Here is a 57671-nt window from a genome sequence, read left to right as displayed (position 1 = left end):
AGTCGCCGCTGCGGGTTTTGTTTCCGCTGCTTTACCGCAAGCAGTAAGTGCAAATACAACAAATAGTAATAAGAAAATTCTCATGTTTTTCATATTCAATTTCCTCCAAATTTTTTGTGATTTTTTAAAAAATAAGTCTGGTGTTAAATCCCCCAAATGAAGATATAAATAATGGTCTTTAATCACTTACCAAAAGAATCCTCACCTCCTTAAACGAGTGGATGGTTGTTTTACTGTGTCTTCATCATACCTTCGATCAAAATTAAAAATAATAGAAAATTCTCTTGCAACTGTTGAAATTTTTCTACTGAACAAAAAAGCCCCGGCCTGTTATGAATCAGGCTGGGGCTATATTTATTTACTTCTATTCTATGATTGGTAGCCAAACATTAACAGTCGTTCCTCTCCCTAATTCACTTTCAAAATGCAGGCCATATTGATCACCAAAATGGAGCTTGATTCTTTGATCCACATTTTGTACGCCGATACCACTCCCTTTCGCAGACGTACGATCTTTATGGTACATGTTTTGGGTCTCCTCCTGCGTCATCCCGATTCCATTATCGATGACCTGGAGAAGAACGCTGTTCCCCTTACGTATCCCAGTAATTTGAATATGACCTTTCCCCGCATTATTTCTTATTCCGTGGTAAATGGCATTTTCTACCAGGGGCTGCAAGATAATCTTGATCACCTTATAGGGAAGGATACTCTTATCCACATTGATTTCAAAATCCAATTTAGATTTGTATCGCATTTTCTGGATCGTCAAATAATTTTTGATATGCTCGATTTCGTTAAAAATAGAAAGGGTTTCTTGTCCTTTACTTATGCTTAAACGGAATAACTTAGCTAAGGAAGCTGTCATAAGAATAACCTCTTTCGACTTTCCAGTCTCTGCCATCCATATAATTGAATCCAACGTATTATATAGAAAATGAGGATTAATCTGAGCTTGTAACACCTGCAACTCGCTCTTCCTTTTTAACTCCTGCTCCTTCACATTTTGCAGCATCAGTTCTTTGATCTCTGTCGTCATTCGATTAAATCGATTACTTAAGTGCCCGATTTCATTCGAACTTTGAATATTAACCTGAATGTCGAAATTTCCCTTCTCTACCTCTTTCATCGAGCTTTCAAGATTTTTAATGGGCCTCGAAATACGTAAGGATAGAATAATAGAGAGCAATACTACGATGATAAGAAATCCTATACCTCCAAAAAAAGTATACATTTGCAACTCATTCTTGTTGGAGACTAATTCGTCCACATAAGTGACACCGACAATTTTCCATCCGGTGCTTTGCGATGTTTTAATCGTGTACATCCGGCTATTTTTACCTTCTGAAGTCACAAAGTTGCTGCCAGGCGTACGCATAACTTCAGAGATCAATTCAATTTTCTGATTGTTGTTAATCATTTGCTGCTCCGGGTGATAAACAATGTTCCCATTTGCATCCACAATGAAAACATATCCCCTATTTCCAAGTTTAATCTTGTTGCAAATATCGTTGATGACACTATAGTTCAAGTCTACAAGCAGAACGCCAAGCTTTTCATCTCCGACATCACTACTCAGTTCACGACTTAAGGATATCACTGAATTATAGTCATTAAGAATCATATTCTGTACATGTGAAGAAGAGATAACGACTTTCCCCTTCGCTTCAATTGCCTTCTTATACCAGCTTTGTTCCGCCAAATCCACTTGTGGATTTAGTTTAATATTTTCATTGTAAGGAATAATCTCCCCATTTGTACCAAATATAAGAATCGACGAAATATCCTTTCTTGTATTCAATACAGTATTCAGCTGAAAAGATATTTTCTGTTTCAAGTCTTCCTTACCAATTGCACCAAGATATACCTGCTTCAAGAGGTACTCTTTGATATCATAATTGGAAAGAACCATTCGCGAAATATTGTCCATATAATTGATGTAACTATCCATATTGGAGCTCACTTGTCCCATAAGCTGATAGGTATAATCGCGTGAATTTTTTTTCACTGCATCTGTGGAAAGATGATAAGACATATAAGCAATAACCGTAATCGTGACCACAATTAAACATGAAAAAGCGACAGCAATGGTTGACTGAATACTTTTGAAACGAAAAAAGTGCTTGATTCGATTTCTTACCATGTTTACGCCCCTTTACACCATTCTGCGATATACAGTCGGGGTCATTCCCGTCGCTTTTTTGAAAATTAAATTGAAATAATGGGGGTCAACATAGCCTATACGATTTGCGATTTCGTAAGTCTTCAAATCCGTACATTTAAGCAATTCTTTCGCCTTTTCCACACGAATCCGAGTAAGATAACTTATGAAGGTTTCTCCGGTATGGTTTTTAAAAATTAGGCTAAAGTAACTTGTGCTTAGAACCAGATACTTACAAACCATATCCATGGAAATTTTCTCATCCGCATAATTTCCCTTTATATATTCTTCCGCTTTCAAAGCTTGCATCTTGCAAAAGTTGTTTCTTGTTTCGAGGATAGAATCCGTGGTATGCAAACAATAATTTTTCAGCCAACCTTCAACTTCATCCAGTGTTTTTAACCCGTAAATTTCGGTCAATGGGTTTGAAGATGAGCTATGCAGTGTTTCTCGAATCTCAAGCTCATCCAGAACGTCCAAAATCGAGACGATGATTTGCTGTATGTGAATATAACAACGATCCATTGGCAGATAGGATTCCTTAAAATTTTCAATAATTTTCTCAACGATCAATTCTATTTCTTGCTGCGTTCCTGATTTTAAGGAAGTAGCGAGTTTCCTTTCCCAATGTTTATCGTAAGGAATGCTCTCACCTATTTCCCCTTCAATGTCCCCGAAATGTATGATCCGATTCTTTCCAAGAAAAAAGCGATAATCAAGAGCAATTGAAGCCCTTTTATGAGAATGATGAATTTTGTTTAATGAAGCGCAAATATCTCCCACACCAATAGACACTGTAAACTTCAGATACTCTCTTACCGATCGATTGATCTCTTCGAAAATTTGCACTACCTCTTCACGGAGCGTTTCCCTATTCTCGCCAAAGAGAATGACAATTGTTTTTTCATTATTGTTTTGGAACACGATTCCCATCTTTTTTCTTGTAAAAATTTCCCCACTAATGTTACATACTGCAAAATATAGCAATTCGCTCTCGCTTTCGGGATAAAATCTTTGCAGTTCTCCATGATCATCTACATCAATCACTGCGACTAAATAATAGCTTCCCGATAAATCAATATCCAAATAGGCAAGCTTATCCTCAAGCTTACTTTCTCGTCGTTCGCCTGTAACCAACTGATTCAAGAACCTCTCTCTTACGAGAGGCAAACTCTCTCTAAGCTGCTGCTTAAGCTTGCTTAAATCCTCCACCTTACGATTCTCATCATCAAGATCCGACTTTACTTTAGAGAGAATTTGAGATAATTCATCAGCCGTATTCGGCTTCAATATATAATCATGCACCTTCATCTTCAAGGCTTGCTGAGCGTATTCAAACTCATCGTAACCCGTAAGAATAATGATTTTGGTCTGGGGATAATGTTCAAAGAGAAAGCGTGTCACTTCTAAACCATCCACCAAGGGCATGTTGATATCCGTTAAAACGACATCAGGTTGAAGTTGTTCAAGGGATTGGAGCACATCACGACCATTTTCAAAGTCGCCAACGACCTCAAATCCCAGCTCATCCCAGTTTAGACTATCTCTTATTCCCTCTCTTACGTTGTCTTCGTCATCCGCAATGATAATCTTATACATATTTCTCACCATTATGCTTTCGAAATTTTGTGGAGAATATTACCAGCCTTTGTATGTTTCTACATTATCTGGAGTAATCAAGTCAACAGGAATATTAATTAACGATTCAATCTTTTCACCTTTAAGAACTTTAAAACCCTCATCCATTGCTAATTTAATCATTTCAAACGGATACTGTGCTGAGGTAGCAACAAAACTTTTCTTTTCTTTAAGCGCTTTAACGGCATCTGGCGCACCATCAATACCAACGATAAACATTTCTTTATCTCGACCTGCTTGTTCCGCGGCAATTTTAGCACCAACGCCAGAAGGGTCATTTGTTGCAAATACAGCGTCAATTTCCCCTTTTTTAAATGTTTGCAAAATGGTTTCCATCATTGAAGTTGATTTTTCACGGTTGCCATACCCATTTTTTTTAGCAACTACTCTAATTTCTGGAGTAGCTCTAATTGCTTCTTCAAACCCAGAGATACGATCCGTTACAGCAGAAACAGGAGGGCCATCAATGACAACAACATTTCCCTTTCCATTTAAGCGCTTAACAATATATTCCCCAGCTAATTTTCCAGCAAGATAGTTATCTGAGGTTACAACCGTGTTCACGCCTCCATCTGCACCTACGTCAACTGCGATGACGGGGATTCCCGCCGCTCTAGCTTGACTAACAGCATCTGCTATACCTTTGGAATCTACAGCATTTAGAAGAATCACATTTACTTTTCTTGCAATAAAATCCTTGATTTGTGCTGTTTGCTTAGCCAGATCACCATCAGCACTTACTGTGATTACATCAGCACCATGCAGCATAGCACCTGCAGTAGCGCCTTTGGACATCGCAACAAAGAATGGATTGCTTAAATTTTGCAAAGTAAATCCTACCACGACTTCTTTCTCTTTATTTGCCGGTTCTGCTTTTTCTGTTGCTAAAGGTGCAACCGTTAACTCAGATGTTTTTGAAGGTTCCGTTATTTTACTTGAAGAGCATGCGGTAATTGCAACCAAAGCAAATGCAATAAATATAAATGATAATACTTTAATACTTTTCATATTAGACTATCCCCTATATTATGGATGTAGAAATAAATAACAATCACAACGAGACCTCCATTTTCAAATCGAAATGGAGAGCGGTTTTTGCATCTGATCATGAACTCCCGCAACAAAACAGTCTTCTGCAACTGCATGCTGTAAATCGTGGTTGATTAAAACCGAAACGGCATTCGGTTTGTCTTGTGTTGTCAAGTCTGTTATGTTCGGGTACAAAAACTACCTCTAGTAATTATGTATAGGTTGTCATGCACTTATGATATCACTCTTTTGGAAACGTTTCAACGGTTTTTCGGAAGCACATTGCCACTCCTTTAACCTTAAATTGCCTATAATGAAACAATCCTAACTTTCATTTAATTGCTCGAAAGTTGCAGCAGTTTCAATAATACGGCATCATTGAATTTTCGGGGATTCAGGTGTAACTGATCGATAATCCTTTCCAAGCGATAAACTAATGAATGTGATGAATATGAGGCTTAGCGGCTTCTGTTTTGGCATGTAAATATTTTTCGATGAATCCTGCGCGGAGTTCCATTCGATTACTGTCCAATATTCGAACGATTCCCCAATCTTCAATTTACGGGATTCGATTATGATTACCGCTTTTTTGAAGCAATTCGATACTTTAATTGCTTCGAAAAATGATTCGCGGTACATTCAATACCCTTATTGCGGTTTCCAATACCGATCAATGGCGATAAGATCTTTTTTTCTAACTCTTGCATCATTTTTCTGAGAAAATCATATCGCTCAGTATCTAAATTCAATGTAAAAACAACAATAAGATGCCAGGGCTCACCATAGGCGATGTTATCCGACGCATTCGTAAAGACCATTTCGGTCAGACCGTGGTCTATGTCTACCAACATGCTTTGTTTGTAGTACCATCGTTGCAATGACTGCCGGAGCGGACGCAGATAACATTCTTTAATTCGGGCTCCATAAAGATAGTAATGTAGTTGTGGCCACACTTAGCTGAGGTTTCATCCGTATTAATCTTCGTTACATAAGAAAGATCTTGCGTAGTGATCGCGTTCTCAACGTAATAATTGGAGAATCCGCCACAAACGAGTGTCGTGTTCGCCAATAAATCGACTGACTGCATTCATCGGCATATCTTTAGAAAGGGTCATGATGAGAGCATCAAAGTGAAGTGTAAAGTAATGCTTCGGTTTATCTAACGCACAGGGCACATTTACTCGCACAAGTCGGTTGCATTGTCCACAATTCGTCCGAGGAAAAATACCGTTTCTTTCACATTGTCGAGATCCCGTATTGATTGCTTACCCATATCGATTGTTCAATACATTCTTCTATTTCTTGAACTGCAGGCAGAGCGGGTATTGCTCCAGTCACGGGGTTTTGGCTATTCATTTTTTTGAGCCAGTAACCTCCTGTTTCTGATTTTCTGATTCTCTCATAGAGGGCTTATCAGTTCTAGGTGGGTAATATTTGACGCTTACATACATATGAAAACCACCCAAATGAAGCAGAAGGAATTTGCAAACATATTGGCGTTTCTGAGGGTACTCTTAGAGATATAGTATGAGGGAACAGCTATCCCTCTTTCGAGACCATCATCCCCATTAAAAAGGCCTATTATTTATCCTAAAACTTGATGCAAGCCCACTAAGATCAGAAGGGCACCAGAGATAAAACCTGCACGTTATCCTAGCCTTTGGGCAGCAAATTTTGCTCCAAGAAATGCAAATAAACCAACACATACATAACTGAATAGACCAGAAATAGAAGAAATAACCCATATATTAAGATGTATAATTCCTGCATCAAAACCGCCAGCCAAATTATTTATAGATAGTGCAAGCCCAAGAATGATCGATTCAGTAATCCCAACAGTTTTCGAACCATCCAAATCCGCATCTTCAGGACTTTGCAAAATGTGAATTAACATGGAACTACTAGAAGGCATCTTCTCAGACTTTTTGGATAACAAAGGCTGACACAAGACCCAAACACCTATTATAACGAGAACTATCATGCCAATAACGTTACAAATAAAGGCTGGTAACCAAAGAGAAATCCAGTTTCCAAAAATACCTCCAACAAAAGTAAGCATAAATCCCATTAAAGCAATGATGAAATTGGATAAAAAAGAAATACGAATTTTCTGCAAAACCATGATGTATCAGCTCCTTAATAAATAGGTATTCCTTTATAGAGTGTTTATCCTATGAATATAAAATCATAATGCTCTTGATAGGAACAATTCCGAAAGTTTTCTCATGGCGAATTTATTTTCGAGAAAACGATTGTAAGGAGCAACAACTGGAATTCAAGAGCAAAAATGATTTGGCGAGAAGCCTATCTTCCTTTCCCATCTTTACTTGAACCTACGATCATATACCATTTATCTTCGTGTTTCCATACTTTCGGATCCCTAAAATCAGAGGAGCATGTCTCCTTTCCTTGGTATTTGGAAGAGAGAGTATTATTTGACTATGAGATTCTTTATGTAAAGGAAGGCAGATTAAAAGTTACTGTAGAAGATGATGTTTATTTAGGAGAACCAGGCGACTTATTTTTCTTTCGCCCCAGACAAAGGCATTCGATCAGAAAGATTGGTACAGATTTAGTTCGACAACCCCATTTACATTTTGATTTGCTCTATCAAGAAGATAGTCCTGATGTTAAAGTTTCCTTTAAAAAATTAGAAAATATAACGACAGATGAAATGAAATGGTTCCGAAACGACGATATTGAGCAATTAACATTACCTCTAGCAAGCCATATACATTTGCGGCATCATCTAGCTATTGAAAAATTACTTTTTGAAATTATAAGAGAATTTCAAATGAAGTTGCCATTTTATGAATTGAATATGAAGGGATTATTTATTCAATTATTCACAGCATTATTGCGCGAAAACTATTGGAATCGAAATCCTCACTTACTTTCCAATCTCAACGAGTTGGAGCAAGTCCGAATTTTCTTAAAGCACAACATTGGTCAAAAGGTTACTTTAGATGAACTAGCTAAAATTTCCGGAATCAGCAAATACTATTTGATCACATTGTTAATCAAACATTTGGGATGAGTCCAATCCAATATCACCAGTTAATGCGCATAGAAAAGGCAAGAGAAATGATCCAGTTTACTGATGAACCTTTAACACGAATTGCGGAACTTATCGGATTTCCGGATATTCATTCCTTCAGTAAAGCATTTAAAAAAATTGAAGGCGTTAATCCTTCTTTTTATCGAAAAAAGAAATCTTCTAATAACTTTCCTACATGAAAAAACAAGGAGCTATCCCTCGATCTTATAGACCTTACCGGATAGCCCTTGTAGAACACTTTAAATGTTAAGGCGTATTCACCGGCACATTAAAATCATCAACGTTAAGATGACCCCATCCGCCGATGTTGTTGTCGACGATTTTGATATAACAAGAAGTATTCAAATAAGCCGATGCATCCCAGAACACGTGCGAGTATGCTTCGTTGTTGGCGCCTGTCGCCTTCATCAGTTCGACTCCGTCCGAAGCGCGGACAAGCGCGACGTACAAGTTGCTGATATTGTTGCCGCCGCCGATCAAAAAGTCGATCTTGCCGCTGCCGCCGAGCGTAAAGGTTTGCGATTGCAATACGCCGACCGCAGCGTCTCCACCGTTCAAATAGCCGTACAGGTGGTATTTGTTGTTTTGTTTGAACGGTCCGCCCCAGCCCCAGTTCGTTAACGAGGTGACGCTCGAGTTGCTGAAGGCGGTTCCGCTGACGACCGTCCAGCCGGTCAAATCGCCGGTTTCGAAATCGTGATTCGTCAGTTCCGTCGTCGGGCTAATGTTATACGCCGTCAGACTGTTCAAGGTGACATTTCCGCCCGTCGCGTACAGCTCCAGCCCCGAATCGGCAAGCAACGGGAAGATTTGATCCGTGATGACCGCCTTGCCGTTATTGCCGAACGCTTCGACCGATGCGCGATCGACGAAAATGCGCAGCGTTACCTTGTTGTTATCCGGTGACATGACGACTTCATGTCTCGCCGCAAAGGTGCTGTTGAATTTGGACTCGCCCGATGCGGTACGATCGACGAACATCTTCGAGCTCATTTTATTGTACCCGACAACAGTCGCATCGTTCGGGCCCTTGCGGACTTTGAAGCCGTATTCGGTCGCCGTCGCCGTATCGTTTTGGAATTCCGCGACGATCTCCCAAGCGTTACCGGATAAGGCCGACAACAAGTTGCTTCCGGGTATGATCGTTTGGTTCATCCAGCTGGCAGCCGTTCCGCGAAGCGCATTCGTCTCCGTCACCGGCGTTGTCGCCAAGTAGACCGCAGAGCCGACCGTGGTCAATTTTGCCTCGCGAGGCAGCGTCATCGTGCTTCTCGAAATGGATGCAGGAATGCTTTGCCCGTAGTTCCAGTTGTTCATCCAGCCGATCTCGATCCGGCGGCCATCCGTTGCCGGAATGTTGTTGAACGATGTCCCGGCGTAATTGTCTGAACCGTTGTCTCGCCAGAGCACGGTGCTGGATGGGTTGTCGTTCGTGAACGTCGTGCCGTTGAACTGGCCGACAAAGTATTGAAAGCCCGAGCCGCCCGCCGGCGCCCCGTTGCCGATACTGACCGACAATACCCATTTCATATTGGCCGGATTGCCGTCAACCGGCAGTTGGTACAAGTCCGGGCATTCCCATGTGCCGCCATGCGAGCCGCCCAAACTTCCGAACTCGCTCGCATACGTCCAGGTCTTCAGGTTCGCGGACGTGTAGAATCGCACTCGGTCCCCTGCGGAGATGACCATCACCCAGTTGTTCGTTCCCGCATTCCAGAACACTTTCGGGTCGCGGAATACGCTGAGTCCCGTCGGCATCGCCATGACCGGGTTGCTTACGTACTTGGTCCACGTTCGGCCTCTGTCGTTGCTGTACGCGATGCTCTGCACCTGTACGCCGCTGTTTTCCTGCGTAAAGATCGCAACCATCGGCGCCTCGGTACCGGTTTGAAACCCGCTCGTGTTGTACGTGTCCACGACCACGCTGCCCGACCAAGGGTAGCCGTTGCTATCCCTTTCGAGCGTGATAGGCAAGTCTTGCCAGTTTACGAGGTCCGTGCTAACCGCGTGGCCCCAGAACATCGGTCCCCATGTCGTACCCGTCGGATTCTTCTGGTAGAACAGATGATATTCGCCGTTGTCATACACGAGTCCGCTAGGGTCGTTCATCCATTTCCGTTTCGGCGTGAAATGGTACGTTTCCCGATACTGCTGATATCGGCTGCCTGTCGTTATATCGCTGACCATGTTGTACACGTGGAAATCGTCGACGTTGATATGACCCCAACCGACGGTCGAGTTATCGACGACTTTGATATACACGTCTTCACCCAGATACGCGGAAGCGTCCCAATACACCCGGCTGTATTGCTCGTTATTATACCCAGTCTCTTTCATTAATTCCGCGCCGTCGGACGCTCTGACCAGAGCGACATACTCATTGTTGATGTCGTTTCCGCCGCCGATCAGGAAGTCGATCCAGCCGCTGCCGTCCAGTGTAAAGGTAGTCGATTGCATAACGCCAACCAAGGCGTCTCCGCCGGCTTTATATCCCCACACATGATACGTTCCGTTCTGGTTGAAGCAGCAGCCCCATCCCCAGTCGGTATCCGACGCCACGGCCAGATTGCTGAAGGCGGTGCCGCTCACGACCGTCCAGCCCGTCAAATTCCCCGTCTCGAAATCAGGATTGGAAATGGTGGTGGTCGTCGGCGCTTGCGTCGGGAAGTGGAAGTCGTCGACATTAATGTGTCCCCAGGCGCCAGTCGCGTTATCAACCACTTTGATATAACATTGCGTACCGTTATAGTCGGACGCGTCCCAATTGACCCGGCTATATGCTTCGCGGTCGCCTCCGGTCGCTTTGAACAATTCTTTTCCGTCGGAAACCCGGACCAGCGCCACATACAGATCGTAGTAGTTGTTGCCGCCGCCGATCAGGAAGTTGATTTGTCCGTTGCCGCCGAGAATGAATTTTTGCGAGCGCATCGAACCGACTTGCGAGTCGATCGTATTTTTCGCGCCCCAGAAATGGCTGTTTCCGCTTTGATTGAACGGTCCGCCCCAGCCCCAATCGCCCGCCGTTGTCACATCCAAATTGCTGAACGCGTCGCCGCTCAGAATGGTCCAGCCCGACAAATTGTCGTTAAGATCCGGGTTGATCAAATTGCCGTGCGCCGGCTCCGCGACGACCGTAATCGCGCTCGTGGCGGTAAAGCCTCCGATTCTCGTTGTCGCCGTAATGGTAGCCGTACCGACTGCTTTCGCGGTCACGTTTCCGCCCACGACCGATGCCACAGCCGAATTGCTGGATGTCCAGGTAACATCCTTGTTCGTTGCGTTCGAAGGCGAAACCGTCGCCTGTAACAGTTGGCTGTCTCCATTAATAATCGTTTTCGTCGCCGGCAAGGAAACACCTGTAGGATTCACCGCCGTGTATGCCGAATTCATTGCCCACACTTGCAACGATTTCACGATGACCGTGTCCGGGCTGGCATTCGCATACAGCTGGATGCCTTCCGCATCGCTGCGCGTCGGATATGCCCGCGTCGTGAGCGATTTCAATCCGTTCAAATACGCTTCGATCATCGAACGGTCCACGTAAATGTGCAGCTTGATGTTTTCCGTTCCGATGTCGACGACACCGCCTTGATACCATTTCTCGACGTCCGGGTCCAGGCTCCCCTTGGTCCGGTCGACCCAGAATTCCGTCGAACTCTTCTTATAGTACACATTGGTCAATTCTTCCGCGCCAGGCGAACGGCGCAAGCTGAATCCAACTTCGTTCGCAGTGCCCGGAGCGATTTCCGCCACGATTTCATACATGTCGGAACTGATGCTGGACAACGCTGTGTTTGCAGCCGTGAAAGTCGTATCCGTCGTGATGTTGACGAGCTGCGTGCCTCGCAGTGACGTCAATTCGGTGATCGGGTCCGCGCCAAGCTTGCCGTCCGGACGCAGGTACACGTTCAGCGGCAGCCCGAAGTTATGGGCATATCCGGCATTGGAATCCATCGTCGCCGTTCTTCTGCCCTGCGCGATGCTGTAAATGACGGTCCGTCCGTCCGATGTGAGGCCGGCCGCCGGTCCCGTGAAATGTTCGCCGACGTCGAGCAATTGCGGCGTCGCATTGTCCGGCGTAAACTGCGCCGTCGTCGGGTTCCATGTGCCGATCCAGTAATACGTGTAGCGGGACTGATACTCCGAGCTCGACATTTTGGCCGGGTTGATCATGAAAATATACTTGCCGCTCGTACCGAGCGGACGCAAGTTCGGCAGCTCCCATACGCGTCCGGTTTGCGGATAGATCGTATAGTTACCGACATACAGCGGACCGCGATACGTCCAGCCGGTTTCAAGCGTTGGATCCGTCGTCGAATACACGAGCGCAGTGCCGCCGACGGCGTTTCCTTGCGCATCTTGAATGCCGGAGGTCACAAGCATAAACCAAGTGCTTCCATCCTTGAATACGAACGGATCCCGGAATTCGCCAAAAATGCCTTGACCCGCTTGCTGGTCGACGACGACCTTCGGACTCTTCGTCCAACGGTTCAAGTCGTTGTCGCCGTCTTGCGCATAGGTGCTGCGGGCGATGTTGATCCGTTGATTCGGCGTTCTCCGATTATCACCGGCCGTGTAGAAGATGACCGGTATGCCGTTGCCATCCAGTACGGAGCCGCCGGCCCACGCGCCGTCGATATCAACCGCGTTTTTCTCAGGAATGACCGCGTCCTGCGCGTCTCGCCAGTGCACCATATCGCTGCTGACCAAATGGCCCCAACGGATATTATCCCAATACGGACCGCGCGGGTTGCTTTGATAAAACACATGGTACTGACCGCCAAAATAGATCGCGCCGCCCGGCTCGTTCTGCCATGCCGAAGGCGGTTCGGCATGGAACTGCGGACGCTGCGAATCGTTCGCCAAAATGCTGCGATCGATTCGATTGTTGGCCGTTGGCAGATTACCGTTAAGTGCGTTCACATACGAGTTGTAAGCGCTTTGAATGTCGGCCGCAGGAACGACTTGGTTGCGGATTTTCACCTCGTCGATCAGACCGCTGAACGCGTTCAGATTAAAGCCGTATAACCAAAACGCTTGATTGTTTTTGCCGATCAGCAAATCGGTATCGCTTGCCAATATCGGCTGGCCGACCGGGAAATTCGCTGAGGCCGCCTGTTGGCCATTGAGATACAAGGCGGCTAGCCCCGTATCGCTGCTGTAAGTAGCGACCACATACGACCACTCGTCGAGCGGCAATTGCTTATCCGACATAATTTCCCGCCAGTCGGTTCCGGTACCGAATTGGAAGCCCCATACGCCGCTTCGGTAGTTGCCGAGAATAAAGCCTTCCTTGGACTCCCGGTTATGCTGGTTGACGATCGCGGACAATCGGCCTTCGGCTCCGGACTCAAAGTTGCGCGGTGCTACCCACGCTTCGACAGTGATCGCTTTGGTCGGAGTCGGAAACTTATTAGCAGGATGAGTGATCGACGTCGAATAGCCGTCAAACAGCAGAGCACCGCCGCTAATGCCGTCGCTTTTCCAAAGCGGACTTTGTGCTGGTTGGTACACGTCGGTGTTCAAATGATACGCGACAGGATCGGCATTGCCTGATACGGTATCCGTCGCTGAGGTGCCCGTCCCATCGTTCAGATGCCATTGGCCGACTAAGCCGCCCGCATAGATCGAATTGAAGACATTGAAATCGTCAACGTTGATATGGCCCCAGCTGCCGGTGGAGTTATCGACGATCTTAATGTACAAATCTTGGCCGATATACGCCGACGCGTCCCAGAACACCCGTCGGTACGCCTCGGAATTGCTTCCGGTTTCCTTAAACACCTCTACACTGTCCGAAGCACGCACAAGTGCAACGTACAGATTATTGAGGTCTCGCCCACCGCTTACGAGGAAGTCGATTCCACCGTTTCCGCCTAACGTGAAGGTTGAGGACTTTAGAACGCCTACTGCACTTTCACCCCCGGCCTTAAATCCCCACAAATGATAGTTTCCGACTTTACCGAACGAGCCACCTTGACTATAGTCATTTTCATGCACTAAGTTACTTGGTGCAAACGCGTCACCGCTAATATTCATCCAGCCCTTGATCTCGTTCGGAATGAGATCCGTCAATTCAAAATCCGGATTGTACAGAGCCGGCTGCACATGTCCGTGGAGCGAAGCCGTCTGCGGAACGTGGAAATCATCAACATTGATATGACCCGTTGTTGAATTATCCACGATTTTAATTTTAACGACCGTCCCTACGTAAGCAGCCGCATTCCAGTTGACGCGAGTATATGTATCTGTGTTGCTGGCGGTCGCTTTCATCAGCTCGACGCCGTCGGAATCCCGCACGAGAGCAACAAACAGGTTGCTGATGTCATTGTTACCGCCGATCAGAAAATCAACTGCGCCGTTTCCGCCCAGCGTAAACGTCTCGGACTGCAGGACGCCAACCTTGGAATTGTCGCCTCGCCCATCCCAGATGTGCCAGAAGTTATGCTGGTTGAACGCTTGCTTATTCCAGTAGCTCGAATCCGAAGCCACAGCGGCGATACTGAATGAGGTACCGCTAACAACGGTCCAGCCTGTCAAATCCCCTGTCTCGAAACTTGGATTCGTAATCGTGGCGGAATAAGCATGGACGACTGAAGGCGGTGAGAAAACCTGGATCCCCGCCACGAACAAACATAAGACCATTGCTCTCATTCTTGCAATAAAGCGAAATAATACACGGCCTCTTTTCACACATTTCCCTCCAAACTTGTAAGCGATTGCAAATCCCTTCAAGAATAGCGGCCGCCACCAACGTGGAGGCCGCAGGAATGGGCATGAGCACCTGCTATTTTTTGAATGAATTCATTTCCTCTATCACCATATCCTCGTATGCATGCTTTTTACCAAGGATGACATCTTGGACCTGAACAGGCTGACCGATCGTCGCGGATTCCAAAGCGGCAAATACGACCCCCAAAGCCTCAAGCCCCCGCTCGGCGCTCGAGATCGCCTGCTTTTGATCCGCTATTGCTTCCCATAATTCCACATAAGAATGCGCAAACGGATTTTGTACCGTATCGGGCGCATAACGTTCGATGATTTCAGATATCGGGATGATTCTCCCATCTTCGGGCGCCGCATGTTGTCCGGGACGGAAGCATCCTTTGCTGCCGTAAATCCACACCCCGCCGGTTCTTTCGCCATGGGCGGCGGTACTGCACATCCAGTGTCCCAACCCGCCGTTTTCAAAACGAAGAACAGTTACCGACGTATCTTCTCCGGTAGGATGAATGATCGTTTCCCCGTTGCTCAATTCCTTTTCAAAAATTTCCGTATACGAGAATACTTCTTTAACAGGACCGTTCACTTCAGTAAAAAAATGAGTCCGGTGGACGCCGTGATCATTGATCCATCCGGCTCCCGCTCTTCCCTTCATATGACGCCAAGCCGTTCCGGCAAAATATTTGCGGCCGAGCGTTACCGTTGCATAGTCCATAATCATGTATACGGAACCGATAATACCCTCTTTTACCGCCCTTGCCATCGCAACATTTTCGGCCCCTAATACGCTAGGTTCAGATAATGTCAAGATCATGCCGTGCTTTTTCGCATCTGCAATCATTTTTCATCCGAAGGAAGGCGAAATCGCGAGCGGTTTTTGCATTTGCACATGAACTCCCGCAGCAAAACAATCTTCCGCAACGGTATGATGCAAATCATGATCCAGCAAAACAGAGACCGCATCCAATCGGCCTTCCTCCAGCATCCGTCGATAATCCGTATATACTTCGGGCCTGTTTCCGAGCCGCTTTTCCACTTCCGCCGCAAACGCCTCTGCCCGATCCTGCTTAAGATCGCAAATAGCTGTTAAATCAAATGTTTTCTTGCCTTCATTTTTTAATTGTTCCAAGCCTTCCAAGTGTGCAGTAGAAATAACTCCGCAACCGATAAAACCAAGTTTCATAATCATGAATCCTCCGATATTTGATTTATTTGCTTAGTCCCCCATCTGCAAACTGCTCTGGAACATAGGCAGGGACTGTGGACCCGAAGGCCGAGTTCATTTCCCATACTTCCATGGATCTGACCTTCACGCTTCCGTCACCCCAGATCTGCAGCCCAAGCGAATCGGATCTGCTCGGATATGCCCTTGTGGTCAAGCTTTTTATCCCATTGGCATAGGCTTCGATCATCGAACGATCCAAATAAATATGCAGCTTCAAATTCTCTTCGCCCAGCTCCAGACTGCCACCTTGATTCCCTTTACTGCGTTCAAACTTATCTAGAGTCGTCTTCATCCTGTTCACATTCAACGTGGATGCTTCCGCATCGTAGTAGAGCAATGTCTCTTCTTCACCTTCCGGCGAACGTCGAACTTTAAGACCGAACTGTTTCGCTGTTTCGGGCTCCAATTCCAGGATGATGTCCAGCATATCGCCTTTTACTTCGTGAATGAGAGAATTCGCTTCTTTCAAAGATTTGTTTGTGAAAGAAGCAAGTTTTTTCCCCCTAAGCGATTGCAATTCTTCGATAGGTTCAACCCCGAGACGTCCATCGTCACGCAAAAATAAGCTGACAGGCAAACCGCCGTTATGGGCCCAACCCGAGCTGTAGTCCAACGCCGGAGTCCGCTGCCCTTGCGCGATTGTGAACAAGATGTTACGATCCGTTTTTGGATCGACCATCCCACTGGGACCCGTGAAATGGAAGTCCCCAACATCGATGAGTTGAGGCTCATCCTGATCCGGTATGAAGCGAAAATGTTCCTTATCGAACGTGCCTATCCAATAATAGACTTCTACATCCGCATCGGCTCCTACCGGACTGATGAGAAATACATGCTTATCATGGCCATGCTTGTCTTTACCCAACGGAAGTAAAACAGGAAGCTCCCAAACAGGTCCCAAATATGGATATTTCTCATGATTGCTAATATAAAATGGACCTTTATACTCCCAATCCGTCAAGTTTTTCGATGTATACGCAAAAGCAGTTCCACCATCCGCTACTGTTCCTGAGCCAACCAGCATATACCAGGTATCACCGTCTTTCCATACAAACGGGTCGCGGAAATCTCCGAATTTTCCGATCCCTTTTTGCTGTATGACAACTGGCGTGGGATGCTTCACCCAGTGAACCAAATCGTTATCTCCATCTTGGGCGAATGTGCTTCGCGCCAGACCGACCCGCTGATTCGGTTCTGCGCTGTCGTCTCCGGCCGTAAAGAACAGAACCGGAAGCCCATTCTCATCATAAGCAGCGCTTCCAGACCAGTCACCGTCCGGATCGACCGCATTCTTTTCAGGTGACAACGCAACAGGCAAATCTCTCCAATGTACCATATCATCACTAACCCAATGTCCCCAATGAATTTGATGCCAATAAGGTCCTTGCGGATTATGCTGATAAAACAGGTGATACTGTCCGTTAAAATAAATCGGCGCATGCGGCTCATTCATCCAATGAGCGGGAGGACTTACATGAAATTGCGGGCGGTGTCTGTCACTGGCTAATAAACTACGGTCAAGCTTCAAATCGTCATATGGAATCGAAGGGATTTCCCCCCCATAAGGAGCCAAATAACGGTCAAAAGAAGACGAAATTTCCTCCGAAGACAAGGCACGGTTATAAATCTTCACTTCGTCGATTAATCCATTGAACATATGAAGCGAAAAATCGTCAGCCAATACAGCCGCCTGATTATTTTTTCCAATTAATAGATCTTGGCTGGACGGGGTTATCAATGCTGGTGCGGGAGTCTGTTTCGATGCGACTTCTATGCCGTTTAAATACAGCTTCATTTCGCAGGCTTCCTTGTCATAGGTGGCTGCCACATAAGACCACTCGTTCGTGGAAAGGGGGTGTTCCTCAGACCAAACTTCGCCCCATTCATTATCGAGTCCGAGCTGCATGGACCAGGTCCCATGTCTGTACATGCCTAAGATAAAGCCCTCCTTTTTCTCCCTGTCATGTTGGTTGATGATGGCAGAAAGACGGTGTTCGTCTCCGAACTCGTAAGACCTCGGCGCCACCCACGCCTCAAGCGTCAAAGCGTCGCTTGGTTTACTGATCTGATCGGCCGATCGCTTGATCCAAGTCGAATACCCGTCGAACAACAAGGCATTGCCTCTAATACCTTTCCTCCTTTGCGGGTCGCTGGACGCTTTGAAACGTGCATGATTGAATACGTAATCGATGGAATCATTCATCTTGCTGATTGAATCTTGCGCCGTCTTACCTAATACTTCATCAAAAGACCAATGGGCAAGAAGGCTGGTATCTTTTTCATTTTGCAGCATGAAATCAGATCCTCCTTTTAGATTAGCTATTCATCACAACGGATTTATCAGCAGAATAAATCGGTTGTAACGGAAACATCATTAACGATACGAGTTTGACACTGCCCTCTTTTGCATATACTTCTAACCCTGTACTAGAATGATCCGGGAAAATCTGATCCGTCATCGCGAGTATTCCATCATTTCCGAACACCTCTACGGAGGACCAATCTACAAAAATATGCATTTTTATCCGATTATGGATCGGCAGCAACGCAGCAGCATGTTTGCAAGGAAAATGCCCGCAGAAATCGGCAGCCCCGGACCGGGTGCGATCGATAAATAGCGTTTGTGCAGCCGTATCATAGCCAATCACCGTTTCTTGGCCTTCCGACTTAAGAACTTTGAATCCGAATTCCGCTGCGGAGTCCAATTCGAATTTAGCTATCATCTCAAATTTTTTGCCGGATATATCGGATAAAATATTGTTATTCGGTGTGAGCGTAAGATCGCTCCACTCCAATTTCTCCAGTCTAAGCGTTTCAAGGTCGGAAACCGGAGTCTGGACGAGTCTGGTCCCTTCCGGCATTGACCTTAAAGCCAAGACGCGCGGGATTGTCATGGCACTTCTCCAAACTTCTGTCGGCGTTTGATTTGCATATTTCCAATTGCTCATCCAGCCGATGAAAACACGGCGTCCATCCTCTTTCGGGATGTCAGACCAGGTCACACCTGCATAATTATCTCTTCCATGATCAAGCCAAAGCGTGGTGGCGGAGTCGTTTTCGTTGATAAACTGAATTCCGTCGAAATGGCCGATAAAATACTGGGTTCTTGAACCTTCCGCATATTCCTCGGCATTTCCGATGCTTACGATCATGACCCACTTTGTCTTGTCAGGATCTTCATCTACGGGCAGCTCGAACAGGTCGGGGCATTCCCAGACGCCCGCATGGGAGCCCGCCTCATGACCGAAAACGCTGGCAAAAGTCCATTCTTTCAAATTAGAGGAAAAATACATCCGGACACAATTGCCTGCAGCCAAAATCATTATCCATTTGCCGGACGGTTCATGCCAAAAAACCTTCGGATCTCGGAAGTCCGTAATTCCTTCATCGGTGAGAACGGGGTTCCCTTCATACGTCGTCCAACTCCGTCCGCTATCGGCACTATAAGCAAGGCTTTGCCGCTGTCTTGGCCGATCCGAATCCGGATAGGTATCCGCGTGGGTGAAAATCGCTACAATTCCCGATCCGCCGTTAAAAAAACCGCTTGTATCGTTCCAATCGATAACAGCACTGCCCGAGAAAATATACCCGTTATGATCCGGAAATAAAGCAATCGGTAAATGTTCCCAACTAACCAAGTCCTTGCTTATCGCATGGCCCCAATGCATAGGTCCCCAGGTGCTTCCATGCGGGTGAAACTGATAGAACAGATGGTATTCGCCTTCATAATAAACAAGCCCGTTCGGATCGTTCATCCAGTTCGTCTCCGGCGTAAAATGAAACTGCGGACGATATTTTTCTTGATAATAGTACTTATTCATTTAACCTTCATCACCTTGATCCTTATGTGTTATTTTTTTTCATTAAAGCGCGAATTTCTTCGATCGACGGCAAGCAACCATCAGCACCTAACGTAACTAAAATCAGCTTCGTTTGAGAACGTTCATAAATATATTGAGAGCCTCTTTCGAGATCTTTCATTCCCGTAATAAATTCAAGCTCTTCTTCCGATATCTTTAAAATATCCGCAAATATCAACCCGATCTCCATCCTGGATTTCGCATGGTTTAAGTCTTTCCATAGCGGAATTCGCATATTAGGATCGTAAGAAATAAGTAGACCATTTTATTGGGCATGGTAAACAGCTTTCATCGTTGCCGATAAAGCAGGTTCATGTGTCATGGAAAGAGATCTATGAATTGACCTTTGATTTCCTTTGCCAATTCTTTATATTTTAAAAAAAGCTGGAACGTAAAGCTAAGGTGTTCCGACTTTCATTTGCGTTTATCTTTTTACTTTTGTGCAGCTTTGTAGCGATCCAGACCTTTTTGATAGATGGCCATCACTTCATCTAATCCCATTGACTTTACTTGCTTCACATAATTGTCCCAAGTTTGGTCAGTGACTCCATCAATGAGGAACTTAGCCCTTTGCGCGTTGACAAATTTGATCAAGTCAGGTTCGATTTTATTAATCTTTTCCAATTCATCCGGTTGGAAGAATATCGTCGGGTAATTCTCTTTCTCCATGTAAGGCTCGTAGTATTTGGCAAGATCTTGCTTTCTTTGTTTGGCGCGCGGCTCCATATCGACAATCGTTTGAAAGTCTTTTTTCGTAATGACACCCACTCCGTTCGGTGCCACTTTTTGACGGTATTCACCCATGGCTACGCCGGCGGGAAGAGGCAGGTTAACCAATTTGCCGTTAGCGTCCTTTTCATAAATGACGCCGATCGGGCCCCAATGGATTTGTGCCGCCATATAAGGCTCATACTGCTCGTCAAACCATCTCATTGTGATCTCAGGATTTTTGTTTGCCTTTGTAATGACAACAGCGCCTCTACCTGGACCGCCGCCGTTGCCGCGCCCGATATCTTTTTTACCCGTAGGTCCTACAAGAGGCGGGACAAGCGCATAATCTTTTGCACGATCTGCCCCAACTACCTCTTCAATTTCCCACCAGACGTAAGAACCCAATGTCTCATCTGGGGTTTTGCCTTTCGCCAAATATTGTGGAGGCTGCTGCGTAAATGATTCCGGATCGATAAGTCCCTGTTTGTACCATTTTTCATTAAAATACTTTAATGCTTCTTTGTACTCGGGTTGAACCGCCGTGAAAATGACTTTGCCGTCGCGGACAATGCGGTGGTCCAGGTTGTCGGGCATACCGAATGCCCCGAATAGACCGCTGATATCCATACACCAGCCCATTTCCATAAAGCTGAGCGGAATTTCGTCCTTTTTGCCGTTGCCGTTCGGATCTTGATTTTTGAAGGCAAGCAAATCATTGGTGTAATCATCCAATGTCTCCGGCATTTTTAAGCCCAATTTGTCAAGCCACTTCTTGTTGATGACATGGAAGAAAGGATTTGTACCGAGTTCGTTCTCCTCCCAAGTCGGGAGCCCGTAAATGTGACCGTCGGGAGCCGTTATCGCCGCTTTAAGATCAGGGCGTTCCTTCAACAATTTACTGAGATTCGGCGCATACTGATCAATCAACTTTTCTAATGGAATAATGGTCCCGTCTTTACCGTAAGTAATCAGCTCATAATCGGAAAAATCTGCATTATAGAAAGCATCAGGCAGATCCCCGCTGGCGAGGAGCAAGTTTTTCTTTTCTTTATAATCCGTATCGGGAATGTTGTTCCAATCAATGTGAACATTGGTGCTCTTCTCGAGCCTTTTGAAAATTTCCATCTCATTATAACTTGGCGCAAGCGCCGCTTTAGGAGAAACCATTTTCAACGTGACAGGTTTGTTTACGATAAGTTCTCCGGTTTTATTAAAGTTTCCGTCACTTGTGCTGCTGGGCTTATTTGTACTGTCAGCCCCTTGCTTATTTTCCGACTTCGAACATGCGGTCAATACCATCGTACAGCTTAACACCATGCATAAACCTGTAGAAATCACTTTTTTCATGCTCATTTTCCTCCCTTTTTAGTTAAACAATTATTATCAATCACCTAAATTCCTAGGAACTCAGAGGATTTTTGCGGAGACTAACCTTTGATGGACCCTATCATGACGCCTTTGACAAAGTACCGTTGAAGGAAAGGGTAAAGGCATAAAAGCGGCACGCTTGCAACGATAATAACTCCATATTTGATAAGTTCGGTCACTCTCAGCTTGGCTGCGTATGACTCCACATCAACCATCATGTTCGGACCCACCTGGTTTTGCACAAGTATGTTTCGCAGTACCAATTGAAGAGGATACAATTTATCATTATTCAAATAAATCAATGCATCAAAGAAACTGTTCCAGAACCCAACCGCATGGAACAATACCATAACGGCGATGACCGGCTTGGATAAAGGAAGAACGAAACTTAAGAAAAACTTCGTATTGGAGCATCCGTCGATAAATGCTGCTTCTCTCATTTCGTCCGGAATCGTGCTTTGAAAAAACGTTCTGACGATAATGATATTAAATACTCCTGCAGCATTCGGGATCACTAGAGCCCACATCGTATTGAGCATGCCTAAATCTTTGACCAAAAGATATGTCGGGATTAGTCCTCCGCCAAAAAACATGGTGAAAACGAAAAACCAAGTGAACAATGTTTTGCCATAAAAATCTTTACGTGAAAGCGGATACGCGGCAAGTAAAGTCAACGCTACACTTATCACAGTGCCGACAATCGCGTAGATAAAGGAATTGGCATAACCGATCCAAATCATCTTATCGCTAAAAATCCGCTGGTAGCCGTCTAATGTAATGCCTTTTGGAAAAAGCCATACTTCCCCTGCATAAATACGGTTCGGATCGCTAAATGAAGCGATAAAAACAAAATATAAAGGGTACAGAATTAATAATGCGAAGATAGTAAGAAACGTATAGTTTAACCAATCAAAAGTAAGATCGCCTTTAGACCGTCTTTTCAATAAAGATCCCATTGGTTAGCCTCCATTACCACAAACTCGTCTCAGTTATTTTGCGGGCAACCCGGTTGACTGTAATTAGCAGCAGGACATTGATGACGGAATTAAACAACCCTACCGCAGCGGAAAAACTATACTGTGCTTTTTGGATCCCTTGAGTATACACATAGGTAGGGATAATCTCAGAAGTAGAAAGATTTAAATCCGACTGCATCAAGAATGCTTTCTCGAAACCGATACTCATGATATTCCCCAAGGCAAGAACCAGCAAAATGATGATGGTCGGCATGATCCCGGGTATATCGACATGCCTGACTCTATTCCATTTGCTTGCGCCATCCATGATCGCAGCCTCATGCAATTCGGGATTAACCCCAGCCAATGCGGCTAAATAGATAATGGTAGCGAAGCCGGTTTCCTGCCATATCCCCGATAAGATGTATAGCGGTCTAAACCAGTTGGCATCTGACATGAACAATATCGGCTTCCCGCCAAACCACGTGACCAAATGATTGACGATGCCGCTGTTGGGCGATAAGAAAACATACAACATCCCGACTAACACGACGGTGGATATAAAATTCGGGGCGTATATGACCGTCTGCACAAATTTTTTATATTTTTTATTCATCAATTGATTAAGCATGATTGCAATAATAATCGGCATCGGAAACCCGAATAAGAGCGAAAGTAAGCTAAGGCTTACCGTATTCCGAATGATCTGCCAGAAATTATAGGATTCAAAAAACCTCGTGAAATTATCAAATCCGACCCAATCGCTTCCCCAGATTCCTTTAGAGGCTACAAAATGTTTAAATGCAATTTGTACACCGTACATGGGGTAATATTTGAATACGAGATAAAGCACAACTACAGGTAAGATAAACAGGTACAGCTCATAATTCGCTTTGATCCTGATCCACGTTTTATTTTTCTTAATGACCGCAACATATCGAGTGGTTGTGGTTGTTTCCATTGGAACCCTCCTATTGCCTAATATTATTCGTTAGATTATTCATTGAAACGTTTCCAAAAATGAATTTAAAAAAGGATATCAATCGTTGAAACGTTTCCAAATCAATCTAAAAAAATTTGATTAGCTAAGTCGTCTCTCCCGCTCTATAAATGACAGGTATTCGATAAGTCTCTTGTTCCAAAGTCTCATCTTCAATCTTTCTTAGGAGCAGTTTGACCGACGTTCTAGCCATTTCTTCAACCGGCTGCCGGATCGTTGATAATATCGGGTGAAACAATTGATTATCTTGAATGCCGTCATAACCGATTACTTTAACATCCTCTGGAGTTCGTATTCCATATGCTTTAGCTCTATCTATATATTTGGCGGCAAATATATCCGTTATGGCAAATATGCCGTCCACATCCCGGTGTTCTTTAACTTTAAAGAAATTTCCAAAATATTTATTATCATCTATAATCGGATCAGACTCCTCATAGACGATATATTCAATGCCTTGAGCCTCGGCTTCATCAACAAATCCTTTTCTCCGGAGCATCGTCTCACTATAAACAGAAGTAACGGCTCCAAGAAACGCCGGTTTTTTGGCGCCTGCCTTAACAAGCTCTCTCAAGGCGATACGGCCGCCGGCATAATTATCTGAGGTCACACATGTAATTTTTTTCGCAAAATGACGATCGATGCTAACAATCGGGATATCTGTGCTCACACTATCTTCGATGTCATTGTAAGTGATCCCTACAATGCCTGCCACTTTATTCTGATTGAGCATATCGATATAATACAGCTCTTTGTCCGGCTTACCTCCACTATTGCAGAGTATTAATTTAAACCCTTCTCGATCAAGCTCATCCTCGATGTAATAGGCAAGTTCCGAAAAAAACGGATTCCATATACTTGGCAGTAAAAGCGCTACCATTTTTGACTTTTGCATTTTAAAGTTTCTTGCCACTTCGTTCGGAATATACCCTAATTGCTGGATCGCCGCTTTTACTTTCTCTCTTGTTTCGGCCTTTACAGATATATGATTGTTGATGACTCGTGAAACAGTGCCAACCGCAACTCCAGCTAAGTCTGCAACATCTTTGATGCTAGGCACTTTAATACCTCCATTAATCTTTGATGTCATCATCATATCATAGCTTTGGAAACGTTTCAATAAAGAAATTTAGGAGCAACTTTTATGATTCGGAACGTGATGCAGCCCCTGGGAAAAGAGAGAATGTGGTAAAAAAGTATCCTAATTTTTCAGCTTAATCCCTCATTTCTGGGGTCTTGCTAGAAAGACCGGTACGAACCACTGTTACATGGGGATTAATCTTGACTTCCAGATTCGGAAACACGTCGTCCCATCGATTTTTAAATTGTTTTTTCCACACTTTGGGATAGGTTCGATATACCGCATTGCCAAACCCAAATATATCGCAATTCAATTGTTTTTGCGCCTTATGGAGGGCTAATTGAATCCTTTCCTTCACATCCTTTTCCAGCAATGTTTGAACATATTCCAAAACCTTGGGGTCTCCTAGATCTAATTTCGAGCCATTTTCATGGATTTCATTTTCTGCATGAATGTTCACTTCCATTTTTACTTTGTTCCCCATAAGAATTGGTTTGACCTTGGTCTTTTCCCTTATTAACATCGCACTTATTTTCCCCCCACCTTTTTCTTTAGGTATATTGACCGTAATTATTGCCGTCTTCAATTCATTCCGAAGCCAGAGAATCCCCCGTGTTTCCTCGTCATTCATCCAGCCAACTAATTTATCTTGATGGAAAACAGCCGCTCCAACGATGGCGGGAGTCAGCCTTTCTTTGTCTGATGGCATATTTCTTAGGGAATACTGCTCCCCCTTGATCTCCTCCGGCCTTTCCTCCACTCGAGCTGCGACTGGAGATATCCCTTCCGTTGTAAGCATATCGATAAAATCCTTTTGCATGATTCTTAATCCTACCCGTTCGTTTTCCTCTTCGCGGATTACTTCTGCATTATATCTTTCTAACTTAGGGGTCAGTTTTAGAAGGGGGGCCGCTTCCCCTTTTGAAAACAAAATTAAACCACGTAGACGGGCCCCCCTTCCTCTTGAAAAATAATCCAGTATGGGGAAAACACCATCCCTTGCAGCCTTTTCACCAATAATGAGAACCCGGTTTTGAGAAAAGAAAATACGGCGAGATACTTTTTTTTGAAGTCTCCTGTAGGCATCCAATACCGTTTCCCCTGCCTCTGAAACGAGAAGCGTCATTTCATTTCCGCCTCCTCCTCCACCACCACTGGCTCCAATAGGTCCAAGTCTCATCGGAATGGGCACTTGCAGAGCGATACGGATATTCCCATCACTCAACTTATCAATTGCCACTGCAGTTACGATAGCAATATCATTAACCTCTACCCGGCTCCAACAGCCGGTTAATAACAGTGATAACGTGGTAAGAATGATCAGGATACCTTGTTTTCTCATGAATGGTTTCCTTTCCAAAAATAGAGGAGCTTTCAGGCGTTTCTTTATTCTTTTGATCGGGACAATTTCATCATCCCCCATCGAGGTAAACGCAGGTAAATATCTTTGAGACTTTTGAAATTCAGTGGCGCCATTGGAGACAGATAAGGAACACTAAAGGAACGAAGCCGTGCCATATGGATTAAAAGTATCAAATACGCCATTAATAAGCCGTAAAGACCCAATGTAGCGGCAAAGATCATCATTGGAAATCGAAGCAAGCGTATGGCTATTCCTTGGCTGAAGGTTGGAAAAATAAAGGACGATATTCCAGTAATCGAGACGATAATGATCATCGTCGCCGAAACAATCCCCGCCTGAACAGCCGCCTGCCCAATCACAAGGGCCCCCACAATACTGACTGCTTGCCCAACGGTTCGAGGGAGACGTATCCCTGCTTCCCGTAAGCATTCGAAAAAAATTTCCATAATTAAAGCTTCCACAAACGCTGGAAAAGGAACGGTCTCCCTAGAGGAAGAGATACTAAGCAATAGGGTCGTGGGCAGCATTTCTTGGTGAAAAGTCGTCACTGCAATATAAAGAGAAGGCAGGAGTAAAGCGGTTACCATCATAACGAAACGAAGCCAGCGGATTACGGTAGAAAATATATAATTCTGGTTATAATCCTCGCTCGATTGAAGCATTTCAAAAAAATTAACCGGAACAAGGAGAGCAAACGGCGTATTATCCACGATAATTCCAATTTTCCCTTCTAATAAATAGGCAGCCACTTTATCCGGGCGTTCGGTATTGTTTACTTGGGGAAAGACGGAATAGGGGCTGTCAACAATGAGTTCTTCGATATATGCGCTATCTAGGACGGCATCAATATTAATACGGCTGATTCGTTCCTTGACTTCCGCAACTAAAGATTCCTGTACTACTCCTTCAAGGTAAGTAATCACAATATTCGTATCCGATAACTTCCCTACTTTCATAGCTTCCATTTTAAGCTGAGGAGTTTTTAATCTTCTTCGGATTAAACTCGTATTGGTTCTCAGGTCTTCTGTAAATCCTTCCCTCTGGCCGCGAATGACTGCTTCCGTAGCCGGTTCTTCCACGGATCTCTTTTCCCAACCCTTGGCACTGATAAAAAGCGCTTGATGCACACCATTTAGTAATAAAGCGGCATCACCCGATAAAATATGATTCACCGTATCCTGAATACTTTGCCCCATGCTGATCTGTGCAGTGTAAATGACTTGATCTTGAAGCAAGGCCGCCATTTCTTTTAATGGAAACCTCGATGGCATAGATAATATACTTTTCCCATATTCCAATAAGGGTTTCATTACATCTGAATCAATCGTTTCCATGTCGACCATACCATCCAAAAAAATCAGTGCTCCTTATTGCACCCCGCCCAGTTGAAATTCCCGGAATACGATATCGGAAGCTCGGTCAAATATTTTTTTCAATTTATTCAATTCATCTTCATAATCCCCTGTGAAAGCATCCAATTTTGATTCATCTTGCTTATTAAGGGACGCCTTCTGATCATTTCGATTGGAATTTTTAAAATTTTTTTTTAGCCAATACATCATCTTCTTTTAGAACACCCCCTGCTCACCCTAATTTTTTATATTGTAACCACATTTATGAAAAAAACAGGACATGATACAAAAGTTTGTTCATAATATATATGTGTGCAAAAAAAGGGAAAAAGAGAAGGCAAAGAAACCACTATGGAGAGAATCTCACCTAAGCAATTATTTATGCTTACAATGTTGTTTCAGATTGGTTCGACAGTTATATTCGGTTTTGCTTCCAATGCCGGGAGAGATGCGTGGATAGCTACCTTAATATCTACTGGAATCGGAATCTTCATTATTTTCATATATACACTCTTAATGCAGCTTCTGCCAGGTTTGACTCTTGTTGAATGGTTTCAAACCCAGTTCGGTCAATGGCTAGGTACCCCGATTGCTTGGTTGTTTCCCATTCTTTTTCTATATAACGCTGGACGAACACTCGGTGATGTAAAGGATTTACTTATTACGACCATTTTACCGGGTACACCTGAGTGGATCGTTCTTGGTTTGTTCATGATCGCTATCACTTATGTTCTATTAAGTGGAATAGAGGTTATAGCCAGACTCGCTGAAATGATTTTACCTGTCATTTTATTGTTGTTCTTTATTGAGATCATCTTAATTTTTGGATCGCATACGATTCATTTTGAGAGATTGCAGCCTATATTGGGAGAAGGATGGGGACGTGTTTGGAAAGCGGTATGGCCGTTAGGTATACTCCAATCCTTTGGGGAGACAATTGCATTTGCTATGATATGGCCTTTAACCAAACAACCGGAGCGGATTAGGAAAACGACTATCCTCGCAACAATTTTATTCGGGATGAGCATTACAATTTTCGATGTATTGGCGATTCTAACTTTTGGTGAAGGAACCTTTTCATCCAGTTCTTATCCCTTATTTAGACTTGCCAAAGTTATTAGTATCGCGGATTTCTTAGAAAACCTGGATGCGTTAGGAATTTTGTACTTTGTTAGTACAGCCTTTTTTAAAACGACTTTGCAAATGTATACAGCCATTCGGGGAATCCAGCAATTGATGTACATTCATAACAGTCATTTGCTTATTTATCCTACAGCGGTCATCGTCCTCTATTTAGGTCTGACCATATCTAAGAGTACTGCCGAGCATGTATTTTCCGCCATGAAAATATTTCCTTGTTGAATCGGTGATTTCGATGTTTTTTTTACCAAGTCTGTTATTCATTGTAGTATGGTTCAGGAAAAAATATATAAGGAGTGAGCCAAAAAATGGATAAATTCATATGGCCATGGCAGTCCAAAGTTCTTATAAACTATCCTTGGGCAAGGCTAATTTTTTTTGTTTTACTGTCATTAATTTTATCCATAATTACTTGGATTAGAAGGCAAAAATAGGAGCATTTTGCATCGCCGTATAATGATACTAATTGCCCCGCGAAGCCACGAGAGCTTATTAGACTGATTTTTAAGTCGTTATACCTATTGATATTAGTCGTCCTTCCGAATATAATGTTGGTGAATTTAATATTGTAGGATTGTAACTGGTTAGCAGGCAAGACCTAGAATGTGTTAAGAGCGAATTGTACCTTTATTGTACAATCTCTTAAACATTTTAGGTCTTTTTTGTTACCTCTTTGATGGGAGGGATTGAAAAAAAAGGAACGTCAAAAACACTAAAATGATGCCAAATACTTCATAACAAAAAGGAGCTGCAAGTAATGAAATGGAATTTCGATAAAATAGGGAAATCTCTAGCTGCCGCGGTAATAGGAATTACTGCAATTTTAACACCCGCCATCAGTTCAACCGTCTTGGCGCAAGGAACGGCAGCTGTATCCAATTGGACCCGTGAGGTTGCAAGTCAAATCAAATTGAATGATAGTAATACGGCGCCAATCATAAACAAAGAAGATCTGGAAAAAATGTCTCCGGACTATCTTGTATGGGATACGTGGCCTTTGCAAGACCGGCAAGGACATCCCGCGGTGGTCAATGGTTATAAAATTATCTTTGCTCTAACGGTACCAAGAGACGTCATTCCCGGAAAAGCGCCATGATACGGCTGAAATCCGCTATTTTTATTCAAAGGACGGTAAGGGTTGGGAACTCGGAGGGTTAGTATTCAACGATGGAAAAGCTTTGGGTTCCAGACAATGGGCAGGTTCCGCTTTTATTGATAAAGACGGGAAAATTCATATGTTCTATACCGCAACGGGACGCAAAAATGAAACTCGCCTTACTTATGAGCAACGTATAGCTACTACTACCGGTGACATTGTCACAACCAATACTACGGTGACATTTAAAAATTGGTCTGACCACAAAATTATCCTCGAACCGGACGGAAAATATTATCAAACTCAAGAACAATCCAATCTAGGGGACCTTTCCTATTCCTTCCGCGATCCGTATTTCTTCGAAGATCCTAAATCGGGTGAACAATATATTTTATTTGAAGCAAATACCAGTGGAACTGCTGCGGAACGGACCTGTCAGCCTGAACAGATCGGATCGATAGAATTCCGCCAAACCCACGATACTCCGGAAAAGGCAAAACTATATAACGGTAGTATCGGTATTGCCAAAGCGTCCAACGGAAATCTAACGGAATTTAAAGAACTCCCTCCACTCTTGGAAGCAAACTGTGTAAATGAAGAACTTGAGCGTCCAAGCGTGATCGTAAAAGGCAATAACTACTATCTGTTTACCAAAACACACACTGGAAAATTTGCCCCCGGACTTAAAGGGCCGGAAGGGCTTTACGGCTTTACTTCGAGCTCCTTATTCGGAAGCTATAAACCACTTAATGGCAGCGGGCTGGTGATTGGTAATCCGGGAGACAATCCGTATCAAGGTTACTCCTGGTTGGTAATGCCCAATGGAACAGTAATTAGTTATGTTGAATATGTTGATGTCGAAGGAAAATCAATTGATGAGATTGGTCAGGAATCACCTGAGTATCAAAAGGAACATTTTGGAGGAATGCTTGCGCCGTCGTTGAAAATTTCGATAACCCAGGATCGCACAGACATAGTCACTGAAAAGAAACAAGGGGTTTTCAAGTAAGATAACGTAAAGACCCTGCGATGCATTGATAGGCCTCTCCTCAATCACAGGAGAGGCTTTTTGTAATGTTCCTAACTGTATTCAAAACAACCGGATGGTTCCGCAAGGAAGAGGACACGGCGCTCTCCCATATATGGTAGGTAAACGATACTCTTTGTAATTTGTGTCTGTCTTTTCAATCCTATTGATCCACTATCGTATCCGCTTTCAAAGTTGGATTCCGATCTTCCGAAATTTAAGCGTCGTCCTCACCAAGTAAAGAGCCATCTAGCGGCACAACGAATCTCGAATAAATCCTTTGGATGTGCATGGAGATGTAGGCCAGCTCCGCTTCCGGGAATTCAAATTCGTACTCCTCACTCACAAATTCACCGATTTTTTGGGCACAAGCGAATGATCTGCGGTACTTGTTTTTGATGATTTGAACCATGTCCGGTTCCATTTCGTGAAAAGCCTCGCCCGTACTCGAACGTTGGATAGCGAAACGCAAAAAAGTAACCAACCGCTCGTAAGATACCGTTTCGTCAGAAATGCGGATATTCAGTTCTTGTTCGATCTCATCGATAATGTCTCTAATCATCGTGGTAATATCCAGTGTTTTCGCCATATCTCCCGCATTGATTCTTGCCGTATGGATGTGCAGGGCGATATAGCCTACTTCATCTTCCGGGATTTCGATCCCGATTTTCTCTTGAATCAAAGTTTGCGCCAAACGGGCGATCTGAAACTCTTTGGCGTACAACACTTTTATTTCGTTGAGCAATGTATTTTGAATGACCATGCCTTTCGCCAAGCGTTCGATCGCAAAGGAAAGATGATCGGTAAGCGCAATATGTATATGTTCGTGCAGGACAACTCCCAGCTCTCTTTCGGCATGAGAAATGAGCTCCTCCGCCACCTGAATATGCTCTTCCGGGAGCGTAGTCAATATTTGCTCGAACTTTTGGTATTTCGACTCGTCCTTCATAACAAACACTTTTTCTATTCGTGACTGATCAACCGGATCGTTCTTCGTTTTTTGAAATCCGATGCCTGCTCCCATAACAATTTGTTCTTCATTTCCGTCGTTGACGACAACCGCATTATTGTTCAGAATTCGTTTTATTTTCATAATTCCTCCCTAGCTCTTATTATCGTCGATTTTTGTTTTTAATGTTTTAATCGGATCCTCATGAGCGGCGTTACGCCTGCTTTCGCAAGATCCGGGAACTGAATATCAAGCCAATCGATCACTTCCGGATTGATGATGAAAATCGGAGTAATCGCGCTTGTCGCTTTCCGCTTGACCAGTTCCGGGGAAAAATCGATCAGAGGCTGACCCGTTATTACCCGATCGCCTTTTTGGACATGGGCATGAAAGCCTTCCCCCCTCATGGACACGGTATCCAGGCCGATGTGAATAATCAGTTCCACTCCATTAATCGAACGCATCACGACTGCATGCTTGGACGGCAAAATTGCCACCACCTCTCCGTCTACTGGAGAGAGCACTATTCCTGCCACGGGCTCGATCGCAATCCCGTGTTCCCGCAGCATAGTGGAGAACACGGGATCCGGCACATCCGCCAGTTTCAGTACTTTGCCGCTGAGCGGAGACAAAATAATCTCCTCCGGTTGCCCTTGTTTTGTACCCAACCACTTACTTAACATCATTGGATCCTCTCTCTTCATTTATACCGAGCATCAACGTGGTTAAGAATGCGGAACCGACCGCGAGGCAAAAACCGATCAAATAATGCAGCAAATTTGGCATTCCGAGTGGAGCTATGATAGCTATCATTGGAATGCCTGTCAAGCCGTACGAATTTGCCGCCACATGGGCAAATACCACATAGGCGCCCCCTAACGCCCCGCCGACGGCTGCACCGATGAGCGGCCGGATCAGCTTCAAATTCACCCCGAAAATAACGGGTTCAATGATTCCCAAAAACGAAGATAGTGAGCTAGAGATGGCGATTCTCTTCAACGATTGATTTCGTGTCATAAAAAACACGGCCAGTCCCGCACCGCCTTGACTTACATTCGCCATGGACCAAATCGGAAGCAAAAGGTTCACACCGATTTTCGGATCGGCAAGCAACCCGGCTTCGATCATATTGAAGCTGTGATGTAAACCGGTCATAACGATCAGCGGGTATAATCCGCCAAAAAAGAATCCGGCTATCATTCCCGCCTTCATATAAATAATCATTAATGCGCCAGAAATGAAACTGCCAATGAAAGTCCCCAATGGACCGAGCACCAACAGAGATACCGTACCGGTAATAAAAATCGTCACAAACGGTACGACAAGCAGGTCCAACGCGGGAGGAATGATTTTTCTCAGTCCTTTTTCAAGCTTGCTCATCAGGTAAACGGACAATAGAATGGGAATCACAGTACCTTGGTATCCGATCATAGTGAAGCGATTACCGAAAACGTCCATAGTGTCCATGATTCTATGAACGAGCCCCACAGGATCCGTCAGAGAGGGATGAGTCAAAATTCCGCCGATGACCGCCCCCATAAAGGGCGAGCTGCCAAACTCTTTGGCGGCACTGAAACCGATCAGTACCGGCAGAATGATGAATGCGGCACTCGAAAAAATGCCCAGCATTCTCATCCAATCGCTATCCGGCGCCCCCCAATGGAACGCCTTCATCATCCCGAGCAGTCCTGTCAATAGTCCGCTGGCCACAATCACTGGAATAATCGGCACAAAAATTTGGGACAGCATTTGGAACAGCCGGACGAGTGGATTCAGGTTATTCTTCGCCGTTACCGAAAGATTTGGATCAGCGGGCTTGTCCGGTTCGTTCGCGTACGCTGCCATTAGCGCCCTATGCACATTGTTCACAGTACCGGTTCCAAACATAATTTGGTATTGACCGGATCGGACAAATACCCCTTCCACACCTTTTATTTGTTCGATTTTGGCTACATCCACTTTGCTGTCGTCGTGAAGAATCAAACGAAGACGGGTCGCGCAGTGGGAAGCATCAACGATATTATTCTTGCCGCCCAATAATAACAGCAGCTTTTGGGCTATTTGTTGCAGGTCTGCTCTGATCGTTCTCTCCCCCTCTCGGTACGGCTTCAACATTATAACATTCGTAATCGTTCATTTTTTTGGTGCAGTATCCGACTTACTACAATAATTTCAAAAGTTTTTCACACGGAAATCGTCAATGTTAAGATGCCCAAATCCGTCCGTGTTGTTATCAACTACTTTAATATACACCTCTTGCCCTAAGTATTGCGAGGCGTTCCAAATGATCCGGCGATAGCTTTCTGTGTCCTTTCCTGTTTCTTTAAAGATTTCGACACCATCAGAAGCTCTGACCAGTGCCACATATTGTTTTTCGATTTGATTGCCGCCGCCAATCAGGAAGTTAATCATCCCGTTTCCGGATAGAATAAAGTTTTCAGACTTCAATACACCTGTCCTGCCGTCTGTACCTGCCTTATGGCCCCATAAGTGATAGTTACCCGAAAATTGAAAGGGACCTCCCCAGAAATTCCGGTCAGCCGTTACGTCCCGATCTGAGAAGATATCACCGCTGACCACAGTCCAGCCGGTTAAATCTCCCGTTTCAAAATCAGGATTTGTAATCTCACCTTGCGAATTGATTCTCGTCAAGTAAGGAGTCGAATCTGCCCGTACAGGGAGGGTCTCTAGACGGCTCGCTGTGGAAGGTATGCTGGAGAAAGTCACATTTTGGAACAAGAACGTATCGTTCTGCACGAGCAGACCGAATCTCCCGCTTTTATAAGCAGTATCACTGGTTGAGATTACTAAGATCTCATTTATATAAACTTTTATGGTGCTGCCGGAAGTAACGACTTTCATATTATACGATTTTTTAGGCTCAATACGTGTACGATAGCTTGCAATTGTTGCATGATCGGAGCTATTATACAGCCTGACTACATTTGAAGCGGCATCCAGACTAGCCACGTAACCTCTCGATCCGTCTTCATTTGAGTGAAAGACAAGTCCACCCGTACCTGTCGAAGACTCAGAAAGCTTGATATCCGCTTGATAGGTAAAATCTGTTCCGTTATCAGATGCCATAACATTGGACGCTTCCATTCCCCGACCCTGTTTGCCGTCAATCGTATCCACCCATGATCCGCTGGCAGCTGCCCAATTCGCCAGATTTGATTGAAATGGATCTTTTTTCCAAACCTTATCCAGAGAATAAATTTGCAGGGAATCTAGAGAAACTTTGCCGTTAGCAGCATACAGTTCTACTCCCACGCTGGAAGCATCGGGGAAGATTTGGTCAGTGATGACTTTCTCTCCGTCATTGCCGAAAACTTCTGCAGAAGATCTGTCAACAAATATGTGCATCTTTACCTTTTGATTTTGCACAGTGAGTGGAGCGGCATGTACCTTAGCAAATTGATCATTAAAGTTAGAAGAGCCCGATTGGCTGCGGTCCACAAATAATGATGACTTTTTTCTGTTATATCCGACTATGGTCTGTTCGTGTTCCCCCTTACGAACTTTAAAGCCAAATTCATCGGCTGTGGTATTCGAATTCACTTGAAACTCAGCAACGATTTCAAGCGTATCCCCGGATACGTCCGTAAGAGTCTTGTTGCCCGGAAGAATCTCTTGATTATATACGCTTTTGACTGATTTACGAAGCTGTTCCAACTGAGATACGGGCTTTTGAACCAAACGGATACCCTCGGGGAGTGTTTTTAATTCTAATTTTCTGACGGTGGAATAAGCACTTCTCCATGTTGATGTAGGCGTATCATTCGCATATTGCCAATTGCTCATCCAGCCGAGCCAGAGCCTGTTATCGTTATTGTTTGGGGCGTCACTCCATGTAACGCCTGCATAAAAGTCAGCACCGTAGTCCGCCCATAACACGGACGATGCGGGATTGTCATTCGTAAATTTTGTTCCGTCGAAATCGCCCACGAAATACTGCATACCTGAACCGCCAGCCACTGCGCCATTATTGATGCTAACGGTCAAAACCCATTTTTTCCGGTTCGAATCCCCGTCTACAGGCAACGCAAATAAATCGGGACATTCCCAGACGCCATCGGCAGCACCATTCGGTTTGCCAAATTCACTCACATAATTCCATTCTTTCAAGTTAGGCGATGTATAGAGCATCGCTTTTTGTCCAGCTGCCAGAATCATTACCCATGTTTTGGTTCCATCATACCAAAAAACTTTAGGATCCCGCCAATCAGCAGATGGCGTATTCGCCATGATGGGATTTCCTTTGTACATCTCCCACGTTCTTCCTTTATCGTTGCTGTAAGCAAGGCTCTGTACCTGCTTGTCTTTTGCATGCGTAAAAATAGCGATAAGCGGAGGATTTTGAGGATCTGTCCCCAAACCGCTTGTATTGTTCCAATCCACAACTGCACTGCCGGAAAAAACATAGCCATTTTCATCCGGTTTCAAAGCGATCGGCAGGTGTTCCCAATGAACCAGATCCCTGCTTACCGCATGTCCCCAGTTCATTGGACCCCAATGTGTGCTGTTTGGATGATATTGATAAAATAAATGATATTCTCCTTCGTAATAAACCATCCCGTTGGGATCATTCATCCAGTTCGCTTCCTGTGAGAAATGATATTGAGGACGATAGGGTTCGTTATAATAAGAGTTTTGGGCATGTACCAAAGATGTATTCCGAATAGGTAATATCATTGACAGAGATGTGAAAACCATTATGAACAATAGTATAAGCAAAATCATTTTTTTGGGCACATCTATAACCCCTTCCATAAAATCTTTCGTGTAGGGAATCGTGGAAAAAGTGATAAAGAAGGCTACTGACATCTAAGTCAATAGCCTTCCAATTGGATTCGTTTTTATTTGACCGTTCCCGGTCGTTTTACTTGATCCAGCCCTGAGGCAGTATCTTCTCTATTTCCGTATGATCGCCTTTAATGGACAGCTTTACCGTCGGTGCCAAAGTTCCGCCGAAGTGTTTAAACTGCCATTCCGGAGGCTGGTTGCCGATTTCGCCAACCGACATGCCGTTCAGATCGCCGAATTGCGCAAAGCTGACTACATTCAATTTCGGCGTCACCAGCCAGGAATACGCCTGGTACGGATTATTAGTAGGATTGGCCAGTACGAGGCCGCTTCCGTTCAGCGGCTTGTAACCGCCGATCAGCGTATCGGAAACGAAGCCGTACATGCCTTCCGGTCCATGAAGCCCTTCTGCGTATTTACTGACATGGGTGTCGGTAAACAGATAATATTTCTTATCTTTGACCACAATGTGCGGACGCTCCAGCTCTTCGTTCACAAAGTTCGCCTCGATGACCGGAGGAAGCAGCTTGAACGTCGACAAATCGCTGCTCACCTCGGCGATGCCGATGTTGCCGTTTTGATGTACGGCGCTTGGCGGTACGGGATTCTGCTGCAGATACTGGGCGCTTCCTGCATATTCAGGCTTGAACTGGCGATCCCCGACGGCGCCGCCGGACATGCCTTCGAACAGCAGGTATTCTTTACCCGTTTTCGGATCTTTGAACCACATCGGATCGCGGAACGCGTAACCTCCGGCTTCGCCATGATTCGCTTGATCCAACGTTTCGTAGTATTTCCCGTCCGGTTCCAAAATAACGCGGTGCGGACCCCAATTTTCGAAATGGACGCCGTTGCTGTCCGCAACGATTTTGCCGGTTGCGGTGGCAATGCGCTGTTCGTAAGTCAGATGGTCCTCGGTTTGACGGCCGGTTGCAGTGTAAAAGGCGTGAATCTCATCGCCGTCCAGCATAGCGGAGCCTGCCCATTGACGTTGGCCGATCGCTGTTCCTTCCGGGAAAAACTCGCCGCCAAAGGTCCAATCTTGACCGTTTTTCGAGTAGAAATAACGGATGGTGGCGACATCGTGCACTTTACCCGGAAGCAAATTGTTCGGGGCGGAAAGACAGAAGATCACTTTCCAGCCTTTGTACGTAGCAATGTTCCCGTCGCGGTCCAGAAGCGGCCAGGTGTCCCACATGTGATAGCCTGGTGCCATCTTAGGCAGCTTGCTGACGTCGAAGTAAGGAATGGTGTTGCTGTTATTCAGTTCGATTTTCGATACATCTTCCCGCGTCCAATTCACGGTCTGGGGCCCGCCTTGGGCAAATACCGGCAATGCAGCAAAGCTGGAAGCAACGATGGTCGTCGCCAAAGCGAGGATCGTTACAGCTTTCTTGTTTTTACGGATCATTTTAATGCTCCTCTCGTTTCTTTAATTTCGGTTAACGTTGCTTGATGAAGATGATCGATTACCGATTTGCACCGAAAGGCTTGATTTCTCCCGGCTTGCCTTCTCCAGTAATTTCCGACTTGTCGCCATTCAGGGAGATCTTCAGTGTCGGTGCGAAGGTGCCACCGAATTTCACTTGGCCGTTTGCATCACGTGGTTCGTTGATGAAGCTGATTACCTGCTGGTTCGGAAGCACCAACCAAGAATACGCTTGATACGGATTGCTGGCCGGGTTACCGATGACCAGACCGCTGCCGTTCATCGGCTTGTAGTCGGCACGGATTCCGCCTTTGCCGTAGAAGCCGTATACGCCGTCCGGACCGGTCAATCCAGTTGCGTAAGTGAAGGTGTGGCTAATAGTGAACAGGTAATACTCATCGCCTTTCACAACAACGTGAGGTCTCTCCAATTGTTGGTTGGCTCCAATCGAATCGAGCAGCGGCGGCAGAAGCTTCAATTTGGTCACATCGTGGTCAAGCACTTCCGCAATGCCGATCATGCCTGTATACTTCTCCGCGCCTGCCGGTAAGGAATGGGTTCTGCGGTACACTTCGTCTCCGATATTTTCCGGTGTCAACGGATAGTTGGTGCCGGCCTGGCCTTCAAAAATAAGGTATTCTTTGCCAGTGTTAGGGTCATGGAAGAAGAACGGATCGCGGAACGCGGTGATGCTGTTGCCATTAAAGTTTTGAATGGTTTCGTATAATTTGCCGTCCGCTTGAAGAATGATCTTGTGTTCGCCTTCATTGGTCAGATTCACGCCGTCTTTGCCAGCGTTGATGTCGAACGTTGTCGTAGCGATGCGCTGCTCGGCTCTTTGAAGCCAGTTTTCGTCGCTCCACTCTTTACCGCCGTTAGCGTTCATATCGGTTACTGCCGTATAGAACAGGTGCACTTTGCCTTTCTCGTCCAGCATCGCTGTTCCGGCCCATTGATGGTGGCCAAGTGCTTTATCAGTGTTATAAGGAACGCCTGCGTAAGTCCAATCTTTACCGTTTTTCGAATAGAACATGCCGATTCTTGCGTGTGTATGGCGATCTCCCCAACTGTAAGTGCGCGGAGCAACCAAGGCAAATGCGATTCTGTATCCATTTACGATGGCGAGGGAACCGTCTCTGTTTTCAAGCGGCCATGTGTCCCAAACCCACTGGTCCGGTGCGACCAAATTAAAGTTTGTATCGATCTTCGGAGCCGTGTTTTGTTGCGTGAGTGCGACTTTCTCGGCTTGTTGACGCGACCAGATGGATGTGAAATCGTCCGGAACGGTAGGGCTTGCCTCCTTCGCCGAAACGGAGCTAGCCACCAGACTGCTTGCAAGAATCGTTGCGGTTAAAACCAGTTTTCCAAATTTGGGCAGAAATCTTCTTTTCATTTCTTTTCCTCCTCGATTGGTTGCCAAACGGCTTTTGTTGTTGTAAACAAACCTTTAACTTCGAGACACCCCCTCAGCAAAGCGGAACAAAAAAAGACCTAAAACGTTCAAGAATAACGCACCCTAACGGTGCAGTTCATTCTTAAAACATTTTAGGTCTTGCCTGCTAAACAGTAACAATCCCGCCGTATTTTGTTTGCTCCCTCATTCTAGCCCGTTCCAAAATATATATCAATAGTAATATAATCCTATAATTCCAAGGATTGAAATGGGAGTTTTGACCCGGACATAAAAACCGGAAGCTTAAAAAATCCAGCATTTAAATCCATTGGCACCTTGAATTCGGGCTTTTACCGTAAGGTTGTCTACTATAGCGACAAAGCGTAATTTCAAATCTAGACCGGGGTGATAGAAAATTTTCACGACGTTTAATATACAGTCAAATGTCCAAAATCCAGCCGCTACATAGGCAAGATAAAAATACTGAAATATTCCAACTAATACACATGCTGGAATGAGCGATATTCGGCCTTGACAAGTGACGCAGCCAAGGGAATTACGATTTGCAGGATGATGGTTGTAAGCTCCAATATTTATCCAAAATATATAAAAATAATGTAAATCGCGCTGGTACTACCCCAAGCAGGAGGTTAGCTTCTTAAATATGTCTTCTCCATAGCATTATCTCTAACCTTCCAGTACCCATCATGCTCGAGATTCAGTAACTCCAAAAAGATCCCTAAGAGTCCAATAACACATAAAAACCCGCCTCAAATGGCAGGTTCATGCTCAACTTATCCCTTTACCGCTTCGCCTTATAAAACTCATGATAAAGCTTCATCAGCGCCCTTTTCTCAATCCTCGACACATACGACCGCGAAATACCCAGCTCCTTCGCAATCTCTCTCTGCGTCCGCTCTTCCCCACCTAATTCCAACCCAAACCGCCCCACAACAACTTCCTTCTCCCGATCATCCAATATCTCCAAGAATTTAGTTCTCGATGCAGCTAGCCGCGAATGTGGCTAGCTTCGTCCCCTTATTTGGCGAGAATGACTCTATCGCCGTGATCAGCCCAATGATTCCTACATTAATTCTGTTTTAACCAAACCATCTCTAACTAAATGTCTGCGTGAATCCTTGTGATAAATCTATACGCATTTAGCGCCCAAAGACTGGTTGTGTCCCGGTCCCTGTTCTATCTTCTTTTTGTGCCCCATACTCGGAATTATGCTGCACCTAATTTGTATGCGATTCAACCGTTTCTATCGTAGCTAATAACCTACAGATTTAGTGGGTCTTATTCTGAATTTATTCTTATAAAAAAATTCAGAATAAGCTTGATTTTTTCCTAAGATTTTATAGGTATCATAGAAGATGTTAAACAAAGAAGGAGTGAATGATTATGAGCTTCGATACGCTGCTGCACATGATTCAATATTTTGGCTATGCGGCATTATTTTTTGCCCTGTGGCTAGGCATTGCGGGTATGCCGATCCCCGATGAAGTCGTAATTTTCTTCGCATTCGATGAACGGATCTCCGGACTCCGTCTCAATCAAAATCTGTACATTGTTCATTGTCGCAAGCGGATAGAGAAAAGACGCAACCTGCCTGATCACAAATCCTAAATTTTTCTTCTCGAATTTCACGGTTTGCGGCTTTGCAACGGTCAAAAATTGATTGGTAACCCGTTCCATATGTTCAATTTCGTAAGACATGATTTCCAAGTATCGGCAGCTGTCTTTTTCGGTTGTTCGGGACTTCAGCAAGCTGAGGAACCCTTTGAGTGTAGTAAGCGGGTTGCGAATTTCGTGGGCAACCCCTGCTGCGAAAAATACTTTCTCGACAGTCTGATTTTCCCAATGGAATCGACTCTCAGGCTTCGAAATTAGTGCTTCTATTGGAAAAAATCCAATGAAATTGACTTTTAAGCTGCAAATTCCCTACTTTCATTGGATTAATCCAATGGAAGTAGCAGGCAGACTGCAATAATTCACTAAATGGGAGCTGAATTTTCCAAATATGACTTTTGGGACATCCCCTTGATTCCAGACCTGATATCCCCTCGTTTTCAACCGTGACAGCAGAAGAGCACTCACTCCACTTTCCTACCTTCCGGCCGATGCTCCGGCTGCTCTACAACGACGGTTCCGTCATTCTGGCGAATCCATGTATCGAACCGGCGCTCCCCTTCCTTCAGTCGAATGACTCTCGCTCCTGTAGGCAGCAGGTCGTGACGCACACCATCTACGTAACTTACATATCTCGTCGAACGTCCGTAGCAAAGACGAATACCATGTAGCGTTCCCCAAAAATCGTTGCCATGGTCATGACCAACAAACGTCCCCATTACATCGCCCATCTCCACCATTGCCGCAAACATACCTGAATTAATTGCAGGAGTAGAACAGCAAGAGTCATACCGATGCCCATAGCATACGTGGAAATCCCATACGTCATTGTACTCTGGTAGTGGAATGTGGAAGAAGGCAAGTGCTGGCAGCGGTTGATCATCGATTCGCCTTGTCAGCTCTCGCGACTTGCCCACATACCAATCGATTTGATCTCTGCGAATCCAGTCATATCCGCCTACCCGATCACCAATTGATGAGTAGTCGCCGCTATCCACAAAATATAGCGCCGCAGCCGTGTCTTCGTTCTTGCCTGCCACAGTGACGACAAAGTTCCCAGCCCCGTTAACGCCTTCTGGATCCGGTTCCGCTACACAATATTCATGCTGCAATTGCAGCTCATGCATCGTTTTCCTCGGCACTTCACCCTCCGAGTCGTGATTGCCGAACACAGCCGCCCATGGAATGCAGCTCATCTCTGCTACATCAACGGCTTGGCGGAACGATTGAATCGGATCTCTCGCCCGGTTACTTGCAATTACATCACCGGCGAACACAATGAGATCGGGCTTCTCGGCTTCGATGATTCGTTCCATAAGCGCTCTTGTCTCTGAATCATACTTCGGTGTTTCCGGGTCATAATCAAATTCATCGAGAAATTCCACATCGGAAAATTGTACGATGACAAACGTACCATCGTCTCGAAATTTTAGTCGTTTTTTCATAACTCCACCGCCTATGCTCCCTCGAATGTAAATTCTCTCATATTGACTACTCTTCGATCCAGCCTTGACCGCTCCGCAGCAAATGCCATCAGGTGGCTCTGCACCGAATGAGCTGCAGAAGTTAACCCATTTCCTTGCCCGCCCTGCTGAACGAGCTTAACAAAATCACGGATCAGGCCGAAGTCACCGCCTCCGTGACCAATATGCCCTCCAGGTGTTTCAAGTGAGATTTGCTTTGTCGTACCTGTTTCAAAATCAATGACTTCAATCTCATTTTTTTCCATGGCAGCGCGAATTTCGCCTTTTGTTCCCATCAGCTTGAGGGTTCGACTGCAGTCATTCGTAAATGCGCTCATCGTAAAAGCAGCCGTCACTCCATTAGCAAACTCCATATTGACGACTTGATGGTCAACTACATCATTGTCGCAATGGTACACGCATTTCCCGTATGGCCCCTCTTGCAGCGCTTTCGTTCGGGCTTCCAAGCTAAGATCATCACTGATCGCTGAAGTAGGCCAGTGTATATTATCCGTAAGATACACTTTAGGCGCATAGTATGGACATGTATCCGAGACTGGGCATCCGTCCAAGCATCGCTGCGGTGCTCCCTTCGGGGCATTTTCCATTTTAAAGTGAGACAACGATCCGAAAGATGATACATGGGTGCAATCTGCCCCTGCTAACCAAAGAATAATATCCAGGTCATGACAGGATTTGGCCAAAATCATCGGACTCGATTCGGCGGCTTTGCGCCAATTGCCTCTGACAAAGCTGTGCGCCTGATGCCAATAAGCCACATTCTCATTATGTTGAATGGACATAAGCTGCCCAATCGCTCCCTCGTTCAACAACGTTTTGATTGTTCCGAAGAAATCCGTATAGCGAAGAACATGACAAATTGAAAATACTCGCCCATATTGTTCCGAACGCTCACCCATACGGATACATTCCAGCGGATCGGGGGACATCGGTTTTTCGAGTAGTACGTGATATCCCGCTTCCAATGCTTTCATCGTCGGTTCATAGTGCATGTTGTCCTGCGTACAAATAAGCACGGCATCCGCCAATTTAGGTCTGGCCAATAAATCCTCCCAGCTCTCAAAACACATCTCATCAGACAATCCGTGCAGCGATTTAAACTTTTGGCTTCTCTGCTGGTTCGGTTCTGCAACGGCAACTACCTGCAGCTCATCCGGATGTTCAAGCGCATATCCCGTATAATTGACTCCTCTTTGTCCAGCTCCGATTAATGCAATTGTAATTTTCCCCATTGTCTATCCCGCCTTATTTTTATTCCTTCACACTGCCTACTGTCATACCTTTGATAAAAAATCTTTGTACGAACGGGTAAACCATGAGAATCGGCAGCGCACCCATGAAAATCTGCGCAGTTCGGAGCGTTTTCTCGCTGAGATTCTCCAGCTGTTTGAGCTGATCGACATTAACGGACTGCATTTGTGCATTCATGGCTGTTATTAAGGTGGAAAGATATGTTTGCAGCGGATATTTGTCCGGCGAGTTCATATAGAGAATGCCATCAAACCATGAATTCCAGTGCCCTATAATGGTAAAAAGCCCAATGGTTGCGATCGCCGGCAACGATACAGGCAAATATATTTTCCACAGCAAAGTCCAATGATTGGCTCCGTCGATCGTAGCCGCCTCTTCCATTTCTTTCGGAATGCCTCGGAAGAAGTTCAGCATCATAATCATATTCCATACATTCAGTGCTCCAGGCAAAATAAGCGCCCAAATCGTATTAATCAGCCCGGTCGATTTCACGATCATATACGTCGGAATAAGTCCTCCGCCCAAAAAAATCGTAATCGCAAAAAACCACACATAGACAGTTCGGGAGCGAAACTGCTCCGTTTCTTTGGCAAGCGGATAAGCAGTAATGAAAATTAGAAACATGTTGATTGCCGTTCCGAGCACGACCCTCTCCAGCGAAACACGAAGAGACCTAATAAATTCCACCTTATGTCCGAGATAAACGTAAGCATCGAGTGTAAATCCGATCGGCAGCAGCTTAACTTCGCCAGCCATCGCCGCCGTATTGGAACTTAACGATACGGCCAAAAGGTGAATGAACGGCACGATCCCTATAATTGTTATGAATGTCAGTACCAAAGCATTCATCACGACGAAAAGCTTTCTGCTTAGCGATGGTTTATAAACCATATGAAATCCCCCAGCCATCTAAAATATTCGGTAATTGCTGAATTTGTACGCAAGGTAGTACGATAACGATACCAAACCGACAGAAATGCCTGACTTAAACAACCCCACTGCCGCTGCAGGCGCAAACTGTTGACTGAATAGGCCTAGCCTGTAAGTGAACGTGTCAATAATATCAGCACCCTGATAAACGGTTGGATTATACATGATCAAGATTTGATCAAACCCTGCGTTCAATACATTACCCAGACTTAAAGTGCTCATTAAAATAATGATGGGCATCATGCCCGGCAATGTGATATGGATCATTTGTTTCCATTTGCCAGCGCCATCTACTTCTGCAGCCTCGTAAAGACTTGCATTGATGCCTGTGATGGCAGCCAGAAAAATGATCATATTGTAGCCCATACCTTTCCAAACATCTGAGCCGACCATGATGGCTCGAAACCAATTGTTGCTGCCCATGAACATAATCGGTTCCAGACCAAAGCTTGAAATGATGTCGTTAACCGGGCCCCTCAATGAAAATAACTCAAGAATGACCCCGCCCAGTACGGTCCACGCGAGAAAAAACGGTAAAAAAATGCTTGTTTGGATCATTCGCTGAAACCACTTCTTTGTAATCTCATTCAGTAGAAGCGCCAATACGAGCGGAACGAGTAAGGAAAAGGCAATTTTTAAAGATGAAATGAGTATCGTATTCCACATGACCTGATGAAAGTCCGGCAGATTGAATACATATTTAAAGTTTTTGAACCCGACCCATTTCGATTTAAAAAAACCAAGCACCGGTTCAAATTTTTGAAAAGCCATCACGACTCCCAGTATAGGGCCGTAAGCATATACAAGTGTCACCAACACGCCAGGCAGCAGCATCAGATGCAGCGGCATTTCTGTTTTTATTCTCAACTGTGAAGCCTCCAATCGCACACAAATTCAAACGTCCCATTTTAAAAAAATGGGGGAGAGATTGTAACAAACTCTCTCTCCCCCGTTCTATGGTTCACCTTATTTTACGGCATTCTTCGTGTACCACTCGTTTACTTCCTTCGTAATATCGTCTCCGCCAAGCTTCTTCCAGCTCTCTACGTATTTGTCGAATTCGCTTATAGGTGCACCCATAATGATTTTTGTATACGTTTCGTCGAGAAGTTTATCAAGCTGCGCTCCCTTTTCTACCTGTGTTTCCGTCGGAACACCGTAGAACTCGTTGAAGAACACTTGCTTGCTGTCACGAATTTGGCGCGTTATGCCCCAACCGCCATTTTTGTCTGCACGGCTGTAGTATTGACCCCAATTTGAACCTTTGGTTGCGTTCTTCGTATCGCCTGCAAGGAACTCCTTAGTTGCCTTAAACACGTCCGCGACATTTTTATAATTATCATCATCAAGCGTAATCGCCTCTTGCTTCGCATCCAAGGCCTTGTTAACCTCTGTGTAAATGGTTTCAATTTGAGCAGGGTTGTAGATTCTAGGCACGAACCAATTGTAAACATACCCGTTTTCCGCTTTGTTTTTCTCCAGATACTGTTTTTTGCCCATTTCGAGGTAGAAGTTAATCATCTTAATCGCAGCTTCCGGATTTTTCGCTTTTTTGTTAACAGCAATAATGTGACTCATCCGCACTTTGCCTACCATCGATTTCCCTGGCTGACCATCCAGCGATGGAATTTGATAAGCTTCCCACTCTGCATTTGGATCCTTATCCTTGTTAATATTGAGCGGCCAGTTCGGGTACCACCATTCACCGTACGAAATACCGACCCTGCCGGCAACAATATCTTCCACAACCTTGTTCTCGTCTTTCAGCGCAAATTCCTTATCAATAAGCCCTTTTTGATACCAAGACTGCAGCTTAGCCAAGGCATTTTTCGTTTCAGGCTGGATTTCACCTGCTGCAAGCTTGCCGTCTTTTCCTTTGAGCCAAGATTTTGGAGCCGTACCATAGCCGTTGAAAACACCCCTCGCATCAAATCCCCAACCAATGAGGGCTTTCTGCATCGCAATGCCATATCGATCATTTTTACCGGTTTTGCCAGGGTCATTTTTGACAAAGGCATCCGCTATTTTTTCCAAATCGTCAATGGTTTTCGGAGGCTGCAGATTAAGGTTGTTCAGCCAATCCTTCCGAATCCACAATAGCTGTGTCGATAAATACGGATCCTCGAAACCAGGAATACCCAACAGTTTGCCATCGGTTGTTGTGGTCTTCATAGCAAACCCGCCATCCACCTGCATATAATTCTTTAAAGCGGGAGATGCATATTTACTATAAGCATCCGTCAGATCTGCAAGCATGCCCTGACTTTTCAATTTCTCAAATTGCAGCGCATCCAAATCCAAGATGTCAGGCAAATCTGCGGAAGCAACAGCAAGAGAAAACTTTTGCTCGTATTGTTCTGTCGGTACGCTCCACAAGTATTTCAGATCAATATTCAGCATTTCTTTCAAATCTTTCAGATAGGCATTCTGATCGGGTGTAATTCCCTTTGGCGTTTTCGGGTCTTCTGGAGGACGGAAACCTAGCACTTCGGTAACGGTGACCGGTTGAGCGTATTTCCCCAATGGATCTACGGTTTCGTTTTTTTGGGTATTGGAAGTTTGCTGCGGCGCACTCGTAGAGCTTGAAGCGCTTTCATTATTGCTGCAAGCCGCTAACGATGCAACCATCAGTGTAGTCATGAGAACAGAACTGACATGCTTTCTTTTCATGTTTTACCCCCCATATTTTCGCAAATTGAGAACTAGCGTTGTTAACGAACTATGGTAAAGGCTCGAGCTTTACACTATTTATTGTAATGCTGGGGGACGAATATTCGCTATAATAAACTATTTACATCGTTCTGTTTTGTTTACTTCCTCGTTTTATGAATGATAGTATCCCTAAATTCCTGTGGTGACACCTCTTTCATTTTCCGAAAAAATGCCGTGAAGTAGGAAGGAGATTCAAATCCCAATTTCAAAGCAATTTCATTGATTTTCACCTGCATGTCCTCTAGCATGCTCACCGCTGCTTCCGCTTTGGCTGAATTGATGTAGTCGGAAAGATTGCGCCCTGTTAGCTGCTTATAAAAACGTGAAAGATACGAAGGATTAAAATAAACCACTTCAGCGATTCTCGCAAGAGAAAGATCTCCACCCAAGTTTTCGTTTATGAACCTATGAATTCGCTCAACTAACAAATTTTCACCCTTGTCAACTTGCTCTTTCTTCTCCATGCATATCTGTTTGCCAAGCTCTATATAAAAGGCTTCCGTTGTTAGCCAATCACCGGGAATGTCCATCATGGCAAAATTTTCGAAATGCCTATGATCCTTGATTCTTTCCGTAATATTTTGCCCATTGATATAGGCTAAGAAGACAAGTACGAACATATAGTACCTTTCAAGTCCGACAAGATAATTTTGACCCATATCCACTTTCAAACTGCTGATCAGATCCCTACAAACGATTTCTGCTTGCTGCTCGTCCCCTTCATCCAGCCTTTTTTCAAGCAATCGCAGTTTTTTGTTGAATTCATCCGAGTAAGCGGAAACCTTCGCCGGTTCCAATTTGAAAAACCCGTTCGTCATACCGAGGTCCATAATCGTCATTTTGAGCCCAGCTGCGGATCTTTTCCTAATCATTGCTTTCATAAGTTCAAATTCCTTATGAATGCTGTCCCATTCGACTGCTCCCCTTGAAATGATGAAAGAAACGTCTAATTGAAGCAGATCGCGGCACGCATTTTGAACCGATTCAAGTACTCCTTTTAAATAGGTGACTAGGCCTCCCCAATCGATCGCATCGTCTTCACTTCGAAACCTGTCCGTATCCGAACCCAGCTGAATGAACCAAACAATGGTCGAATTTTCATACACAATATCTTCGTTTATCATCGAGGTGGGCAAGTATTGCTCAACTAAGTTCCTGATGGAATAAAGCGCGTTTCGTTTATTGGCGTACGTCATTCCTTCCGGCCAACAGTCCATTTTGCCAACAAGGATCAATACAGGGGCATCCCCCTTCAGCTTTAAATCTTGTCCCGCAAATAGGTCTTCGGATAAAAGATCGTCTACATTTTCGCCTAAAAGTAAAGCCTCGAACATTTCCTTATTCAATAGTGGTGCCATGACCAGCATTTGCTTCCGGGCCTTATCAACAAGATCATTGTTCGTGAGCTCATCCTCTATTTTCTTTAACGCATTAGTAACCGCACCGATGACAACCTTATCTTCTTCGGTTTTCAGAATATAGCTTTCCACATTTTTTTGAATAGCTGTGTACACATAATCAAATTCGTTGTGCCCCGTCAAAAAAATAATTTTGCAGGAAGGCCAATAAAATAATATCTCATCCATTAACTGCAAACCGTTTTTCTCCGGCATGCGAATATCGCTGAGAACCACATCAATCTTCGTTTTTTTGATAATTTCAATAGCCTCAAACGCTGAGTACGCCTTACATACGTCGAGATCGAGCTCCTCCCTTTCCTGAAACATCTGTACAAGTCCTTCGACAATTGCCGGCTCGTCGTCAACAATTAAAAGTCTATGCATCGCTGCCGCCCCCATAATTGAATTGAATGATGATTTCTGTTTTAAGTCCTCCATATTCACTTCGGGATACAAATAGCCCGCTCTCCTCGCCATACTTCAGTCGGATTCGATTACAAACATTAATGATGCCTGTCTTTTCAAGCACATTGAAGGAATTGGCGAGTCTCTCTTCGAGGGCATGAATGAACTCATCCGTGATTTTATTTCCATCATCTTCCACGCATATGCACAATCTATCATTCTCACACGTAACTGTCATATGGATACTGCCGCCTTTGCGTTCGTTCTCAAAAGCATGATCAAATGTGTTTTCGATTATGGGCTGCAGGATCAGGCGCGGCACCATGAGATGCTTGCACGCATCGGGAATCTCATCCGCTATGACTTGAATCCGATTGGAGAACCTAATACATTGGATTTCCACATAATCCATGGCATGTCGATATTCCTTCGCAAACGGTACTTCATCCTCTCCGCTTCTTGTAACAAACTGATAATAGCTACCCAGCTTCTGAGCAAATGTGGCAACCATTTCGTAATCTTTAGCCTTACACATCATGTAAATATTGAAAAATCCATTGTATAGAAAATGAGGATTGATCTGCGACTGCAGCTGCTTTAATTCGGAATGCTGCAGCGCTATTTTTTGTTCATAATTTTGTTGAATCGATTGCTTAAGCTTGTCTATCATCTTATCAAAGCTTCTATATAGGTAACCGAACTCAATGTCATTTTTCGGCCTTATCGAAATGTTCAGGTTATCCGTTTCCAGCGTTTTAAAAGCCGCAATCAACTCTTTCAGTGGATTGTGAATCATCAGTTTGACTGAAAATGAAAAAACAAGAATGATTGCCATCGAGACCAAAGACATAATGATTAGCCATACATTGAATTTCTTGAGAGACCCTGTAAGTTCATTTTGGTTTACATAGGAGAAAAGGGTTAATCCGAGCGTACTTATTCGGTTGTAAGTGACCCAGTAACTTTGATCTCCGACTTTAAGGACATGACTATCCAAAGTTTTGTTATTCTGCTCTTTTGAAACGATGTTGTATATACTTTTTACAATGGCATCTTCATGCTTAGGTGAGATATCAAAACTAAACGTTTCATTCGTGAGAACAGCACCAGCATCGCCATAATTTCCTACCAGTTGGTTCAGTGTCTTTTCCAATTTTTTTACGGATAGCTCCAAATAGACGATTACACTGGAATTGTTTGCAAACTCGATAAAAAACAATCTGCCATTGCTGTAGTATAAGGATGGTTTGGGCGAGTAATTAAAGAACTTTTCAATCACCTCATACTCCTGATTCGGCAGCTCAGTAATTCCGCTTTGCGTAGAGATCGTTCTTCCAAATGATTTCAAATATACCCCGGTATTGAGCAAATACTCACTGGAGTTCTGTATGGTGGCCAATCTTTCCTTTACTCTTTTTACGAGTTGGATTTCTTCGTAGTCGTCGAGTGTGCCTGATAAAAAGTTTAGCTTCTGAAGATCGGAATCGTTGATAACCTGCAGCTGCTGGTTTCGGATGAATGAAATTTGATCATCTAACTGGTTCGAGTAAAATTGTACTTTGGACTGGATTGAATTCGAAAATTCCTGTTTGATAAAGGATTGCCCCATCATATTCATCAACAGGTTTACTAGATAGACAGGAATAATCAATGCGGTAAAAACGATAATGACTTTTTGAAAAACGTACAATTTGGGCAGCTTTGATGGTTTTTTCACATTTCCTCCCTGTTGGACCGTTCATAGTTCAATCACCTCCCATCATACCAAAAAATTTTGTGAAAGCGTCTAGCTTTTCACCTGATTGAAAAAAGGACGTAAGAACTCACTTCAGTGAGGCTTACGTCCTTCTTTTTCAGTCTTCCAGCGAAAAATCCCGTAAATATGTTTCCTCTTCCCATAGCTGCGCCAGCTCAGATTCTTGACTCCACTGAATCGTAAATAGCCAGCCCTTGTCATAGGGGGATTCGTGAATCAGCATTACCGCTCTTTCCAGCAGCCGATTGACTGATGTTATTTGGCCGGATAAAGGGGCTAGCAGATCGTGTTCGTCATCCGCCGCAGTCTCAACAGAACCAATGAATTCCCCTTTTCTTACATGAGTATCCTGATCTGGGAGCTCGATAAAAACAAGCATTCCCAGCTCGCTGATCCCGTACTCCGTTAACCCGACAACAGCTTTTTCCCCGTCGAGCCTGATCCAGTAGTGATCTCTTGTATATTTCAAATTCGTCGGAACCGTCATGTCCGCTCTCCTTCATGAAGAAAAGCTCCCCTGCTCGCATTCGCATGCCAACCAGAGGAGCTTCTCTATGTATTCAAAAGCTTATTTTACAACCAGGTTTTTGTCGCCTGGTTTCCAGTTCATTGGGCACAATCCGCCGGATTGAAGCGCTTGAAGCACACGAAGTGTTTCTTCTACGCTGCGGCCTACGTCGTTGTGGTTAACAACTTCGTATTTCAATTCGCCTTCTGGATCGATGATGAACAGACCGCGAAGCGCGATACCTTCTTCTTCGATCAGAACGCCGTAGTCACGTGCTACAGATTTCGTGATGTCAGCAGCAAGTGGGAATTCCAATTTGCCAAGACCATTATCGTTGATTGGAGTATTGATCCAAGCTTTGTGCGTGTGAATACTGTCGATGGAAACACCAAGAATCTCAGTGTCCAATTCTTTGAATTGAGCAGCAGCATGACTAAGTGCTGTGATTTCTGTTGGACAAACGAATGTGAAGTCCAATGGGTAGAAGAATAATACTAACCATTTTCCTTTGTAATCAGACAAAGAAACTTTACCAAATTCTTTACCGTCACCTGTAGCGGTCTCCATTGTAAAATCTGGAGCTTGTTTACCAACTAAACGCTCTGCCATGGATATGATTCCTCCTCAAATCTATCTTATTCGTATAAAATGGTAACATCCGACTAGATGAAAGTCAATAATTAGATCAGATACTATATAATAATTATTATAATATATGGAGACCTGATGAACATGAGCGAATTCGCTTATCTATGTACGCTTTTGGAAGCCCCGCTCCCCTTAATTGAGGCTAAAAACATCAGTTTACGAGCAGTAGGGGCTGTCCCAAATGTCATAGATAGATGACTTTTGGGACAGCCCCTGCTAATAGTTAAAATAACTGTTCCTATGAACAGACTCTTCCAAATGATTGGTTTAATGTGCGCCGAGGTAGGCTTTGACGATGTTGTCGTTGCTGCGAAGTGCTTCCGAGCTTTCTTCCATTGTAATGTTACCTGTTTCCAAGACATAACCCCGGTGGGCTAGTTTGAGTGCAGCCTTGGCATTCTGCTCTACCAGCAAGATCGTTGTTTTGTTCTGTTCGTTAATGTTTTTAATGATCTTCATGATTTCAATGACGATAATGGGAGCTAGCCCCATGGACGGCTCGTCGAGCATTAGCAGCTTCGGCTCGGCCATCAGCGCCCTACCGATCGCAAGCATCTGCTGCTCGCCTCCGCTTAACGTACCCGCCATTTGCTTGTGACGCTCTGCTAATCGAGGGAACATGTCGAAAACCATGGCGATTTTTTGCGCCGTCTTAGATTTGGCGCCTTTTTTGGTAAACGCGCCGAGCTCCAAGTTTTCTGTCACCGTCAGCGCGGCAAAAACGCGTCTGCCTTCCGGAACATGGATCAAACCTTTTTCCACGATGGCATGCGCATCGGTCGTCGTGATGTTCTCGCCACCAAATGACACCGAGCCTTCCGAAGGACGGATAAGACCGGAAATCGTTTTTAGGATCGTGCTCTTACCGGCTCCGTTAGCGCCGAGCAGAGCAACAATTTCACCTTGTTTCACGGTAAGGGATACGCCCTTAACCGCCTGAATTTTGCCGTAGTACGTCTTCAGCCCGTTCACTTCAAGCAGATTCATCCGCTTCATCCTCCTTTCCGAGATAGGCTTCGATAACGAGCGGGTTATTTAATACCTCATCCGGCGTTCCTTCCGCGAGCTTTTGTCCATAGTTAAGAACGAGAACCCGCTCGGACACTTTATTGATAAGCCCCATATCGTGCTCGATCAGCACCACAGAAATCTTGTAAGTTCGGCGTATTCGACCGATTAGATCGATCAAATCCTGCTTCTCGGTAAAGTTGAAGCCTGCTGCCGGTTCATCCAGGAATAGGACTTTCGGCTGAATAGCTAGCGCCCGGGCAATTTCCAAATATCGCTGCGCCCCGTATGGTAAGTTTTTGGCTCGGCGGTTTCTGTACTTGTCAATACCAACAAACCGGATGCATTCTTCCGCGACACTCAGGATCGTCTCTTCTTCCAGCCGCTGCGCTTTCGTATGAAACAAGGCGCCAAAGAGGCCCTGCTTCGTTCGAGAATGCATCCCGGCCATGACGTTCTCGAGAACCGTCAAATTCGGGAATACCCTGAGGTTTTGGAACGTTCGCGCCATGCCTTGCGCTGTAATCTGATGCGGCTGCTTTCCGACTATATTCGTCCCGTTAAATATAATTTCCCCGCGCGTCGGCCGGTAAAAGCCAGAGAGCATGTTGAACAGCGACGTTTTACCTGCACCGTTCGGTCCGATTACGCTCATCACGGTTTCATGAGGAATGTCGAAACTCAAATTGTTCACGGCTGTCAATCCGCCGAACTGCAGATGCAAATTTTTGACTTGGATAATCGGCATAAAGGGTTTCACCTCCGGTTACTCTTCAGTATCTTCTTTGTCGGGGACGAGCCCTTTAGGACGGAAAATCATTAAAATTACAAGCGCGACGCCGAATACTAGATAACGGTAACGATCGACGCCGATGTTCAAATGAACGACTTTGTCGAAATCCCGAAGTAATTCCGGTATGACGATAACAAGAACGGCTCCGATAATAACACCTGATACTCGGCCAACTCCGCCGAGAATGACGGCGAGCAAAATCATCGTCGATTGCATGAAGCTGAAGCTTTCCGGCGCGATCGCCGTCATCTTGACAGCAAAGATGGAACCGGCAAGGCCACCGAGCATGGCGCCCATCGAGTAAGCCGCAAGTTTCGATCGCGTGCGGTTGATACCCATTGCTTCCGCTGCATCTTCGTCTTCACGGATATAAGCCCAGGAACGACCGATTCGTGAATTTTTTAACCGCAAGGATACGAAGATGACGATCAGCATTAGCGCGAGGATTGCCCAGAACGAATAGCTTAAATTGTTGATCGTAACGCCACCAATCCGCACCGGAGCCGGAAACGGACTCATAATGCCGTAGATACCAGAGGCGCTTCCTGTAAAATCGAGATTTTTGGCAGAGATGCGGACAATTTCGCCGAACCCTAGTGTAACGATGGCCAAATAGTCGCTGCGCAAACGAAGCGTCGGAGCTCCAACGAGAATGCCGGCTAAGGCCGCCAAAGCGCCACCGATCAGCATCGTAGGCCAGAAATTCATATGAAACTGGGTCATCAGTATGCCTGTTGTGTACGCTCCTACTGCGAAGAAGGCGGAGTACCCGAGATCGAGCAGTCCAGCGTAACCGACGACGATATTCAGCCCGAGTCCAAGACAAATGTAAAACACGGCCAGAAACCCAACGTCAAGCCAGTAGTTGCCTGCGTAGAACGGAAATAACGCCGCGGCAACGAGTAGAATCCCAAGCAGTAGGGGCTTGCGCTTCTCCAGTAATTTCGGTTTGGCAACGGTATGGTGTATCGTTTTCTCCATCATCTACATCCTTTCCGTCACTTTTTTTCCAAGCATGCCGGTTGGTTTCAAGACTAGCAATAAAATGAGAATAATAAAGGCAAATACGTCCTTCCACTCGCTTCCGAGCGCATATGTCCCGAATGTTTCCAGAAGTCCAAGTACAAGACCGCCTAGCATAGCACCCGGAATGCTGCCGATTCCGCCGATAACCGCTGCAGTAAACGCTTTCAGTCCAAAAATGAAACCCATCATAAAGGTGATGGTGCCGTAATACGTTGCATTCATCATGCCTGCTGAGGCTGCGAGAGATGAGCCTACAAAGAACGTAAGCGCAATTACTCGTCTCACATTGATGCCCATCAAGCTGCACGCCGTCTGGTCAAGGGCGATTGCCCGCATCGCCTTCCCATAAATGGTTTTGTGGATAAACAGCTGCAGTCCAACCATGAGTAGGACCGAGATGGTGATGATCCCGATTTGCGTATAGGTGATTTGCGCACCCAACAATTGAAAACCTGCCGTCGGGAGCGTAATCGGCATAATGTGCGGCTTGGAGCCGAATGCTGCCATCACGCCGTTTTCAAGAACAAGCGACATGCCTACCGCGGTAATAAGAATGGACAGCTTCGGTGCCTTCAATAGAGGTCGGTAAGCAATACGCTCAATACCCATCCCGAGAAATCCGGTTACAATCATTGAAATGACAAAGGCAGCCACTAATCCTAGTACGCTTCCTCCCACTCCGGTAAGCTTCGCAAGCACGGTATAGCCAACGAAAGCGCCAGCCATGAACACGTCGCCATGGGCAAAGTTCAGCAATTTGATAATGCCGTAAACCATGGAATAGCCCAGAGCTATTAAAGAGTAGAACGAGCCGATGATGAGCGCGTTGATCAACTGTTGAATAAACAAGTCAGTCGTTATTTGCAAGGCGGGCACTCCTATTCCTGTTAGAGTGGCGTACGGCGCCATCTGGCACCGCACCACTCCAAAATTGTTTGAAATCTCTATTATTCGGCTTTCAAAAAGCTGCCGTTCTTGATTTGCAACATTACGAAGTTTGATTTTTTCAGCGTACCGTTGTCGTTAAAGGCTGTTTGATCGGAATTCAGAGTCTTAAGTTCCGTTTTCTTCAATGCAGCTGCGATTGCGGCTTTATCCGTAGAACCCGCACGTTTGATCGCATCCGCCATAATGTTCATACCGTCATATTCAAGCGCGGAGTAAGGACCTGGCTCCTGGTTGAATTTCGCTTTGTATTCTTCCGTAAACTTCTTCGCTTCTGGCAGCAAATCTGCCGTTGGCGGCGTTGTGATGAAAGCTCCTTCAACCGCGCCTTTGCCGGCAATCTCGACGATTGTTTTGTCGTTGGCTCCGTCACCTATGCCGATAATTCCGCTAACACCCTGCTGCTTGAACTGTTTGATAAACAATCCGCCTGCTTTATAGTAAGCAGTCCAGTACGTTGCATCCGGCTGAGCTTGCTTCAGCTTGGAAACAAGCGGGGAAAAGTCCGTTTCATCCGGATTGATCGCGTCATAGACGACAACTTGTCCGCCTGCAGCGGTAACGGCCGCTTTCGTACGTTCAGCTAAATCTTTCGCATAACCGGAATTATCGTGAATGATGGCGATTTTTTTCGCGTTTTTCTTTTTCATCATGTAATCGGTTGCAATCTCAGCTTGGTGAAGAGTCGTACCGTTGATCATGAATATTTCCGGGAACTTCTGGTCGGAGATTTTCATCGAGTTCGCAGCAGTAATGACCATCGGAATTCCGCTTTGATGGTAAACGCCTGTTGCCGGAATCGTAGCCCCGGAGCAATAACCGCCTACAATTGCGGTAACACCTTGAGACACCAGTTTGTTTGCTGCCGCCGTCGCGGTTTGTGGATCACAAGCGTCATCTTCAGCAGTCAGTTTGATCTTTTTGCCGTTGATACCGCCTGTCCCATTGATTTTCTCTACAGCGAGTTCAGCGGCTTGTTTCATATCTTGTCCCATTTTCGCTTCGTTACCGCTTAGTGGAAGCTGCAGTCCGATCAAAATGTCGCCATCGGCAGCTTTACCGCTGGAGGTCGTCGAAGTCGTTCCTTGTCCGCAAGCACTCAAAATCATCAAACTTGTGATAGCGCTTACAACAAACATGCTTTTAATTCGGTTATTCATAGTAGACCCCCTAGTTGTGTGTTCGATGTTCATTCTATACACAAAATAGAAAAAAGTGTACAAGAAATATTTTACATTTGTGTTTATTGTGTATATTATCTAATTGTTCATTGTTGTATATGAACAATTTTACACATTTCTTCCATACTGTAGAAGCGCAGCACTCCTTTCTCGAAGTGTCGGCGCCTACAGCGAAGCTTCATATTATAAAATGAACGGCTTACTGATCGAATAATTATGCACTTCCTCCACTACTCTATCTCACTTAGCCTAGCAAAAATCCGCAACTAACTATCCTATCTAAAATAAGCTTTATCGCCTCCCCCTAACCCCAAAAAGTATTATTTCATGAAAAAGAGGTTGTCCCAATAGTAGTTGAACCTACTAGACAATTTCCCTTTTAAGTGTCATTTGGCCTTATGGAACAACATTCTAATCGGTATCCAGAAAGAAATTATGCTTCTATTGGATTTTTCCAATGGAATCAACTATCTTGCCTCGAAAATCGTACTTTTATTGGAATAAATCCAATAGAATTGAGTTCCGGGCTGTCAAATCTTTACTTCTATTGGAAAAATCCAATGGAAGTAGCTTCAGGCTTTGAAATTCACAAAGTAGGCGCTGAATATTCCAAATATGATATTGGAA

46 protein-coding genes and 4 pseudogenes (1 of these 50 running past the window's edge) are annotated in these 57671 nt (G+C 44.8%); 7 read left to right on the top strand and 43 right to left on the bottom strand.

The window, feature by feature from the left end:
• The 8 genes and pseudogenes from GC098_RS36660 to GC098_RS40580 form a co-directional block, all read right to left on the bottom strand.
• On the bottom strand, window positions 1-186 hold the 5' end (the start) of the coding sequence (locus tag GC098_RS36660) for a substrate-binding domain-containing protein (RefSeq protein ID WP_312880574.1). The gene continues 906 nt to the left of window position 1, outside the view; the window shows 186 of its 1092 coding nt (coding positions 1-186); its start codon is at window positions 184-186; its stop codon lies beyond the left edge, outside the window.
• Between the two features lie 178 nt (window positions 187-364).
• Entirely contained in the window at window positions 365-2143 is a 1779-nt protein-coding gene (locus GC098_RS36655; protein WP_171649254.1) for a sensor histidine kinase family protein, read from the bottom strand.
• A gap of 12 nt (window positions 2144-2155) precedes the next feature.
• Window positions 2156-3760, bottom strand: coding sequence for a response regulator (locus tag GC098_RS36650; RefSeq protein ID WP_216625558.1), 1605 nt, complete (start codon window positions 3758-3760; stop codon window positions 2156-2158).
• Window positions 3761-3799: 39 nt separating this feature from the next.
• Window positions 3800-4807, bottom strand: coding sequence for a substrate-binding domain-containing protein (locus tag GC098_RS36645; protein ID WP_171649252.1), 1008 nt, complete (start codon window positions 4805-4807; stop codon window positions 3800-3802).
• A gap of 599 nt (window positions 4808-5406) precedes the next feature.
• A complete protein-coding gene (locus GC098_RS36640) occupies window positions 5407-5679 on the bottom strand; it encodes a hypothetical protein (protein ID WP_171649251.1) in 273 nt (90 codons plus the stop codon).
• A 32-nt stretch (window positions 5680-5711) separates the two neighbouring features.
• A pseudogene (locus tag GC098_RS41980) lies at window positions 5712-6048 on the bottom strand (helix-turn-helix domain-containing protein); the annotation flags it as partial.
• Between the two features lie 428 nt (window positions 6049-6476).
• Window positions 6477-6950, bottom strand: a complete 474-nt coding sequence (locus GC098_RS36630) for a manganese efflux pump (RefSeq protein WP_171649250.1) — start codon at window positions 6948-6950, stop codon at window positions 6477-6479.
• A 182-nt stretch (window positions 6951-7132) separates the two neighbouring features.
• Window positions 7133-7189: pseudogene (locus GC098_RS40580) on the bottom strand (hypothetical protein); the annotation flags it as partial.
• A 55-nt stretch (window positions 7190-7244) separates the two neighbouring features.
• Here GC098_RS40580 and GC098_RS36625 point away from each other — a divergent pair.
• Together GC098_RS36625 and GC098_RS40575 are read left to right on the top strand one after the other, a co-directional pair.
• On the top strand, window positions 7245-7865 hold the full coding sequence (locus tag GC098_RS36625) for a cupin domain-containing protein (protein WP_246359168.1): 621 nt from the start codon (window positions 7245-7247) through the stop codon (window positions 7863-7865).
• Window positions 7866-7888: 23 nt separating this feature from the next.
• Complete coding sequence (locus GC098_RS40575) at window positions 7889-8065, top strand: helix-turn-helix domain-containing protein (RefSeq protein ID WP_246359167.1); 177 nt, start codon at window positions 7889-7891, stop codon at window positions 8063-8065.
• Window positions 8066-8132: 67 nt separating this feature from the next.
• On the opposite strand, the gene GC098_RS36620 is transcribed toward GC098_RS40575, so the two are convergent.
• From GC098_RS36620 to GC098_RS36560, 13 genes are all read right to left on the bottom strand, one after another.
• Window positions 8133-14540 carry a GH32 C-terminal domain-containing protein gene (locus tag GC098_RS36620; RefSeq protein WP_171649249.1) on the bottom strand — a complete coding sequence of 2136 codons (6408 nt, stop codon included), beginning with the start codon at window positions 14538-14540 and terminating at the stop codon, window positions 8133-8135.
• Between the two features lie 133 nt (window positions 14541-14673).
• Complete coding sequence (locus GC098_RS36615; RefSeq protein ID WP_216625557.1) at window positions 14674-15450, bottom strand: Gfo/Idh/MocA family protein; 777 nt, start codon at window positions 15448-15450, stop codon at window positions 14674-14676.
• A 3-nt stretch (window positions 15451-15453) separates the two neighbouring features.
• The gene (locus GC098_RS36610; RefSeq protein ID WP_171649247.1) at window positions 15454-15798 is read right to left on the bottom strand and encodes a Gfo/Idh/MocA family protein; all 345 of its coding nucleotides are present in this window, start codon (window positions 15796-15798) and stop codon (window positions 15454-15456) included.
• A 19-nt stretch (window positions 15799-15817) separates the two neighbouring features.
• Entirely contained in the window at window positions 15818-18127 is a 2310-nt protein-coding gene (locus GC098_RS36605) for a GH32 C-terminal domain-containing protein (RefSeq protein WP_171649246.1), read from the bottom strand.
• A 22-nt stretch (window positions 18128-18149) separates the two neighbouring features.
• Window positions 18150-19655, bottom strand: coding sequence for a glycoside hydrolase family 32 protein (locus GC098_RS36600; protein WP_171649245.1), 1506 nt, complete (start codon window positions 19653-19655; stop codon window positions 18150-18152).
• A gap of 22 nt (window positions 19656-19677) precedes the next feature.
• The gene (locus GC098_RS36595; protein WP_246359166.1) at window positions 19678-19929 is read right to left on the bottom strand and encodes a PfkB family carbohydrate kinase; all 252 of its coding nucleotides are present in this window, start codon (window positions 19927-19929) and stop codon (window positions 19678-19680) included.
• A gap of 197 nt (window positions 19930-20126) precedes the next feature.
• Window positions 20127-21752 carry an ABC transporter substrate-binding protein gene (locus GC098_RS36590; RefSeq protein ID WP_246359165.1) on the bottom strand — a complete coding sequence of 542 codons (1626 nt, stop codon included), beginning with the start codon at window positions 21750-21752 and terminating at the stop codon, window positions 20127-20129.
• 80 nt (window positions 21753-21832) lie between these two features.
• Window positions 21833-22729 (bottom strand): carbohydrate ABC transporter permease, encoded by an 897-nt coding sequence (locus tag GC098_RS36585; protein WP_171649244.1) that lies wholly within the window; start codon window positions 22727-22729, stop codon window positions 21833-21835.
• A gap of 13 nt (window positions 22730-22742) precedes the next feature.
• The gene (locus tag GC098_RS36580) at window positions 22743-23690 is read right to left on the bottom strand and encodes an ABC transporter permease (protein WP_171649243.1); all 948 of its coding nucleotides are present in this window, start codon (window positions 23688-23690) and stop codon (window positions 22743-22745) included.
• Between the two features lie 124 nt (window positions 23691-23814).
• Window positions 23815-24789 carry a LacI family DNA-binding transcriptional regulator gene (locus GC098_RS36575; RefSeq protein WP_171649272.1) on the bottom strand — a complete coding sequence of 325 codons (975 nt, stop codon included), beginning with the start codon at window positions 24787-24789 and terminating at the stop codon, window positions 23815-23817.
• A 154-nt stretch (window positions 24790-24943) separates the two neighbouring features.
• Window positions 24944-26233, bottom strand: a complete 1290-nt coding sequence (locus GC098_RS36570) for a Ger(x)C family spore germination protein (protein WP_171649242.1) — start codon at window positions 26231-26233, stop codon at window positions 24944-24946.
• Entirely contained in the window at window positions 26197-27516 is a 1320-nt protein-coding gene (locus GC098_RS36565) for a spore germination protein (RefSeq protein WP_246359172.1), read from the bottom strand. The genes GC098_RS36570 and GC098_RS36565 overlap by 37 nt, the downstream gene beginning before the upstream one ends.
• Before the next feature lie 24 nt (window positions 27517-27540).
• Window positions 27541-27735 carry a hypothetical protein gene (locus tag GC098_RS36560; RefSeq protein WP_171649240.1) on the bottom strand — a complete coding sequence of 65 codons (195 nt, stop codon included), beginning with the start codon at window positions 27733-27735 and terminating at the stop codon, window positions 27541-27543.
• Window positions 27736-27876: 141 nt separating this feature from the next.
• Between GC098_RS36560 and GC098_RS36555 the strand changes: the two genes are divergently transcribed.
• From GC098_RS36555 to GC098_RS36545, 3 genes are all read left to right on the top strand, one after another.
• The gene (locus tag GC098_RS36555) at window positions 27877-28887 is read left to right on the top strand and encodes a GerAB/ArcD/ProY family transporter (RefSeq protein WP_216625555.1); all 1011 of its coding nucleotides are present in this window, start codon (window positions 27877-27879) and stop codon (window positions 28885-28887) included.
• Between the two features lie 535 nt (window positions 28888-29422).
• Window positions 29423-29761, top strand: a complete 339-nt coding sequence (locus tag GC098_RS41040; RefSeq protein WP_171649238.1) for a glycoside hydrolase family 68 protein — start codon at window positions 29423-29425, stop codon at window positions 29759-29761.
• Window positions 29762-29771: 10 nt separating this feature from the next.
• Window positions 29772-30770, top strand: coding sequence for a glycoside hydrolase family 68 protein (locus GC098_RS36545; RefSeq protein WP_171649271.1), 999 nt, complete (start codon window positions 29772-29774; stop codon window positions 30768-30770).
• 235 nt (window positions 30771-31005) lie between these two features.
• On the opposite strand, the gene GC098_RS36540 is transcribed toward GC098_RS36545, so the two are convergent.
• The 7 genes and pseudogenes from GC098_RS36540 to GC098_RS36510 all read right to left on the bottom strand — a co-directional run.
• Complete coding sequence (locus tag GC098_RS36540; RefSeq protein WP_171649237.1) at window positions 31006-31881, bottom strand: PRD domain-containing protein; 876 nt, start codon at window positions 31879-31881, stop codon at window positions 31006-31008.
• A 38-nt stretch (window positions 31882-31919) separates the two neighbouring features.
• Window positions 31920-32423, bottom strand: coding sequence for a PTS sugar transporter subunit IIA (locus tag GC098_RS36535; RefSeq protein ID WP_246359163.1), 504 nt, complete (start codon window positions 32421-32423; stop codon window positions 31920-31922).
• Entirely contained in the window at window positions 32410-33852 is a 1443-nt protein-coding gene (locus GC098_RS36530) for a PTS transporter subunit EIIC (protein ID WP_171649236.1), read from the bottom strand. The genes GC098_RS36535 and GC098_RS36530 overlap by 14 nt, the downstream gene beginning before the upstream one ends.
• Window positions 33853-33909: 57 nt before the next feature.
• Entirely contained in the window at window positions 33910-36432 is a 2523-nt protein-coding gene (locus GC098_RS36525; protein ID WP_281367175.1) for a glycoside hydrolase family 32 protein, read from the bottom strand.
• 187 nt (window positions 36433-36619) lie between these two features.
• Window positions 36620-37954, bottom strand: a complete 1335-nt coding sequence (locus GC098_RS36520) for a glycoside hydrolase family 68 protein (protein WP_171649235.1) — start codon at window positions 37952-37954, stop codon at window positions 36620-36622.
• Between the two features lie 58 nt (window positions 37955-38012).
• Window positions 38013-39365 carry a glycoside hydrolase family 68 protein gene (locus GC098_RS36515; RefSeq protein WP_171649234.1) on the bottom strand — a complete coding sequence of 451 codons (1353 nt, stop codon included), beginning with the start codon at window positions 39363-39365 and terminating at the stop codon, window positions 38013-38015.
• 802 nt (window positions 39366-40167) lie between these two features.
• Window positions 40168-40459, bottom strand: a pseudogene (locus tag GC098_RS36510) (sigma-70 family RNA polymerase sigma factor); the annotation flags it as partial.
• Window positions 40460-40769: 310 nt separating this feature from the next.
• Between GC098_RS36510 and GC098_RS41975 the strand changes: the two are divergent.
• Window positions 40770-40880, top strand: a pseudogene (locus tag GC098_RS41975) (DedA family protein); the annotation flags it as partial.
• Here GC098_RS41975 and GC098_RS36505 read toward each other — a convergent pair.
• The 15 genes from GC098_RS36505 to GC098_RS36435 all read right to left on the bottom strand — a co-directional run bounded on the left by GC098_RS36505 (window position 40839) and on the right by GC098_RS36435 (window position 57023).
• Window positions 40839-41255: a histidine kinase dimerization/phospho-acceptor domain-containing protein gene (locus tag GC098_RS36505; RefSeq protein ID WP_312880577.1), complete on the bottom strand. Its 417-nt coding sequence runs from the start codon at window positions 41253-41255 to the stop codon at window positions 40839-40841. The pseudogene GC098_RS41975 and the gene GC098_RS36505 sit on opposite strands and share 42 nt — an antisense overlap.
• A gap of 206 nt (window positions 41256-41461) precedes the next feature.
• Window positions 41462-42442 (bottom strand): metallophosphoesterase family protein, encoded by a 981-nt coding sequence (locus GC098_RS36500; protein ID WP_171649233.1) that lies wholly within the window; start codon window positions 42440-42442, stop codon window positions 41462-41464.
• An 11-nt stretch (window positions 42443-42453) separates the two neighbouring features.
• On the bottom strand, window positions 42454-43713 hold the full coding sequence (locus tag GC098_RS36495; protein ID WP_171649232.1) for a Gfo/Idh/MocA family protein: 1260 nt from the start codon (window positions 43711-43713) through the stop codon (window positions 42454-42456).
• 19 nt (window positions 43714-43732) lie between these two features.
• Window positions 43733-44623, bottom strand: a complete 891-nt coding sequence (locus GC098_RS36490) for a carbohydrate ABC transporter permease (protein WP_171649231.1) — start codon at window positions 44621-44623, stop codon at window positions 43733-43735.
• A gap of 18 nt (window positions 44624-44641) precedes the next feature.
• Window positions 44642-45511: an ABC transporter permease gene (locus tag GC098_RS36485; RefSeq protein ID WP_171649268.1), complete on the bottom strand. Its 870-nt coding sequence runs from the start codon at window positions 45509-45511 to the stop codon at window positions 44642-44644.
• 117 nt (window positions 45512-45628) lie between these two features.
• Window positions 45629-47332, bottom strand: coding sequence for an extracellular solute-binding protein (locus GC098_RS36480; protein WP_171649230.1), 1704 nt, complete (start codon window positions 47330-47332; stop codon window positions 45629-45631).
• Between the two features lie 140 nt (window positions 47333-47472).
• On the bottom strand, window positions 47473-49158 hold the full coding sequence (locus tag GC098_RS36475; RefSeq protein WP_171649229.1) for a response regulator transcription factor: 1686 nt from the start codon (window positions 49156-49158) through the stop codon (window positions 47473-47475).
• Complete coding sequence (locus tag GC098_RS41395; protein ID WP_171649228.1) at window positions 49151-50896, bottom strand: sensor histidine kinase; 1746 nt, start codon at window positions 50894-50896, stop codon at window positions 49151-49153. Before GC098_RS41395 ends, GC098_RS36475 begins: the two co-directional genes overlap by 8 nt.
• A gap of 136 nt (window positions 50897-51032) precedes the next feature.
• Window positions 51033-51422: a biotin/lipoyl attachment domain-containing protein gene (locus tag GC098_RS36465; protein ID WP_171649227.1), complete on the bottom strand. Its 390-nt coding sequence runs from the start codon at window positions 51420-51422 to the stop codon at window positions 51033-51035.
• A gap of 81 nt (window positions 51423-51503) precedes the next feature.
• A complete protein-coding gene (locus GC098_RS36460) occupies window positions 51504-52052 on the bottom strand; it encodes a peroxiredoxin (protein ID WP_047681044.1) in 549 nt (182 codons plus the stop codon).
• A gap of 306 nt (window positions 52053-52358) precedes the next feature.
• Window positions 52359-53072: an ABC transporter ATP-binding protein gene (locus GC098_RS36455; protein ID WP_216625559.1), complete on the bottom strand. Its 714-nt coding sequence runs from the start codon at window positions 53070-53072 to the stop codon at window positions 52359-52361.
• Window positions 53065-53847 carry an ABC transporter ATP-binding protein gene (locus GC098_RS36450; protein ID WP_171649225.1) on the bottom strand — a complete coding sequence of 261 codons (783 nt, stop codon included), beginning with the start codon at window positions 53845-53847 and terminating at the stop codon, window positions 53065-53067. The genes GC098_RS36455 and GC098_RS36450 overlap by 8 nt, the downstream gene beginning before the upstream one ends.
• An 18-nt stretch (window positions 53848-53865) precedes the next feature.
• Window positions 53866-54873 (bottom strand): branched-chain amino acid ABC transporter permease, encoded by a 1008-nt coding sequence (locus GC098_RS36445; RefSeq protein WP_171649224.1) that lies wholly within the window; start codon window positions 54871-54873, stop codon window positions 53866-53868.
• A 3-nt stretch (window positions 54874-54876) separates the two neighbouring features.
• The gene (locus GC098_RS36440) at window positions 54877-55785 is read right to left on the bottom strand and encodes a branched-chain amino acid ABC transporter permease (RefSeq protein WP_246359160.1); all 909 of its coding nucleotides are present in this window, start codon (window positions 55783-55785) and stop codon (window positions 54877-54879) included.
• A gap of 80 nt (window positions 55786-55865) precedes the next feature.
• Window positions 55866-57023: a branched-chain amino acid ABC transporter substrate-binding protein gene (locus tag GC098_RS36435; protein WP_171649222.1), complete on the bottom strand. Its 1158-nt coding sequence runs from the start codon at window positions 57021-57023 to the stop codon at window positions 55866-55868.
• A gap of 419 nt (window positions 57024-57442) precedes the next feature.
• Between GC098_RS36435 and GC098_RS39680 the strand changes: the two genes are divergently transcribed.
• A partial coding sequence (locus GC098_RS39680; protein ID WP_216625554.1) for a hypothetical protein occupies window positions 57443-57671 on the top strand: 229 nt, incomplete at its 3' end.

The organism is Paenibacillus phytorum (genome assembly GCF_013141715.1).
Classification (GTDB): domain Bacteria; phylum Bacillota; class Bacilli; order Paenibacillales; family NBRC-103111; genus Paenibacillus_E; species Paenibacillus_E phytorum.
This window is presented reverse-complemented; position numbering and strand designations above follow the sequence as displayed.

Excerpts from the sequence above, each read along its gene's own strand:
- GC098_RS36655 (WP_171649254.1), bottom strand. The coding sequence starts at position 2,143 with ATGGTAAGAAATCGAATCAAGCACTTTTTTCGTTTCAAAAGTATTCAG.
- GC098_RS36650 (WP_216625558.1), bottom strand. The coding sequence starts at position 3,760 with ATGTATAAGATTATCATTGCGGATGACGAAGACAACGTAAGAGAGGGA.
- GC098_RS36645 (WP_171649252.1), bottom strand. The coding sequence starts at position 4,807 with ATGAAAAGTATTAAAGTATTATCATTTATATTTATTGCATTTGCTTTG.
- GC098_RS36640 (WP_171649251.1), bottom strand. The coding sequence starts at position 5,679 with ATGTTGGTAGACATAGACCACGGTCTGACCGAAATGGTCTTTACGAAT.
- GC098_RS36630 (WP_171649250.1), bottom strand. The coding sequence starts at position 6,950 with ATGGTTTTGCAGAAAATTCGTATTTCTTTTTTATCCAATTTCATCATT.
- GC098_RS40575 (WP_246359167.1), top strand. The coding sequence starts at position 7,889 with ATGCGCATAGAAAAGGCAAGAGAAATGATCCAGTTTACTGATGAACCT.
- GC098_RS36620 (WP_171649249.1), bottom strand. The coding sequence starts at position 14,540 with ATGAGAGCAATGGTCTTATGTTTGTTCGTGGCGGGGATCCAGGTTTTC.
- GC098_RS36615 (WP_216625557.1), bottom strand. The coding sequence starts at position 15,450 with ATGATTGCAGATGCGAAAAAGCACGGCATGATCTTGACATTATCTGAA.
- GC098_RS36610 (WP_171649247.1), bottom strand. The coding sequence starts at position 15,798 with ATGATTATGAAACTTGGTTTTATCGGTTGCGGAGTTATTTCTACTGCA.
- GC098_RS36605 (WP_171649246.1), bottom strand. The coding sequence starts at position 18,127 with ATGCTGCAAAATGAAAAAGATACCAGCCTTCTTGCCCATTGGTCTTTT.
- GC098_RS36600 (WP_171649245.1), bottom strand. The coding sequence starts at position 19,655 with ATGAATAAGTACTATTATCAAGAAAAATATCGTCCGCAGTTTCATTTT.
- GC098_RS36595 (WP_246359166.1), bottom strand. The coding sequence starts at position 19,929 with ATGCGAATTCCGCTATGGAAAGACTTAAACCATGCGAAATCCAGGATG.
- GC098_RS36590 (WP_246359165.1), bottom strand. The coding sequence starts at position 21,752 with ATGAAAAAAGTGATTTCTACAGGTTTATGCATGGTGTTAAGCTGTACG.
- GC098_RS36585 (WP_171649244.1), bottom strand. The coding sequence starts at position 22,729 with ATGGGATCTTTATTGAAAAGACGGTCTAAAGGCGATCTTACTTTTGAT.
- GC098_RS36580 (WP_171649243.1), bottom strand. The coding sequence starts at position 23,690 with ATGGAAACAACCACAACCACTCGATATGTTGCGGTCATTAAGAAAAAT.
- GC098_RS36570 (WP_171649242.1), bottom strand. The coding sequence starts at position 26,233 with ATGGGGGATGATGAAATTGTCCCGATCAAAAGAATAAAGAAACGCCTG.
- GC098_RS36565 (WP_246359172.1), bottom strand. The coding sequence starts at position 27,516 with ATGGTCGACATGGAAACGATTGATTCAGATGTAATGAAACCCTTATTG.
- GC098_RS36560 (WP_171649240.1), bottom strand. The coding sequence starts at position 27,735 with ATGATGTATTGGCTAAAAAAAAATTTTAAAAATTCCAATCGAAATGAT.
- GC098_RS36555 (WP_216625555.1), top strand. The coding sequence starts at position 27,877 with ATGGAGAGAATCTCACCTAAGCAATTATTTATGCTTACAATGTTGTTT.
- GC098_RS41040 (WP_171649238.1), top strand. The coding sequence starts at position 29,423 with ATGAAATGGAATTTCGATAAAATAGGGAAATCTCTAGCTGCCGCGGTA.
- GC098_RS36540 (WP_171649237.1), bottom strand. The coding sequence starts at position 31,881 with ATGAAAATAAAACGAATTCTGAACAATAATGCGGTTGTCGTCAACGAC.
- GC098_RS36535 (WP_246359163.1), bottom strand. The coding sequence starts at position 32,423 with ATGATGTTAAGTAAGTGGTTGGGTACAAAACAAGGGCAACCGGAGGAG.
- GC098_RS36530 (WP_171649236.1), bottom strand. The coding sequence starts at position 33,852 with ATGTTGAAGCCGTACCGAGAGGGGGAGAGAACGATCAGAGCAGACCTG.
- GC098_RS36525 (WP_281367175.1), bottom strand. The coding sequence starts at position 36,432 with ATGATATTACCTATTCGGAATACATCTTTGGTACATGCCCAAAACTCT.
- GC098_RS36520 (WP_171649235.1), bottom strand. The coding sequence starts at position 37,954 with ATGATCCGTAAAAACAAGAAAGCTGTAACGATCCTCGCTTTGGCGACG.
- GC098_RS36515 (WP_171649234.1), bottom strand. The coding sequence starts at position 39,365 with ATGAAAAGAAGATTTCTGCCCAAATTTGGAAAACTGGTTTTAACCGCA.
- GC098_RS36500 (WP_171649233.1), bottom strand. The coding sequence starts at position 42,442 with ATGAAAAAACGACTAAAATTTCGAGACGATGGTACGTTTGTCATCGTA.
- GC098_RS36495 (WP_171649232.1), bottom strand. The coding sequence starts at position 43,713 with ATGGGGAAAATTACAATTGCATTAATCGGAGCTGGACAAAGAGGAGTC.
- GC098_RS36490 (WP_171649231.1), bottom strand. The coding sequence starts at position 44,623 with ATGGTTTATAAACCATCGCTAAGCAGAAAGCTTTTCGTCGTGATGAAT.
- GC098_RS36485 (WP_171649268.1), bottom strand. The coding sequence starts at position 45,511 with ATGCCGCTGCATCTGATGCTGCTGCCTGGCGTGTTGGTGACACTTGTA.
- GC098_RS36480 (WP_171649230.1), bottom strand. The coding sequence starts at position 47,332 with ATGAAAAGAAAGCATGTCAGTTCTGTTCTCATGACTACACTGATGGTT.
- GC098_RS36475 (WP_171649229.1), bottom strand. The coding sequence starts at position 49,158 with ATGCATAGACTTTTAATTGTTGACGACGAGCCGGCAATTGTCGAAGGA.
- GC098_RS36465 (WP_171649227.1), bottom strand. The coding sequence starts at position 51,422 with ATGACGGTTCCGACGAATTTGAAATATACAAGAGATCACTACTGGATC.
- GC098_RS36460 (WP_047681044.1), bottom strand. The coding sequence starts at position 52,052 with ATGGCAGAGCGTTTAGTTGGTAAACAAGCTCCAGATTTTACAATGGAG.
- GC098_RS36450 (WP_171649225.1), bottom strand. The coding sequence starts at position 53,847 with ATGCCGATTATCCAAGTCAAAAATTTGCATCTGCAGTTCGGCGGATTG.
- GC098_RS36445 (WP_171649224.1), bottom strand. The coding sequence starts at position 54,873 with ATGGAGAAAACGATACACCATACCGTTGCCAAACCGAAATTACTGGAG.
- GC098_RS36435 (WP_171649222.1), bottom strand. The coding sequence starts at position 57,023 with ATGAATAACCGAATTAAAAGCATGTTTGTTGTAAGCGCTATCACAAGT.